Consider the following 54,143-nt stretch of genomic DNA (forward strand, 5'->3'; position numbering starts at 1 on the left):
GAGAAAGAAAAGGTTCGTAGTTAGCATGCGTCCAATTCAGTATCTGGAAGAACTTTTAGAAGCTTAAAAATAGCTGAAAACAGAATTGGTGGTAGACAATCATTCATGCGTTTGTCGTGGTTTTGCCCGCTCCTCCACTGGACATGTTTCCATTCTGATGTTATACTTGTTCTGTTCTCATACAGTTTTCAGGGAGGTTTTTACCATGTCCGAAGAAAAAGATGCAAAAATCCAGGAACTGGAAGCCGAAATTGCCCGTTTAAAGGACGAAAATTCAAAGCTTCAGGAGACCGTCCAGTGGATGCACGACCTGATCTGGAAGATGGTCCGTGAACGCGAGGGACAGAAAGGAGATCCGTCCGATGGTACATACGCTTGTCCCGATGTCCGTGAAAATTAAGATCAAAAATTTTGAGACACCGGCGAGACTAATCAACCATATGGAATTATCCTGCGCAGTCGGCATGGCGTGCCGTCAGGCTTCGCTTCCGTGTCCGGAGGGAACTGCCGGAACAGATCTCAAGGAATTCGTAAAGTCGGTTCCGGACACGATCTATTCGAGTCCTGCCGTTGACGAAAAGCTGAAAGTGCTGATCCGCGATTATATCTACAAAAAGGGCGAGGTTCTGGATGATGATTCTCTGGTCACCCTGAAGCTCGGATATGAAAACACTTAAGTGATCGTGAGGATCCCGAATCATCACGCACTACGATCCAAGTCCGGATCACAGGAAAGGAGTTTGCAGCTATGGATTTTACACCAGCAGAATTTCCAACCACTGGAGTTTCTGAAAAAGAATTCATTGATAAGATGATCGCTCTGGCAAAGGCCGGCGAAGACGAGATGGAGCATTTAAAATGCGTATTCTACACATGGGCTGTTTTTTATGAGGCTGACGAGGAGACCACCAGCGGTATCGCTGAGTTCCTCGCAAATGCGGCTGAGATTGCAGAGAAAGACGCATTTATCAAAAGTCTGACTTGCATTTTATAAGAATTCGCACGTCCGCGCAGTGCAGAGGCTGACTATTTTTTCTCTGCCGTGCTCATATAAAAAGATACCGGCATGACCGCGAAACGCACAGCTCATACCGGTATCTTTTTTTGTTTAACAGGAAGGCACATTCTTTTTTATCTTCATTTATTCTTCAGTGCTGTCCTCTTCCGGGCAGAGATACTCAATCAGAGCGTCCTGCTCTTTTCCGGAAAGGCGGAAGAAACCTTCGCCCACGCAGAGGTAACCGTCCTCAACATAAACTTCGCTGGAATCGAAATACTCGCCCTTAGCGAACTTGCGGTTTAACTCCGCGTTGATCTCGCCATAGTTCTCCACCTGAAGGATCTTGTTTTTCTTCTGCTCGATCTTCATTAAATGATAATATGCTTTCTTTAAATAGTCGCCCCGTTTTTTCATTAGAGTTCTCCTTTACTTTCGTTTCATATTTCTCCCGGCAGTTCTTGGTTCCGGGAAGTGTTCTGTAATTTAAAGTGTAAAGCATGAAAATAATTTTGTCAATCTGTGCTGTTCTCTTTCCAGTATAAATAGCTTTTCATGTAATATTTCGTGTGATACTTTCCCCATTGATATGCACTTTCAAACTTTTATCTGCAGGGATAGCGTTTTGCAAAAAACATACAAACAGGCATAAAATAAGGGAAGTCCTGACTTTTCAAGACTTCCCTTGTCGTGGACCTGAGGGGAATCGAACCCATAACCATAGATTCCTTGAAAGCCCCATAAATAGCGTTTTCCTTTATTTTATGCAGGTTTCACAGGAATGTTATAAGCCTGTTTCTTGCTGTTTTTTCTCCCAAAAACGCTCTTTTTCGCCATTATGCAACACGAAATGCAACACGAATATGCTCTCTTAGATGTCCTGCATTCTTTCCCTATATGAATGTATTCTACATTTTTTGTTAAGGAATCGGCTCTTACTTATGCAGGACACCACCTCTTCCCTACTTTTCTACATACCACACTTCCATCGCACCATTAGTTTTGCTATGCCAACAAGCACCCTGAAGATCTCCGTCCTCCTGGAGATAATACCAGTCTCCAGAGCCGTCAGCCGGATCCACCTGCTTTGTGTCTGGATTCCAGCGGTGCCAGCCGGTCCGGATGTACCCGTTTGCTCCGAAGAGATAATGATGGTGGTTGATCAGACGCCAGTCATTTGTAACCCAGGATCCGTCTTCGTTCTGCCACCACCAGCCGTGCGCGTCGTGCTGCCATCCTTCTACGATCTGTTTTTCTTCCGCCGATGGCCATGTCTTCATGAACTGCTCCGGCGTCTTAAATTTCTTTTTTATCCCGCTCGTCGATGATCCCCAGTCTGGCAACTGGAAATGTGGCTTGTCCACGATGCTCTTCCAGGATCCGCCCCATTCCAGTCCGATCGATACACCGATCGCGCCGACTTTGGAAAAGAATCCATCTTTATCATAATAGGCACCGCAGCCGTCGGCTCTGTAAATATCAAACGCCGTGCCCCACTGATGATAGCTACTATAACTGCTGCCCTTTGCATTTGTGACAATTTTCCCCGGCTTAGTGCGTCCCTGTGCATACAAAGCATCCTGCTCAGCTGTTGTCCGGAGTGTTTCTCCGATCTTGATCTGTAGACCCTGTTCAGCGCATTTACGGATCAGCTCCGCAGCCAGTGTCTGGAGACGCGGATGGCATAATGTAATATCTCGCATAATCTTGTCCTCTTTTCTTTATAATATGAAAAAAGATCAGGATATGTTTTCCTGATCAAAGTTTAATTTTCTGGTATCTTGCAATCTTATTTTGCATATGCTATAATGCCGTTAGGCAAGAAAAGATGTTATATGCCAGTGATGGCAAAGCGAAAACCCCGGAGTGGTCGAGACTCCGGGGTTTTCTTCTCATTTTATGTAGTTGAGCATCTACAGGCTAGTTACCGGCTATTTGTCGCCATCTAACCATTTGATGATGTAGTGGCAAACCACACCAGCCATGACGGCGACAAGAAAAGATGTTATTGTTTCCAATGACGGCACCTCCTTCCTGTCACCAGTTTGGGAGGCGGTAACATTGGCATTATAGCATACAAATCTGTTTCATTCTACATGTTTTGACATTCTTTGTTGCGACGTCGCAACGGTCATATCCCGGACCGTGACGGGAGATAGATGGATCACCTCCTTCTAATCTTTCAGATTTGTTTCATTGCTGCTATCGATTTTATCTTTCAGAACTGCAATGTACTTCATCAGCCACTCTGGAACCCGTGCTCCCATGCGACCGGCGTTTTCAGTGATAGACAAGGCCTCGTTTAATAAGTACCATACTGTTGTCAAAAGGGACAGCATCGCAGACGGCAAATGATATCCGAGATTTCCAGATGTCTTTGCTAAGATGTAATCAATTACAATTGCCACAGTGATCACAAATAAGTATGCGATCTTCTTTGCGATTCCCTTTGCTCCTTTTTTACTGGACCAACCATATGATGTGTCTCCCGGATGATCAATCGCTTCCACCATACTCGCAATCATCCCGCTGATATAGTCAACGACCATTAAAAAGACAAGCAACCCTAACAAATAAAATGTGATTCCCAACTTTTCAGACAAAAAAGCGATTACTCCAGTTGCAAGCAGCTGGATTGTTGTACATGTACCTTTGCTCATTCTCATTTCTCCTTTTGATTTTCTTACTATATTGTATGTTTGTCCGTCAGATTAGTCTGTAGTGTGGTCGCGGCCCCCCGAACTTTCGGTACCGGATCCAGTCATCCAGAATGATCCCGGCCAATGCCACCGGCAGCCACAGCACAAAGTACTGCGGGCAGATCTGCCCCAAGAGGTTGCCCGGAAGCCCACTGTAGTTCCAGACTCCCCAGCCGAGCCACAGATTGACGATGCAGCCGGTCAAGAACTCTAATGTCGTGATTCCGACCGCACCGATGAGGATCTGCTGCCATAACGGCATCTGCCAGGGAATAACCTCGTTGATCAATCCCAGAAATACAAAACAGATCCCACCGAGTAAGAACATGGTCCAGTGGCTCCGGCCGCGCCAGATCAGCTCGATCAATATGTACAGCAGACCTCCAACGTCAAACAGAAACAGGTATTTATTCAGTAACCTGTGGTTCATCTGCATCACCTGCTCTCTCTTTCTCTGTTGCAATATATGCCTTGAGGACATCTGACTGATACTGTTCCGGGACATCTGCACCATAATAGATCTGCTGGATCTCATCCGCTGTCTCACATCCTGCGATCCACATGTTTACGGCATTGCAATAGGTCGTGTGGTAAGATACGTAAGCCATTGCCGTGGATGTGATGATCTGCATATCCTCTGCACTGTAGTATCGGCATGGCTGTCCGTCCGCGTGGTACTCAAGCTCAGTGGTGCCTGCTGCAAGTTGTACCTGCTTACCGAAGAGATTGAGCTGATCATGCTCCGTCAAACTAAAATGCTCCGTGGATCCATCCGTAAGAGTCACATCGACTCCGAAATAGATGGCAGTCTCACATGCCTGACTGATCTCTCGTTTTTTCGCTACCTGCAGCTCTTCCAGAGTCGGCTCATACGGCTCCGGCGGAAGGATTTCGCCACCAGTATCCGGATCCGGTGTCTGGTACACGCTGCCATCATCTGACAGATAGACTGTCTGACCCTCATCGCGATGCACCGTATTCCAGCCAGTTAACACAGCACACTCGATGTCTCCGGACGTGTAAAGTACAATGTCACCGTTCCACTTTGTAGGCGGCGTACAGGCGAAAACGATCTGCAGCACATGCGGTTCGATTGTCTGGATGCTCCTGATCTCGTAGAGCTTACCCTTGACTTTGATTTTTTCCATGATTTTTACCTCCATGATTTATTTTTTTGTATATAAAAAGGACCCTCGCGGATCCTGAATTTTCAAATTTATGTGATTTTTCAATTGACTTTTGTCTCTATGAGTTGATTTTTCTTCTTTCCCTCAATTGTATAGTGAAATGCCAATTATAGGGAAATTCACCAATAAAAAACACAAAGACATCATTAAAATTGGCTCTGTCGTAAACTCTCGCTCTGTCGTATGTGTATTTCCCAGATATAATACCCTTACTACTGTTAGGTGTATATATTCTTCGCTTGAAATTGGTGCTGGAGAAGACCAATTTCAGCTATTAGCATGGGATACCAATACGCAAAACGATTCCACATCCACAAACTTGGAAGGATACTACATTGTAATGCCAATGTTGTCTAAGTAATAGCTTTACTTTCGTTCTCGTAGCTATCAAACATAAGCAGCCATGCCACATATATATGTACATTTGTTCGTGTAGAACCATCAGATTCTGACGGATATTTGGGTACATCCGGATTTAGTATCTTATGGACGCGCACTTCAGTTAACTATGGCTGGTGTATCTTAATATCTGATAATCCCCAAATGGTAGTTTTTGGTCGGAATTCCACTGGATGGCATTGGTATGCGCCGTCGTTGACCGAAGTATCATAGCTTTGTAGCGCTAAAAGTTCCGTTATTACATTTTACGATGCCGCAATCGTTAAAAGCCAAATATAATACTGCTCCGTATTTATGATTACCATATATATAACCGCATACGCAGAAATTATTACTATCAACTAAATTACAAGCAAATACCTGTTTTTCTGGAAAGCTATTCCATAATCCTTTTATGGTTGTAGCATGATTACCTTCTAGATTGGATGTGCCTAATTGGGCTGTAAAAATATTTGGTAAATCATCCTTTGTTGCAGATTCGGCCCAGCCGACCCACGTGTTATTATATTTGGTATTTGTATATATTTTTGACGATGCGTACGGGACAACAATCAAAGATATCCACGAATCACTTAAATAATTTGCAATTATCATACCTCCTCTTGATGACAGAGGTGCATTCGTTGCGCCAGCATCATAGTAATAAAATCCTGATGTCTTTATGCTATACAGATCCGTGATTTTCTTTACAATCGGGATCCCGGAATTACTCAAATTGTTATTTGTGGTATTCAAATCACTATACAATTGAGTGTACAGATCTTTCAGGACCTTCCCCTGCGCCGCCGAAAGCGGGAGCCCAGCATTGTCCGTCACACAGTTGTTGACGATCTGACCGGCGTGGAGGACGAACTGCAGTCCGGCTTTTAAATTTCTGAAGAACTGGAAGAAATTCATCCTCGACTTCATGGCTTCAAGAAAACTTGGGAAGCTGCTAATCCCTTCCACTGTTCCGGAATCATCGAACTCTGGACTTTCAATATCCATAATATCCTGCACTGTTGCAGTTCCGGCCGGATTCACGGTAAGCGTGATCTGTGACGCATTCTGCACTGTGTGCTGAATATTGTATATGTACGCTGACGGGGAGATGTCACTCTGCACCGGCATTTCATCTGGAGTTGTCGCTTGTGTGACAGAAAATAATGTTTCCGCTCCGCCCTCAATCTTGGCATAGAGTCCGATCGTCTCGATTCGATACGTCTGATCCACTCCATCATTATCGAAGCGGACACTCACCTGTGCCACATTTCCGCCCAGTACTTTACTGTCAAATGGCAGCACACTCTGCACCACATCCTGTAGCCCAGTCAGTGCCGGAACATCGGTTCCCACCGGATATGAATAACTTGATGTTTTTGCGCTTGTGAAAATTAAAGGTTTCTCATTCGCTAACGCTTGCGCAATAAGGTTCTGTCCGTTCTCTGTTACAATGGCCGCTCTATATACTCCCATCGTTTTTTCCTCCTATTCGTTCGATATTGTCTGAATCTTGGTGCCTGATACCGCTCCACCTGTATTTGCCGCCTCTTCGATGTCATAAACGGTATGTCTGTAAATTGTCTGTACAAATACCCGTGAAACGGCTCCTGCTGCGTACAGGCGGCACGGAACACGGTTTGTTGTCTGCTGATTGGCAAGGATCTGAATGTGAGCTGGAACAACATCCCACAAAAGATCATAAAGAAGGTCGATCGCCCCGTAACAGTCTGATGTAACTTTTATCTTCAGCTTACAAGCTGCTGAATCAACGGACATCTCATATCCGTCTTCCCCGTACAGCTCCGTGAGCTTGTCTCTCAGAAATTCAATGGAAAAGGGAACGATCGTGTTGTATTTCTGCAGTACCCGTGCTCTCCGGTATTCCATCGTGTCTCCAAAACGATACGTGATCCCCAGGAGCTTTTCATAATACGCAATCGTCTCCTCATCACAGGTTGCGATGTAATTGTTGTCCTTCACCTTCTCGCTTGTTTCATCAAGCTTGTCAAGACTGTATCCATGTGCTTTTAATATCTCTCTGAATTCGATGATTGGCCGGAAGTATTCCGGCAACTGTCCTCTTAAAGTTTCTTCCGCTCTACTCACCGTTGATCACCACCGTCCCCAGTACCGGCACCTGCTGCAATGCAGATGTCTCTGTAAGCTTCAGATCTCCGCTGACGCCGTTGATCTTTACATTGGACACATTGACAACATCCTGGATCGTCAGGATGGAATAGATGATCCTGGACGCGTAGACTGTGACCGCATACGTGATCTGATGGGATTTTATAGCATCTCCCCATGCTTTACAGAGCGTATCCAGATATTCCTGAATCTTCTGCCTGATCTGATTTTTATAGGTTTCAACACCGTTCGGCATCGTCTCTACAAAATCAATGTCACATGTAATATTTAAAGTCAGCGCTGTCCCCGTTGTGATCGTCACAGCCGCGCCGATCGGTGCGATCCCATATCCGTCTGCGGATGGTGCGCTGCCGCCATCTTCCGGCGGGCAGATGATATTCTGAACCTTCTGGACTGTAGCCGGAAGAGCCGGCCGGAGATCATCCCCGAGGATACTGCAGAGAACAGTCCCGCCGCCCTTCCATGCCGGATATACCTGCACAGCTCCGACTCCTTCGATGGAAAGGATCTCATTTTTGTAAGAGGAGATATTTCCGCCGAATGCAGCGACATCAAACGTCTCATAGAACCGGCTTCTCAGCGCTTCATCTGTCTCCTCTTCCGTTCCGGCCATGATGATATCTCCCAGAACTGCGGATGTAAGATTTTCCACCGGCGTGATTGGAAGCAGATCCCCGGAATAGTTGTTTCCGGATGTTCCCGCATCCTTGCACTGCATCGCATAGACATATTCCGTTCCACCTCCGGAGATCCGATCTCCGGTCACGAAGATCTGGGAATCCGCCCCGTTGATCGTCTTGAATTCCGATCCGGATGGAACTGCGGTGTTAAAGGTTCCTTTCCGGACGGCGGCCGTGGCCTGTTTCCTGGTAAGTCCTCTGGTCTGAACGATCTTATCCAGGCAGTCACCGACTGCTGTGGCCGGATAGGCGTTATCCTGGATCTGTTTTAAGATCATGTAAACCCCTTCCAGATACCAGGCCGCCGCTCCGATCGCAGTCTGGATCATACTGCCTTCCCTGGTATCGATATTGGGATCCACCTGATCCAGCATTTCTTTCTGAATCGCTTCCCTTGTATATCCACTGAAATCGATCACACACTCACCTCCTCCGTCAATGTTCCATATACCGTTTTCACATCAAAGCTGCAGCTCAGCTCTCCCGGTACTTTTTCCGTAAACACAAAATTTTCAACCGCAAGGATCCGGCTGTCTCCGGAAAATGCATCTTCGATCCGGCGGGGAAGTTCACTCTCGATATAATCCCGTTCTTCTCCCACCAGGCTCTCCAATTCACTCCCGAAATCAGACGAATAGATCTGCCACCGGAACCGCTCATTCTGAAGGATGATCTCCACAGCCTGACGCATTGCAGGAAGTCCCTCGTCCATGCCGGCAATCTGTTTCGATGACCAGTCGATCAGGAATGTCCTTGTCGGTTTTTCCACATACTGCAGGGTCACATCGAGCCCCACACCTTCCGGTAATACTGCCATGATGACCTCCTTATGTAATCTTTGATAATACAATAAACTGCTGCCCTTTTTGCACACGGAGCAGAAGGACCTTGTCTCCCGCCTTTAACCCTTCCGTAACCGTTACGGTTCCGCCGGCGCCGCCCTTCACCTGTTCCGTCCGCTCGATGACGTTGCTTGTCAGGATCAGCGCATTCCCGGAGATCGGCGGCAGGGAAGTATCTGTCTGGATCGTGAGCGGAGAGGTCTTTATGACGGTCCCTGTAGCCTTGTCCGTCATTTTTATCGCATTCACATAGTTTTTTACGATCTCCTGAATAACTCCAAGAAGTTCCGTCGTCATACGATGCTCACACCTCCCAGCTGTTCAAATGATTTCACTTCGATCTGCATGGTATGGTCCTCTCCTTCCCATTTCTGCGTCACCTTCTCAGCGAGAAGCAGTCTGGAAACAGCGAGGTCCTCAATATCTCCGATCTTGACCGGAAGGATCATACCGGCACGAATTTCCGGAATTCCGATAGCTTCCAGCTTCAACGTCTGAAGAACCCGGTTGTAATACTGGAGATATGCCTCACACATCTTGTCGATCTGCGCTTCATTCAGGTTCTCATCCACCTCATCATAATACTGGAGCAGTCCCCACTTTTTGATGGTATCGGTGTCTTCATGTACGTACACGTCAGTGCGTCCGCTCTTTTCGTTCTTCCGTACGAGCTTCACACGGTTATAGGTATCTGAGTCGATATCACGCTTATACGTGTAATCTGTCACCAGACTGCCATCTCCTACCATTGTGTTCGTAAACCAGTTTTTCGCCTCCACAAGCGTCAATTCTCCGGCTTTATCGTACAGAATGAAGATCTTTCCGGTCTGAACGATCGTCTCTGACAGCGCGTCGAATATAATGTTCAGACAGTCTTCATCTTCTTTCAAGAACGTCGGGAACACATATCCGGTTTTCTCCAGTGTTCCAACCGTCAAGCCAAAATCTCCGGCGATCCGGGTGAGGATCTGTTCAAAGCTCATGTTGTCGAGGGAATAGCTGGCATTTGACTTCAAATATCGAAGCTGATCATAAGCGGTATAAGAAGTCTCCCCATCCCGCGTCCGCTCGATCGTAAATACGAACCCTTTAAACAGCTTCATGCCATTCACCAGGTACTCCACGGAGCTTCCCTCCGGGATCCCGATTGAGCCATCCTCAAGACAGGTAAATTTCAGCTTTCCGGGAGAATCCATCCGGTTTGTCGTGAATTCGATCTCCCGGACCACCTCTATGTATTCCATGATCGTCAGCTGTTCCGATCCATCCGGCGCCTTTCCCCTGATCTGAATCTGCAGTGATTTTTCCATTGCTCATCACCCCGTAATCTGCAGCTGGCTTTCCTGTACCCATCCATAGGATCCGACATGGACCGGATATGGATTTCCGGAAACGATCCGCGTCACCGTAGTGCTCAGGTTGTTTGCCGTTCCATGTGGTCTCCCCCCATAGCTGTCATAGCAGTATTCCCCGTTTACGATCACCGCGGCACCGACACGAAGAACCGGGGATTCCACCGCCCTCGGAGTCTCTGTAGACGCCTCGGCGCTTGCCTGCCCTGCGGCCGGAGTCTTTAAGATCGAGACGACCTTCGGTGCATGGGAACGATACTCCTGCAATTCCAGGCTGTAATAGATATCTTTGGGTTCCCCGCCCTTATCCTTCGTCTCAAAGTTTGAAACAATACATTTCATATTGGTGTCGGATCCTCCGGACCTTGTAATGATCAGCCGGCAGATCTGCTTTTTCTTCAATGCATTTTCAAAGTATTTCAGATAATAGGATGGTGCTTTTGCCCCGCTGTTCACATATACAGCACTCCGATCTCCCGGGAAAAAGGATTCCCAGGATACCTCTTTTAAAGATGGCTTCCTGGGAACCACGATCTCACCCACACCGATGACATCATACGTTTTATGGTCTGTCGGATTTTTTATTTCAATCTCTTCCGGGTTTACCGGGAGTTTTATCTTCTTTCCGGCAAATACCAGATAGATCGAACATCTGATTTTTAATTTTGCCATGAACACACTCCTTTCATCATCCGTGCGATACCGATGTCTGGGAGTTCATCTGCTCGATGAGCATCTTCCGGATATAATCCGTGACATCATCAGCCGTCAGATTTCCTCCGGCGGATTCCGGAACCGTCACATGGATCTCAGGTGCCAGAGTCTTTAATTCGATTTTGTTCATATACCGGCGTTCCGCAAGATCCCGGTAGATCTTCAGGTCTTCATCCGACAGCTTGATATCATCCACCTTGCCGACTTTTCCAACCTTTGCAACATTGTCAATATTTCCATTTCCGAGTCCCGAAAGGTCCAGATCACCAAAGCTCCCCGCAAGTTTTCCGATATCAAGATCCAGGTTATCCAGTTTGGAGCCGAGATTTGCACCATAGTTTCCCCATTCTGCCGCTGTAGCACCGATATCAAGGTTTGCCATCCGCTTAATCTGGATTGCATTCTCTCCAAAGGTATCGTCTACCCAGCCAGATAGTTTTCCACGGAAGCCACTCACAGCCCCCTGAAGATGAGAACCTGTCAGTGCATCGATCGCACCTGCCACAGTTTCTACCATACTGAGGATCGTATCCAATGCATTCGAAAACAGATGTGCAATAGCAGCAACCGGATCGTTAAATACATTCGCGAAGAACTCTGCAAACGAAGCGATCACATTCCAGAGTGTGGCAAATACATTGTAGCCAACTGCATAGATCATTCCGAATACCTGTCCGACCCAGCCGCCGACTTCCTGCATCCCGATTCCAAACTGCTGTGCTGCGATCAATGCTCCCGCAAACAACGCCAAAAGAAGCAGAAGCGGCCAGTTCGAGGCCGCCCACGAAGCCATGTGAATTCCTGCCGCCGCGGCACTTCCAAGCGCCGCCTGGATCGCCTGAGCCTTTACAAACAGGAATCCCACTCCCACGGCCGCCAGGATCGGAAGGATCATATCCATGTTGTCGGCAACAAAGAGCGCCGCTGATCCGATCCCTGACAGGGCATCCGTTCCGACTTGAGCCATCACGGACAGCAGCGAGATCGCTTCCCCGAGGATCTCCTGCCCCTGATCCGTCTGAATAAAGTCGTTCCAGGACTGTGCCATCTGCTTTACTTCATGCTGGACGATATTCTGCGCCTGCGTCATCGCATCCGATAGCGTCATCGGGATCGATGCAAACTTCTGATTCGTCTGATCCGCCATATCAAGCAGCGCATTTTTTACGACCGAAGCTGTAACCTTTCCGTCTTCTGCATACTGCTTGATGGATCCGGACGCCCATCCCATACTCTCCTCGATGGTCCTGGCAATTCCCGGAGCCGCCGCCAGGATGGAGTTTAAGTTCTGACCTCGCAGGACACCAGCCGCCATCGCCTGGGTAAGCTGCACCATCGCATTGCTCTGTTCCTGAGCCGACGCACCGCCGATCTTGAACTGCTTATTCACCTGCTCCGTGAATGCAATCAGCTCCTGGTTCGAAGAGAATGCATTTCCGGCATTCAGTCCCATCTTTCCGACTGCGTCTGCCGTATCGGAATAAGCCGCTTTGGAACGCAGTGCCGACTGATAGATCATCTCACTCAGTTCATTCGTTGTCTGAAAGCCGTCGTTCATGAGGTTTAAACGGGCGTTGATCTGAGCCTGGGTGTCAGAGAAATCCAGGAAACTACGAACCAGTGTTGTCACACCGGCGGCCGCGGCAATCCTCTTGATCGTACTCAGGAGTTTGCCCGCTTGGTCATTTGTCTTCTGTGTCTCTCGTCCCAGACGTGACTGGTTTTCGATCGTATCGATCAATGCGGGATTGCCTTCCTTGATTGCTGCTGTCATCTGGTCAAAACTTTTTCCGCTGATACTGTTGGCAGCGTCTCCCAATACCTGAAGGGCAGCTCCCTGTTCCTGGATTTTTCCGCTGAGTTCCGTGATCTTTTGATCCAGGGTATTAAACCCGGCTGCCGCAACCGCATTGGAAGACTGCCCCATCATATTGATGGAGTTGTTGATCCTTTCAGTTGCTCCCACTGCTGACTCACCAAGCGTTAAGAACCGGGTGAATGCAGCCGTAAATTCATCCGTCAAAACAAGAGATTCCTGTATTTTACCCATTCACACCACCTCCTCACTTGTTCTTCATCTCTTCCGACAACCGATCCATCATTGTAAACATAAGAATCTTTTCCCTCAATGGCCGTTTCTCAAAGTCTTCCGGGAAGATTCCAAGGGAGACAAAAGCAAAATAGCTTGTTTCTGTCTCCCAGTCTCCTCCCTCTAAAAGTTTTTTGCGGCATTCTTCAGCTCGCTTGCCATCTTGACATCGTTGATCTCAGAAACCGCATCCATGACAAGATTCTTTTCCCCGATCGTGAACATGAGGCCCGGCACCTCTGTCGGGTCCATGACACCGTAAAAACTGCAAAGTTCTGCATCCTTGAGATTCGGTGTCTCCATGCAGGTCACGATCATCTCATCTATATAAGTCGCATTGTTAAAAACACCTTTTACAGTGTTTCTTTTTACGATCCTATCATTTTCCTTCGGTGTGATCGCCTTCACAATGAACGGGATCTTCTCCCCTTTCTCATCCTTAAAGTTTTCCAGATAAAACTCTTTCGTCTTTCCGGCCGGAACCGGTCTTAAGTATGCTCCTAAATTTCCCATGATCTTTCCTCCTATTTTCCTAACTGTGACGGCTGGCTGTTAAATGATTTCAGTACCTCAAAATCGCTGAATGTGAACTCGATATCGATCTGAAGGCTCTCCGCAGAATCATCCAGGATCGCGATCGGAATCTTCTTTAAGATGACGTTATAGAGCACAACGGTCTGGGTCCCCAGCGAAGATGCTGGATCATCGTTCGTGATCTGGAAGTTGATCGTCGGGAACTTTCCGGTCCTCTTAAACTCGGATAACAATTTTAAAAAGGTCGGGGTTCCATAATAGATCGTAGCCGATCCGGAATACTTTAATCCTTTGACCTTTTCCTGTTCTGTCAGCGCTCCGACAACCTTAAACTCACCCGTCTGGACCTCAGCGTTGGAGTTAAATTTCTTCAGTCCAAACAGAAGCTCATTGCTTCCATTGATCACAGTAAACGCTTTTCCGGCCGCGCCGCGGTAGGAATCCTGCGCAAGTAAATATCCTTCATTTGCCATTCTTTACACCTCCTTATTCGCTGTCAGAATTGGCGGATACATTGACGGTCATGTAGATCTTCTCGATGCTGTCCACCGGCTGGATCGCCACGTTTACAACAACGGCATCGATCTCGTTTCCGGCCAGGACTTCCACATCATCCGGGACAAAGTTCTGCACGCCTCCGTTTGCCTGCATCTCATTCAGATATCCGACGATCCAGCCTTTTAAAAGGTTTCTTCCATCGTCGTTGTTGTTGGTCTTCCCGATGTAGTACAGCGAGAACTGTTTATACACATCGTTACAGAACTGATTTAAGACACGCATCACGCGGTTCTTCGCAAAACATTTCTGTTTATCCACGGTGAAGCTGGTCAGCGTGTTGATATCCGTGCAAACTTTGACCGCATCAAAGGTATCAATGAACACGAGCTTGCCCTTTTGAATGGCTTCCTCGATCTCCGTATCGGTCAGCTTCGGACTTGCCTCCACTGCATTCGGATATCTGGAATATGTCAGGGACTGATTATACGGAGCACCTGCCTCCGCTCCGCCAAGCCACCAGGTTACCTGCTGCGGAGTCAGCACTGTACCATCAGAGAGCTTAACGCCGTTTCCGACCGAGATCACCCACTCGGTATTGCTGTCCTCTGCTCCGGCCATGACGGCCTGGCACTTCCGACCGACACGCTCAGAAATCCGCTTTACAAAGGACGCATATGCTTCGAGCACAACCGACTCTGTCCCGTCGTACACCACGATATCGAACGTGTATTTTTCCAATGCTGTCAGGAATGCGGAATAATCTGCATTAGCGACCGTCGGATCCACACCGCCACTCAGAGCTGTTCCGGCTGTCTCCGTGAACGTGTTTCCGGTTCCCGAGAATGTTACCCAGGCATTCGCAGAAAGTGCAGAAAGTGCAGTTACTGTCTGTTCATCCACTGTCCGTCCATCCACGACCGTAGATACCACATAGGTTCCGCCTGTGTCCGGATCTTCCTGGACGATCATCGTGATATCATTTCCGCGGATGCCTTCATACAGTGCTGTCACCGATAAGGCACCGATCGTTCCGGATGCCTTGACGCCGCCGGTTCCCTTCGGACGATATAACAGGATCTTGATCGGCCCCGGTATGGTATCGCTGCCCTTCATCATTTCCTTAAGGAATAACGCTTTCTCATTTGTGACATCATAGCCGATATACGGAGTCAGGTCTTCTCCCGGAATGATCGTCTGAATGACCTCACAGGGTCCCCAGGAAAGCGGCTCTGCGATCGCCACAATTCCCTTTTCTCCGATACTTGCAGAAAGATTCCCGCTTGATTTCGTATTGATATACACGCCCGGCCGGACCTTATTCTGACTCATCCATGTTCCACCTGCCATGTTTTATCTGCCTCCTTTCAAAGCTGTCTCCAGGGCGTCAACCGCCTCAGAGATCGTGTATTCCGGTTCCTTCAGGATCACCCTGGCGAAATCCGGCTGATATGCCGCAAGACGGCGGCTTTTTAAAAGTTTCTCTGTGGAGTACTTCTTTTCCTCCGTTTTCTTAGTCGTTTTCTTTGATACCGACATTGTTCTCCTCCATCTCCTGCATCAGGTTTTCCGTTTCTTCCACCAGTATCCGCGTCCGGATATGGAACTGGTAATGCAGCTCTTCATCTTCAATATTCCACTGCTGATCATACACCGGAACCGGAACGCTCTTTCCGCTGCCGTCTGTGTATGGGAACGGATCCAGATTCCGGTCCAGAAACTCCGCGATCTCATGGATCTTCCGGTTTCCATTTACCAGGTTCCGCTGCTGTACAAAGACAAGATCCACGCCGAGATCACGGAAATAGTGGTTTCCCACATGCTCCTCGATCGTGGACGGCATGCAGAAAAGAAAGAAGCAGGGAAAACTCGTTCCCTGCTGGTTTGGGCTGTCATATACCGGATAGTCCGGATATGCTCCGGTAAGCATACCGGCCAGGCTGTCGATCACATGATGTAAGGAAAAGATCATTTGAACGCCTCCTCTACCCGTTTTTCCAGTTCCGTCCGGACCACATCCCGGTATCTTCCGATTCCTGCCTCTTTCATGTATTTCCCCTGCACATAGCTCGTTTTGGTTCCGACCATGATACCGCCGGATCCATCCGGACTCCGCTCCAAGAGATTCCCATTGATGATCAGACCCGGAACGAAATGTTTATCGACCCGGTGTCCGTCATTCACATAGGATGCGTACTGCATGTTGTTATTGAGTTCCGTCCGGACACTGCCGCCTGTCACGACCGGCGTTGTCACGCTGTCAGTCGCCCAGTGCTGTGCCATCTGACCGCTTCGCATGTTGGTGCCGGCCAGTGTTCCGTCATTCGGCGGGGTCTTCTCTGCGGCCACACGGACCGCCTCGATCGTAGCGCCTTCCGCGACTTCTGCCATGATCTTCGGGACATTCTCCCCGGCTCTTCTCAGTTCATCCAGGCGTTTTCTCATCTGGCTTCCGAAGCTTGACATCTGTTCACCTCCCGGATCCGATCAGGTTTTCTCTTAAGAGTGTCACCTCTTTATGTTCCAGACCTGTGAGCGCACCGCCGATCGGATCGTAATAAACCTGCGGTGGTCCGGCGAGATACCGTTCCGGCTCGTTTGCATGACCGGTATTTCCCCCGCGGATCACATACAACTCATCTCCGGCCTGAATGTCCACAGAAAGATCACAGGAGAGTTTATCCTCTCCTCTGATCCTGGCGGCATTGTCGGTGGTGCTCGGGCTCCCGGTTCCTGTGTGGTATACGCGGCACGGGATCTTCTCCGCAACCTTTTTCCGTTCCTGCCTGGAAATACTTCCATCCTTCACAGCAACTACTCGGAAAACGTCCATAAGATCCGTGTACCAGCCTTCAAAAATCGGATTATCAAATAACATACATGCCTCCCATCCCCACCAAGCGGGCGAGTGTTGCAAGCTGCTGGCCGTACTGTGTGGCGTTCCAGCTGCCCCACTTCTCCGTTCCGATCGTCACCGCGGAATTGTCATAGCTGACAGATGTGTCTCCCATAGTGGCACTCTTAATGACTCCTGCGGGCTGTGCCTTTGCGGCTGCCTGTGCCGCCCCGGAAGACTCCGGAGCGTATGTCTTTAAGTACATCGCCGCAAAATGCGCCAGGTAAAGCCCCGCGGCGTAACGCCACATGCTTCCCCAGCGCGATGGAAGGACACTGTCATTGACCTGTTCCAGAAACATCTGAAGAATCCCCTGCGGAAGAAGATCCTGAATTTCGGGATCCCCATCATTCTCTGGAGTGACTTTCTTCGTAAACTGCGGGAAGTCTTCCCGGAACATCTCTTCCGTGTAAGCTCCCCGCTCTCCCGGCTGTATAAGGTTCGCCGCCTGCTCTTTTGCCGCCTGAAACTTTGCTGTCATCGGGTTTGTGCTTCCATACGGCCACATAGGCATCACTCTTTCTTTGTACTCTTCGCTTTTACAGACTTCTTAGCCTCTTCCTCCGCCGCAGGTTTCTCAGTGTCAGGACGGATGTCATATTCTGCTGCCTGCTCTGCCGCCGCATCATCTGCCTTATAGAGCTCCTTGTCTTTGGTACCGCCCGGAACCGCAATATTACCGCCGACGATCGCTCTCTGGACGAGCTCACTCTCTGCGACATCCTCCGGGATCTCTCCGATATAATCCTTTTCGATCCGGTAAAACGAGCCATCGGCCCGTCTCACCAGATAATTTCTTTTCGCTATAATAAACATGTGTTCCCTCCTTAAATTCCGTCTACATAGAGCATGGTCTGGTCGTAGAACATCTCTACCTCGGACAGGTTTCCGGCATAGGCAGTGTCAAAGCAGAAGTCATTAGTGTTGGAGCTTGTCATGGCTCTCGTCAGCGGTACCAGCTCATCCATCGCAAGGAAACGTTCCTCATTGCGATAGACCACCATACGATCCACCCCTGCATCTCCGGCTCCCTTGCACCACTTTGTTGCTGCGATCACAAGATCGGATCCGTTCTGCTTGGCAACGTTGTTCTCGAGCAGGAAGGTTAAGATCGTCTTTTCTGCCAGATCTGTCACCTTTGTGGTTGCGAGATAATTGAACTGCTCATACGGCATGATGATATGGTTCGGAATCGCTGCATTATCGTTCTCGGAGGCATTCCACGCTAAGAGGATCGCCTCGTTGATGTCCTTTAAAATCTGATCCGGCGTCTTGTCCTTGAACTTTGTACTGGATGTCGTTGCGCCATTGGATGCCGCGTTTGTTACGGTGACATCCGGATTGTTTAACAAGCCTGTGGTGCCAAATCTGGAAAATCCCACGTAGGTATTCTCATCCATGTGTTTGTCGTAAGTCAGGCGCAGGCCGTCACGAAGGAGACTGTCCATGTTGCGTCCGGTCATATTGCCACGCTGCAGATCGACCCACATCACACGGGTACCTGCGGCAACCATATGAGTTTTATACTGTCCTTTCGAGAAGTCTGCCTGCACCATCGGGATCCCGTTCGCGCCGCCGGAATGCATCAGGTTATCCCCGGAGCCTCCAGTGATGCCGTAACCCACCTGCATCGCGGAAACAAACTCTGCCCAGCCGCCGCCAACACGGATCGGGATATCTCTTGCGTATGTGAAGCTTGTGAGCGGTGTCCGAACGAGCGTATCACGCTTCTCAAGCTCAGCCGTGAGGAACGCCTGTCCGGAGGCAATTCCGGCAGCGTCCATTGTAAATGCACCTGCGTTTGCAGTTCCGGCAGAGCCGCTCACCGCTTTATCTAAGTTGTATGTACCTACATTCTTAAATGCCATGTCTCGTTCCCTCCTATGCGTTTAAGATGGTCAGGATCCGCATCTCTGCCACGCCATTGGCATCTGCGCTTCCCTTCCACTGTGCGTTTGTCAGTTCCACGTTCTTTCCGGTATCTGCTGCCGCTTCAAAGCCTCCGATAACTGCCTTCGGGTAAGACTCATTTTCCACGGTGCGGATATAGACCTTTCCGCCCGGTGCCGGTGTGCCATTCTGGCAGATCACGTTCACACAGCCGCGCTTCATGACCGGCACGGCTTCGTTTTTGTGATATCCGCCCTCGTTCTGGTTCATATAATCCGTTGCGGATTTTACCTCACGAAGTGCGACACCGACGAACTTCGCCGCTGTGGATGCTGCTTCCCACGGTTTTACTGCTCCCGCGGTTCCAAGTACTACCGGCGCACCGAATGCGATCTCACCTTCGCTCGGATGGGTGTCTACCACCATATCTGCCTGTCTTGCATAGCTTCCGGCATAGCCGTGCGGCATGCTCTTTCCAATTACCTGTCCTCTCATCAGTTATTCTCCTTTCTCTTGTGCGGGTTTCTTGCGTCATAAGCGGCCTGACACTGGTCCACATCCATGACCGGCGCTTTATCAGCTGCATTCTTTGCGTTCGCGCGGGATGCATTTAAGATCGCGCTGATATCGCTCTTCGAATCGTTTATGGTAACAAGTTTGATCAGCGCATCAGAAACAGCCTGTCTCTGTACCGGATCCTGGATCGCGGCCACGGTCGGACGCATTGCCTTTAAGATTCCGAGAGCTACTGCTTTGTCCATACCTTCTGAAGATTCTCCATCCATCTCTTCTGCCGGAACGACCTTTGCCTCGCCCTCTTTCTTTTCTTCTCCCTTCGGATCAGCGTCCTCGGTTCCCTCTAATGCCTTGATGGCCTCGTCCATCGGATCCTTCTTTTCTTCCTCCGGAGCTTTATCAAGGACCTCTAAGAGTCTGTCGATCTTCTTATCCAGGGCATCCAGAAACGCGGCGTCCTTGGTCGGAGCCTTTCCTGTCTCTCCCTGCTTCTCCTCTGACGTCTTTTCCCCCTCCGGGGTCGCTCCCTCCTTGCCTTTTGTCTCCTCCGCATCTAACGCGGCCGCAGCATCCATGGCCAGCTGCTGGATCTCTTCCGGACTCTTATCTTTGACGGCCTGTCCGAAGAGGTTGAAAAATAATCCCTTTTTGCTCATTGTTTTCCTTTCCAGCTTTTCTGCCTTTTTGTTTTTATCTGAATCTAAAATAGCGGCCCGCTTCCCGGCTCTTCCCCGGTCCACTACCGCTACATGATTCCCTCTGATATTTTTCTGGCTGTATGTGCCATCCTCATTCTTCGCATAATCACATTCGTATCCGCAGCTGATCTCCCGCTTTCCATTCTGGATCGCATTGATCAGGTCCCTGTCGTGGATATGAAGGTCCGCTATCATGAAGTCCTTCCATTCACCGGTTCCCCGGCGGATATTCTGTGCATGCCCCATCTCGTAGTTTTTCACGTCATCCGGTCCGATCAGTCCCGGCGGATGATCATTTGTCACCGGCTTGCCCTCAAAAGACGCCAGGGCCGCCTCGGAAAACACTTCATCCGGCGAACGGATGACAGCGATGATCCGGCCGGAATCCCCACCGGAGAGCCCCAGCTCACTTCCGAGATAGTCCTGCGTTCCGGTGCGGGCAATTGGCACATTCTTACAAATCAAAAAGCCCTCGCCAGTCTCGAGCTGGTTTGGGCTTATCGTATATCCGTAATACGCAAGCATCTATTTCCACCTTTCTGTCTTGTCGCACCTCGCGCAGCGTTTCACATAGCCACCATACAGGCCGGAATCCCGGCTCCAGTGTTTGCAGTAGTGACGGCTACACCGATGCTGTCTGACCCACTTGAAAATTCCCATTGCGATCACCTCCCTGTTTGTTGCGACGTCGCAACACCTAAAAATGGGTATAAAAATACCACCGGCCATTTCTGACTGGTGGTACTAATCTGTTATTTTGATTTCTTTAATTTCATGCTCCATCACTTCTGTTTCCCACGGAAGTTCTTTTCCATCCTTTAACGGTCTGTGCAGAGTAATACTTGCCTCTTCTGGATCATTATCGTATGCCGAAGAAAATTCCGTACACATTCCAACCAATTCTGATCCGTCATTTAAATAAATCTGCACCTTTTTCCCTTGAACCTGATACATTTCAAGCTCCTTGCCTACCAACATAGCTTACTCCTTTCTCGGCACTATATGGACACCATTTTTCGAATAATGAATCGAAAATCTTGAAGTTTCTATGGTTTCTCCCGTATTTGCATCCACGACAACGCCAATTATATGGTCCGCCGATACAAATTCTTTATTCGTCCAATGTCCCTTGCTGTCACGTTTTATTTGACCTGTTCCGGCATATTGATCAACTAATCGCTGTGCTTCTTCCGCAGATACCTTCAAATAACTACGGCCATCTTTGTAATTTTTGTGTCCGAGGATATGCTTACCCTGCTTTCCTTCTTCTATCGTCTTATTGACTTCAGGAGAACGTATCTTCTTTTTCAGTTTATCATCCTGATACAGGATATGGATCTTATCCCATTTCTCAGCATTATTATACTTCAATTCCCTGAACTTCGCAAAGTCTTTCGGTATATCATTCCCCAGAATGGACCGATACTCTTTATGCTGCTTCATATCCCGAAGGAGCTGCTGCCGATTTTTCTCTTTTTCCCGGTATGCCGCGATCTGCTTCTTCGTCCGGGGATCCCGGCTCAGAGGATTCTTTTCGATGCTTGAAAAGTCCTTGTCCTTCTGGATCCGCTCCGCGCTTTTGCCGATCGTAGTGTACTTGACCAGGCTGTGCAGGCAGTTCGGATGGATGTTCAAGTAGGTGTTCGACAGATCATTACTCCCATACGGATCGACCTTCCCAAACGCTACCGTTAACGGCGGATAATCCGGATTGGTGCCGCTCTTCGAGTACACACGCCCTTCTAACGGCGCACATACTGGACAGGTTGTCCCGACTTTCGTGATCTGCCAGAGATCATATTTCATCGGATGTCAGGAGTGCTGCCACTTCCGCCTGTCTGGCCGTCGTCCGGACCGCCATGTTACCGTAAGCCTGCATGCTCCATTTCCGTCCAGCTTTGTCCGTAAAGCCGGTGATTCCGTTCGTCTCCATCTCTTTTACAAGATCCTGACTGCTCTTGATCCACGGCTTTCCTGCTGCCTCCTGCCGGAGGATCTGTTCCAATGCCAGTTTCCGGTACGGATCATTCTCCAGCCTTGCGATCGTAAACACGTTCTCAACGCTCCTCTTCGCCGTTCCCGCCATCTCCATGAGTTCCCCTTGAAGATTGTTCGCCAACTGCTCCATAATGGCGATCTGGGTCACGGAGCGTGTTCCTGTGATCGTCCTCGCGTTGGTATACCCGGCGGCATCTTTATCCGAGTGATAAAAGATCTTTTCGATCATCACTGGCACATAGCTCCAGGAGGTGTCCACCATGTTCTGAAGGATCTTCTGGACCCGATCCAGCGCCGCTACCTCGGCATATTCTACATGCCCTGCGGCACGTTTCCGGGTGATCTCTCTGATCAGTTCCTGCTCTGTTCGGAGGAAAAGATTTCGAAGCAGCGCTGTAACATCAGCCTTCTCCGGCGGCCGGATCTTCATTGCCATCGCCTACATCAGCCTCCCCTGTGCTTCCTGGGAAGGAAAAGCCCGCCATAGGATCCTGCATGCTGCGGGACTCCGAGTAGAACTTTCCTTTCCCGGCTTCGATTGCTTCATCCGTGATCTTGCTGTAAAGTCCTGTCTCATCGGACAGACTCTTCAGTTCCTGCATAGCGGTTGCCGCATCAATCAGGTCATTCTGATATGCCGCAAGGACCGCATTGCTCTTCCGCTCTGTGATCTCCGCCACGTCTTTCGCATCCGGCGTCTGCATCGGCGGGAAGTCGATGTCCATATCGTCCGGAATCCTGCCCCATGCCGATAGCGCCATGATCGGGAGCAGCCGTTCAATGATTCCCCGGAGTTCCGTCTCCCGCAGTCCATCGATGTAATCATAATAGTTCTTCAGGTCGGATTCTCCGGTGGAGTTCATGCCAGCAGGCGAACGTCCAAACAGCTTCGTCACTGGCGTCCTTGCGGCTCCGGCCACGTCCATCATGACACGGTCATAGACATCCGGAAGTCCGGTAAAGGTGTACTGGGTATTGTGGATCGCATCCCCCTTGTTGATCATCCGGGTTCCGAAGTTGCTCTCCATCACGGACTGGGCTGCCAGTGTATTCCAGAAGCGCCGCTGGATCTCAGCATTCGCGGATCCAAGCAGCTGATCCAGTCCGTCAGTCTCCTGGTAGTTGATATTCGCCCGGAATGTAAGTGCCGCAATGTCCCCGGCCACGTTGTCCCGGCGGGTCAGCTCCTCATAGATCGCTTCAACCTCCGACTCCCCCCAGTACTGCTCGGTCACCTGCTCCATCCATGGAAGCTCCCTGCCGATGAACCGGATCACCCGGCCGTGATGAACTCTCGCCACCATGGTCCCTGTTTCATCATTCCGGACCGTGTAGAACATCGGAAGCCCGAAGTCTGGATCTTCCGGATCCGTGACAAGCTCTCCTTCCGGGTACACTCCGTTCCAACGATCCAGAATATGAAGTCCAAGAAAGCTTCCCGGCATGATCGTGTCAAGGCTCAGCGGCTGGCTCATGTCGTTGTGTCCCTTGATCAGGATCACGCCCACCGCGCCGCCGTAGAGCCGTCCCCAGTACATTCCAAGGAGCAGCTTCTTCCGGATCTGTGTCCGGCGCTCTAACTGTGTCATCTGCTTCAGGTATTCCGGTGCCACACTGGTCCTCAAGTCGTACCATTTCCTCATCATGTCGTTCGGGATCGTTGAGATAATGTTCTGGATGATCCAGTTTTCCCGGTACAGGCTTGTCAGAAGCTGATAGTTCTGTGTCATCCGGGTCATCGGGTACTCTGTTGCCTGGAGAAGATCCAGCGTTCCGAATCCGATCCTTGCCGCAGGATTAGAAAAGGCGTCCATCGTCATGACGGGCGCCCTCGAATGCATATTTTGTTTTGTAGCCGCCCTTGTCTGGCGTGATGTCCTTTTCTTTGACATTTAACTTCCTCCTATGCCCCGATCCGCCACTTTGGAAGGACCGTATAGCAATAATATCTTAACGCATCCGGGCCGTGATCCTTCTGCTTCACGGGCTTTTCCTCGCCCCGCTCTGCCGCCTTGTCGTCCCAGACGTAGGACCGCATCTCTCCGAGCAGTCCCTTGCAGTTTTCTTTGTTGATCCGGATGTTCCGCTTTGCCAAGAGCGATCCGACCACGCGGATCCCGTCCTCCACCTCGTTGTTCGCCGGTTTTACATACACGCCACGGCTGCGGAGCTCTGCAATAAAGGATGCCGCTGACGGATCCACAACGTCTCCCCATCGTCCCACACCTCCAGAAATACGCAGGGGTTTGTGGTACCGTAGTCCACGGTGATCGTCTTTGCTGCCGTGCTCTTCAGGCCTGCCGGACGATCACCGTTCGTATACAGGTTCTCCTTCGTGAGCATCGTGTAGATCAAACCTTCCGCCACGGCCCACATGCCCTTGATGTACCGCAGGTAGAAGACACCGGCGTACATCTCCCGGTACTTTGCCTTGACCTTTTCCGAAAGACTTAAGTTGTCATCCATCGTAAAGTGAAGGTACAGGAGCCTCTTTTTCTTCCGCTTATCGATCCACTCAAGCTTGAACCAGTGCATCGGTCCCGCCGGGTTGCAGTTAAACCACCAGGTCGCGCCCTCAACGGAGCAACGGCCCGTTGCCTGATTGACGAAGCTCTCCGGCATCAGGGCGACCTCATCAAAAAAGGCTCCCGCTGCCGTGATACCCTGTACCAGGTCCTGGGAACCTTCGGCCTTGCCTCCGAAGATATAAAAATAATTGGTCTTGCCGTTTCTGGTGACTTCCAGCATGTTCGGAAATTCTCCGGAGATGTGGTAGATCCAGTGATACCCGCGGCTGGTCAGCATCAGCTTGAGGTTCTGCAGCACATTTCGCTTGAAGGAGCTTATCGTCTTCCCCGCCATGATGAAGTTCTGGCCGTCATACTTTGACATCGCCCACATCACATAGGACAGGCTCATGCTGACGGTCTTTCCGGAACGGATCGCTCCGTCCGCGATAATGCCGACTGCATCCTTTACCGGGCTCTTGTCCGCCCACCAGGTGAATATCTGACGCTGTTTCCTCGAGAATGGCTGAAACTTAAATATCGGTCGTTTCTTCTTCATCATCTCCGTCTTCTCCTTCCATTGCTCCCGGATCCCAGTCATCCGTAGCGGATTCGTTCAATGCATCCAGGAATCCGTCGTCCTCCGGCTCTTCCTCCACATCGGTTCCCAGCTTCGACTTGGTCGCTGCCATGCGGAGCTGCTGCTCTTCCAGATCGATATCCGACTTGGAGGTCTGCCCCAGAACATCCTTGATCGCCACATACGCTTTCACGTTCCCCGCCAAGGCCTCTTTGATCATCGCCATGTTGACCGCTGATTCCAGGGTGGAGTCCAGCCCCATTGCCTTCAGGATAGGCGTCCATTCCGTGCTATCTATTTCTGTCGTGAGAAGGGCGTTGAGTGTCCTCCGGAAGTCCGCTTTCCTGCGTCTGGCTTCCCCGGATGCCTTGCCGCCCGCTCTCCCACGTTCTCTTGCTTCGCTCTTGGTTCGTACAGGTTTTAAGTTTTCATTGTTGGCCACTCACCTCACCTTCCAATCTGTCTGATTTTGGGTAAAAGAAAAGAGCCACGCGGTGGTGGCTCCTTTCTACTCTATCTACTTATATTGAAAACATCTTCCAGCCAGCAAAAATAAACTACCCTTCCTCTTCCTTTTCCTCTTGTTCTCCAATATTTTTTTTCACAAGTTCTATTCCTTTATAAATATTATAAACATTGAACATTTGATACAAATTAACTGCAAAATTTTTTATTTCATAAAAAAGCAAGAAACAGAACCCAAAATATATGAGCATGAGAATAAATGCAACCGAATTTGCTCTTACTAAATTATCTAATATACAAAATTCATTCGGAATTGCCGGCATAATAATCAACAATACAATGTTCATCATAATTTCTATCAAGAAAAGAATTATCAAATGCAGAAAAGACTTATTGCTTACATTCAGCAGATTCTTTTCACTTAATAACAACGCCCATATTACTGTATCTGTCATTAGCGCTTGAAAGATCGAATATGTTCCAAATACAATTGCAATCAACGCTAAAGAAGTATTATTAATTACATCTACTGCATTAGTAAACAATTCTACGGTATCACTCTTATATACTATAACATATGCTGCTATAGCTGCAAGCGTGATAGAAACCACATATTGAACCATACTTTTTTTATTCAATTTTATCTCTGACATTGATTGAATCAATAATCTGTCTAATTTTCTGTTTGATCCAATCTCTTTTAGGTTTTCAATGGCCTTCTCATACATTAACTATCACCAATTCTTTTTCTTCCTATATTCATCATATAAAATAATATTATTCGGGCTTTCCACATTCAATGATTTAAAGCTCTTTTTATATGACATTATTTCATCGAATGCTTCATCTAATTCACCCGAGACCTCAATGTCATTTACACTAGAAATTTCATTATCTTTAATGGTTCCAGTTCGTTTACTACTCCCCTTCTCGGAATCATCTTTATATTTCACTTTCATTTTTGTCTTTACTAGGCCCTCTGTTTTTTCTATAACATCTGCAACCCCATCTTTTGACTGCGGTGAGGGAAAAACCATTCTTCCGCCTTTACTTCTAATTACCTTTCTTATCGCTTCATCAATTCCACCAAAAATAGGATCATAATCCCACTCAGAATTCAACGGATAGAATCGGAACGATAATTCTGTTATTTTCTCAACATCTTCTAATACTTTTTTTACACTTTCAGAAGTTTTTATTCCTGTAGCCGTCACTTTAGCGTAGGGTAATAATTCCATATTCATTTCTTTTCGTTCTTTATTTATCCTAAGTGCATATTCTCCTAATATATATTTAAAAGACGTCTTGAAGCTCCTGATATCTGGACTTCCACTCTGATTTTTTACTATAACCATTCTATGATTTTTCAAAAAAATCATAAATATTGAATAAGGGGATGACGGAAAATGTTTATCAGTTTTTCTCAACCCTGCTTCCGTATACTCAGACATAACATCCAGTATAGTATCTTTTATAATAATCCCCTTTAAAACTAATTCTCCGTTCATTTCTACAATCTGACAATCTTCAAACAAAAATCTCGTATTTTCGGATGCCGGTCGAATTATACCACTTTGCAACGCAGGTAAAACGATGTCATCCATTCTTTTTAATAATGGTTCCTCCTCTTTTCCGAAAACTACATTCAAATCTGCTATTGTCATTTGTTTCTCTGCCATATCGCACTCTCCAATCCGACATTTTTTTACATTATACCACATGTCGTACTGAAAATGCCATAACTAGTAGCTAACTACCATATGTTTATCTGTGTTTGCATTACAGAACATTCGTTCGTTTATGGCAAGCGTAATCATCACCAAAATTTCATGCTCTTTTTCTACATGCAAAAAGGCACCCTTTTTCAAGGATGCCCTGCATACCTGGAATGTCTGGGTGGAGAATCCCGAAACCAGGTATTTCAGATGTACTGGATCGCTCCAGTATATGATATATCCGCTATCTGATATCACGGATTCAGGCATATCGCCTAAAAGGCAATCGCCAATATTGCGGAGACTGGATTTGAACCAGTGACCTTCAGGAATCGAACCCGACGAGCTTCCAGACTGCTCTACTCCGCGAACCAGGACGGAAGGACTTGCACCCTCGACACGCTGATTAAGTATCAGCTGCTCTGCTTACTGAGCTACGCCCTGATAATTGGCGACCGCTCTGCCTAACGGCCGCCCACGTATACCTTCACTTGAGGAGGATGTAGGAAGCCGCCGGGCTGTATGCCTTTGGCTTCAGGTTACACTATAACATTTTGAGTCGGGACATTTGGGACATTCGGGACAAACTTTTATTTTTCATCCATAAATCTCTGATATTCTTTCTTTACACTGTCCGCTGTTGCTCGTCTCCCCATCTTAATCGCCACTTCTCCCCATGGCAGCTCCTCAAAGATGCGATACCGGATGATCCGCTGCATCCTCTGCGGGATCGTAAGCATCCAGGCATCCACCTCACGCTTGATCCGCTCCGCGTTCTGGATTCTGGTCTTCAAGATCTCCTCTCTGCGGTCCAGTTCGTCCGGATCTTTCACAATCGGATAAGCCAGACCTTCGATGTGGTAGCTTTTCTTCGTATACGGAAACTCATGAGCAGAGCCGGTCACCCGGTCCTGCTCAATCCGCTTTCTGTTCTTTTTAAGCTTCCGGATGTCTTCCTTCGCTTCCTTCACCAGCTCACAGGCATCTATGTACTGTTTCAGAATCTCCTTGTCCATTGGAATCACCTCCTCGCCATCTCGGATCCGGGCAAAGGCTTGTCCCCATGTACGCTGGGTGCGCTGCCGACCAGCTATGTCTGCCCTTATCCTCACTCATAGCCGCATACTCTGTCTCTTGGTTTTTCTTTTTCAACGCCTTCGCAACTTTTTCATCCCACTGGGTTCTCATACTCATTTCACCTCATACTTCACACCATACAGTTCATATGTTTCATCCCGGTATTTCCGGATATCTGCATTCTCGTCCCCGCAGATCCGATTCACCTCCGCCACGACCGCCTCAGAGAACTGAAGGAGCTTTGACCGGTGATCATTCTCATCCCTAACACCTTTCCAGTGAAACTTCTCACACAGGATCCGTGCCGGTACTGACATCAGAAGCGCCAGAACTTTCTCGATCCGTTCTTGCTCATTCTCTCCGGACATCTCCTGTTCTCGCTGTTTCCATTCTTCTTGGATGTGTTCATCAATCTCCTTCGCGATCTCCTCTTTCATTTTTTCCTTGGCATCCAGAACCGCCTGACGCTTCATGGCTTCGATCTGCTCCAGCGTGAACTGGTATGTAGTCCTGCTGACTGACTCCCGTTCCATCCGCCGTCTCTCCGCTCTGGTCATCATCACCACCGCCGCCCTTTCTTATCGACCAAAGTCACTTTTCCGAGGACCCGCACATGACAGATCACACTCAGCGCCTTTATCATCTTGCGGAACATTATGATCTCCTCCGGCGGCCGATCTGCTGCCTTGATTGCTCTGGCCGCCGTTGGATCCGGATAACCCTCTGCATTTCTATCTTTCATCCTCATCATTCCTTCTCATAATTTCAGTTTTCCATATCAAGCTCTTCGCAAATTTCCTCGTAATACCTCTTTTCATCCGCAAAATGATCGTACACCATTTCCTCTACCATCATTTTGGCATCATGCTCACACATTTCCTTGCCGGTCAGCAAGTCCCCGTATGTATCGAGCACATTCGATGTTGTAAACCAATCTCCCTCTGAATCTCTAAACAACGCCACTATGACTTTGGGATCATCTCCATGATGCCCGAACACAAGCGTGTGAACCACTGCGCCGGATGGTTCTTTGTTCTCTACCCACTTTTTCATAGTATCCTCCAAATCTTAATTTACCGCCTTATAAATAAATGGCAAAAACAGAAACCACATAATATTATCTACTGTTCTCGGCTGGATTTCGCCGTACAGTAACAGCTCTAATCCCATCCAGATCAAAGCCAACACTGTCCACACATATACAGCTTTTAATGTTCTATCCATTAACCTTTCTCCATCAAATCTTAATTTGATACAGATTCATATGATTCTTTTAAATTTTCATAATCACACGACTCCATAATTTTTGCCATCACCGCAACGGCCATTGTGTTTATTTCGTGCATGGTTTTTCCCAACTTGACACCTTGCGGCATCACTGCGCTGTTACGAATTACTGCAAATAGCGCCAACTTATATTTTTCTTCTTGTGACATCTCATCCTCCAAATCTTAGTCTAATATATCATCAAGGGTTTTTAGCCCTAGCTGCATCTTATTCCAATGCGCCAAGGCAAGATACTGCGATTTAAAATCGAGACATCCGCCTCGTCCGCAATTAGGGCAGAAAACACTCCATTCTTGTCCCTTTGTTACTTTGAGTTGCGGCATCCCGTAATATACGCTATCTGCTGCTGTCGGCTCATGGTCTATGCACACGCACGTCTCTATATGGTCTACCTTCATTTGTCATCACCTCTCAAGTCCTACTCTTCTTGATAGATTGCCTGCCCGCACATCGGGCAGAAGTGATAGCATATCTTCTTAAAATCTCCATTAAGGTTTTCTGCACCACATGCCGGGCAAACATATTCATCGACATGTATCTCATTTACCTTCATAGGGATCTGTTTGGACAGTGCGTTTAGTATCAAATGCGTTTCCTTTTTATCGATTGTAACTGTACAATCAATTTCTGCTTTTCTGCATGATCTTATATAGCGTACAACTCTGTAAATTTCGTCCACAATCTCTGCCTCCAAATCTTAATTTTCTTCCATCTCTGCCCTGTATGGTTTCGGCAATGGCATCCATGCATTCACAAACATATACTGGCTAACAAGTGATTCTGTCTCATCACCAATAAAAAATGCTCCGCCCTCTTCGTCCTCGTCATATCTTCCAATGGCTGGGACTGAGAAGTCGGGAAACGAGAGCAGCACATAATCACCAGGTTCCGGAAACCTCTCTGTTACCGGGATCCACCTGTGCTTCTCCCTCTCTTCCTGCAATTCCGCAATCGCCCTGTATGTCTGGCTCTTCTCAAAATCATTGACGCTTTCCACTTCTTCCGGACTTAATCCTGTATCTTCATAATCTTTCAACTTCCAGAGCGCCCCGTAGAGCTTTTCCCAGACTTTTTCTGTAAGCACTACGCCGGGCTTCAAGTCGGACCACGGGACGTCCCGCAGGCACCAATGACCACTATCTTTCTTTTCCGTCAGTCTCACCGCTTATTCCTCCCAGCTGTTCTTTCAGACCTTTCAGTTCGCAAGCTCCCGTGCCGTAAATGCTTACGTTTGCCCAACTGCATCTATCGCAATCATAGTCCTCGCCACGTTTCATCATCTTCTGGCACTCCGCATAATCCCTCTCCATCTCCTCCGACACATGGATCCGGATTTCTACATGCGGTGCCGGAAATAACTTAATCTTCTTCATCGCCATCCTCCTTATCCCCACCTGCTATCTCCAACCATGACACACTTTCACATACGCCACTCTGTAGTCTCACATGGGCGAAATTGCTGAAGATTCCAATCACAGTTCCTTCCCGCAACACACCGGTCTTGCCATTTCCAGAGGTCTTGTGATTGCCCTTTTGTGTCTGGACCATGATGATATCACCAATCTTTATCTGCCCGCGGATACTTGCGATCTGCTGCGGCTTGATCGCTTCCTGCATATACCGGGCGCAGACCTCCGTCCGGCTAAGTTCTGTGCTACGTTTTCTTGCTGGCACGATTTCTCCACCTCTCTATCTTTTCCTCGTATGTGCCTTTGCCATGCTTCAGGCCGCCCAGGACCATCTTCCGGATACAATCCCAACGCATACAAAGTTCAGGTGTCCAAATGCCCTCATCACCTTCTTCATACAAGTCCACTTTCCATATGCTGTCACGGATCGTCCCTCTCTGCCAGTATTTATTGACCTGTTGAGACGGGATTCCTGTAAAGCGGTATACCTCACCGGCTGTTAGATCCGCGCATATGATCTCTCCAGTTTGAATATCTCTCAAGGTGTACCTGTGTTTTCCACTCTTCTCCATATCAGCTTCCCGCCTTCATCAACAGCTCATAGGCCCGGAGCATCATTCTGTGTTTTGTATAATACTGCGGCTGAGACTTGATCCAATATTCTTTCATGATATACAGTTTCTGCTGTACTTCCCTGATCATGCCGTCTAATATCTCCTGATCATACTCAATCAGTTGTTTCTCAGGTTCTTCATTCGCATTATGTATTTTCTCGATCTCGACATTGGTGCATTCCTCCTGCTGCTTTTCGGCAGCGGCTTCACCACCATTTGGCAGCGCCGTCGGCTCTTTCTGTTGCGACGTCGCAACACATTTTTTCGAGATCTGGCAGGCATACGCACACGGGTTTGCGCACTGCTGGCAGCATGGGACCGGCTCACCGGTTCCTACTTTACGTTCCGCAAGGTCCAGATTCACAAACTGGCAGCTCTCTCCGATTTCCTGCCTCAGAGTCTCCACCATTCCGGATCCGACCATTGCACACGGAAGCGGATTTCCCATTGTGGCCTCCACACAGTAACAATATTCCTGCCGGATTCCACACTCCATATGGCAGTTAAAACAGCTGTATCCCCGGCCATCACCTTTACAGCCCGGAGTAGATATGAGGCTGTCCGGCGGATAAACTGTTTTCGGCAGTCCATACGCGGATATCACTTCTTCCGGCTCCCCGATCAGGTCCTCTGCACTGACCGTAAATGCCGTGGTTGAGGTCACCGCTTCTGTCGGTGCTGAATTCTCCGCTGCTGAAGCTCCCGTTTCTGCTTCACCCAGCTCCGGAAAATCTGACAGACTTAGCTGCCCCGGGATCTCAAAGTATGGGATCTCCTTTGGCCTTCGGAGATCACGGATCTCACGCACTGTCATGTCCGGTGTCACCGCGCTCATCTGCTCTGCATCCAGGGACAACATCTCCTGCAGCTGTGCCTTGCTGTATTCCCGAAACTCTTCCGCAAGGATCGGGCTGTTGCCACCTACGGAAAACTTGTCATTCCGGGTCATGTATCGGCTGGCCGTCGATTTGCTAAAACCGAACCGATCCGCTGCATAATCCCACACATTCTCATATCCGGCTTCGCGATACAGTTCTTTATCCCGGATCACCTTGAGGTAATGCCCCACGGCGATCACGCTGCGGGCCGCATCCTTCAGACTGGCGCGAATGCTGGTCCCCGCCTCTTCAAGACTCACGTCCAGAAAATAACTTTTCCCCGAAAGATCCATTTCTTCCGGTCTTCTTGTGTTCTCTACATCCTCCATCTTCTCACTCCTGCGCTTTTTCCTTCCGTTCCCGGAAAAGCATTGAATCATAGTCATACTGACGCTGCTCAAAGTTTGCGAAACGGTTTGCGGACTTCTTCTGAGCGGTCTGCGGATCCTTGGCGGCCATTCCCTGCCTCTGGTCATTATCCTGACGTTCCCAGTTACGCACTAACGCCTTCCAGTCCTCAATCTTGTCATTGCCGATTTTCCAGCCTTTTGCAGCGTAATAATTAACAAAACGCTCTGCATCCACATGCGTATATCCCATTTCCCGGCAATATCCATTCACATTCTCCGGGGTGGGTGGCGCGAAGCGCTTTTCTTTAACACCCGCAAGGGTGTTTTCTTTTAAATCATTATCATTAACATTATCATTATCAGCTTTTTTTGTTTTCGTTTGCTTTGATTTGCTTTCATCAAAAAGCATTTGCTTTTTTTGCTTTTCGGAATTGGAAGCTTTCTTTGGTCTCCCTCCAAGCTTTCCGGCAGCAGATCTGTTTGCAATCGTTTTGCTGTATTTTTCTTCATCTTTACGGAACTGAGTGCGGATCTGAGCAAAGGCAACCCGCGCTCCAAGGTCCATCTCTGGAAGTTCCTTATCTGACTGGTAACGCATGATCGCGAGAAGCAACTGGCTTCTGTTTTCTTCGTCCAGCTCTTCGATCATGTCACCCCAGTTGGTGTACATCAAAAAGCTATTTTTGGTCACGACCAGCCTCCTGTTCTCGATAATTTTCCCGGCGTCAACGGCCAGAACGCCGGGATCCCTGTGACATGCCTCAGAATGAGGAAATAGCCGCTTTATGAATCTTTATCCGATGATCACGATCCGGCTTCTAATCTCTTCCGGCATCTCTGCAAGCGCTGCTCTGAAGTACTCTTTGATGCTGTCCACTGCCTCGTTCTTCCAGATACCTCCCTCAGCTTCCACAATCTTAAAGGCCGGCTTTCCCTGGTCGCTGAGCCGGAACACGAACTGGCTGTGCGGCTGCTTCACTTCCTGGAAGGTACGGAACGGAACCAGATCCACAGGATTCGGGACGATCACGTCTGCCTTGGAAGCGACTCCCACATTCATGGTTGCCATCTGGGTTCTGCCATCGTCAGAATATGTCGTGTTGTTCTTCTGCTCTACATTGCCTGCAAACTTCATGATTGCTTCCAGATCCGGTGTTGTCGCAAAGTTCGACTGGACCGCGATCATAAACTCTTCCTGGTCGTACCAGGCGCCAAAGCGGTACTCAGATGTCTCTGCCTCACATAAGAACAGGCATTCTCTCTTTCTCTCAGAATCAAGGAACGATACCAGGCGTACCGTCTTCGGACCATCGATCTGGATCACCATCTTCTTGCCGTCAAACTCCTCAGAACACGCGGCAATATAATCCACCATAGCAGACAGGGACGCCGCCCCGATTGCACTGGCTCTCTTCGGCGCTCCGTAACGCTCCAGGCGTTTATTCGCATATGTCTCACCGCAGATCTCGAGGACCTGCACTTTCTCTGCGTCGTTTCCGAGATTTACTACATACTGTAACGCTTCTTTTAATCCTTCTAACATTTCACCTCTCCTCTCATGCTCTTAAGTCGATCGGACCTTTCCGTTCCTCTTCCAGGATTTCACCGGTCTCTGGATCAAAAGGCTTGTCCGTTTCTGCGTTCCGCTCCACCGCGGTATATACTGCCACCTGGGAACAGTTGTTATTGTGTTCTGACATCTCAATCCTGCCGGACCGGGCATCCTGTGCAATAAGGAACAATGATTTTCCTTTGCGGAATCCCGCAAGCTTTGTCTTGATATCAAATTCTACGTTGATGCCGCCTGCATCGTTCGGCTTAAACTTCAGGTTGATCGTCATTCCCCTGGATGCCTCCGAATCCATGTTAGGATCCATGATGTTCCGCCCGATCTGGGCCAGCGCATGTCTAAACCGTTCCGCCAGCTCACCTCCGGCGATGGAATCAAATGTGATCTTTGCCATTTATGTACTCACCTCCCCTCTCTGGCTGAACTTATCAGTTCCCAAAGAACGCCGATGCCATGTCCATCTGCGCGTTTTCTGCCTGCTGCGCTGGTTTCTGTACCGGCGGCGGAGTTACCGGCTGTTCCTGGGCCGGGATTGCGGCCTGCGGTTCTGCTGCTACAGATACGTCCGGCGAGGTAAGGAACGCAGTCTCTTCCGTTCCAGCCTCTTCCTCGCTGTAAAGTCCGGAGAAGTTTTCCGGGAATGCTTCACGCAGCGCCTGCACCAGTGCAACCTTCCGAATCATTGTTGCCGGCTTCTTGGACCACTGGCTGTTTAACGTGCCATCCTTCTTTCTGGCTGCGTACTCTTCGAAAGACACCTCGCTGCGGTACGAATGGGAACGGTCCTTCCGGTATACTTCCGCATAGCCGCCCACAAGCGTTTCCTCCGGAAGTTTTAAGGTTCCCTTCCGGTAGATCAGCTCCTCACCGGATAAGACGATCACTCCCGCTTCGAAGCCGTCAAAACCAGGAGTTTTCTCTGCGCGTTTCATGAACGCTTCCTTGCCGACTACCATGGTCGCCGGTTCATTGCCGTACTTAATACAGTACGCTTCCTTTAACCACGGGTTCAGTCCGGCGTACTTGCAGAGATTGATAAACATCACGATCTCCTGGATGGACACGCGTTCCTTATCTCCACTTACAAGATAATCACGGACTGTCTGCGGGGTCAGAACGACCTTTTCCCCCGCGACCATAAATTCTGCTTTATTCTCCATGCTCTGCGGCTTTGCCGCTAAGTTGTTTCCTACTGCCATCGTTCATTTCCTCCTTATTGTCTCGGTACCGGCTCGAACCGGATCCCGGAATCATTTAAGAACTTCTTTAATTTCTCCATCTGAGATTTTGTCACATATACGCGGAAATCCAGGGCGCATACCGGTTCTTCTTCCGGAACTGTCTTCTGTTCCACCGCTATTTTCGGAGCTTCCTGCGGGGCCGGCTTCTGCTCCGGCGCTGCTTCTTCCTTCTTCCCGGCCTGGATCAGCTTCTCTGTCTCTGCTTTCTCCTTTGCCTCCCGCTCTGCCTTCTGTCTGGCGCGCTCCGCTTCATACTCCTGTCTTTTGCGTTCTGCCGCCTCCAACCTGTTCTTTACCGCCAGGGCCGCGCCGATGTCATAAGTCTTTAAGAACTCTGCTTTCATGTCGACCACATATGGGCTGTCCGTATCGTTGAGGAGCGCAATGCCCTCAGACACCCTCTGGATCATTGCTGAGATCTCTTCCTTGATCGACTTCATTGATGTCGATACATTCAGATATGACGGCTTGATCACACGCTCAAACGGAAGATACTTCTCCAGGTCAAAGATGTTCGCATCATAGAACTCGCGGATCTTCGCTTCCTTCATCTTGCGCTGGCGGCTTTCGTAATCTTTTACCTGACCATCGATGTTGCTGATCGCCTTATCGATCAGAACCGTCAGAGACTTGATCTCTGAGCTGAATATCTCATAAGGTTCCAGCATCTGTTTCCGGACCGATGACCGTTTCTCCTCCAGGGCATCCTTAAGCTTATTAAGCTTTGCCCGGTCATCCTTGGCATTCTTGATTGAATCATCATTGTAGACAGATGCCGCATATTCCGCAGTCCGGGTCTCGATCTCTGCCTTCAGATCCTCATAGTTCCAGTCAATTTTTTTGATGAACCCATCTTCCACCGGGTTGTAAATCTTTAATTCCACTCTATATCCTCCTTATATTGCTGGAAGGATCAGATCCGGACGCCGGCCTGTGACCACGCAGTCCCAGAACCTCTGCTCTGCATCAAGTAACTCCCGGATATCCGCCTCTACTTCCTTCCGTTCGATAAAATAATGCCGGACTTCGATATGCAGCTCTCCGCCCCACTCGCTCTTGAGTTGTGCTTTCAGAACTGCGAAATCATATTCCGTCACTGCCAGATAGTGAAGCACCTGGCAGTAATAGTTGTCCGGGATCCTGCCCTCCCAGTTTCTCCTCTGGGAGCTTTGTAAAATGTTCGTTGTCTTGATCTCCAGGATTCCATGCCGCCCCTGCCTGTCCATCAGTTCCCCGTCAAGAGATGCATGCATCCACGGGAAGTTCGGATTCAGGAACATATTGTTCTCGTCATAAAGAACCTGGTATTCCGGGAAGTCCAGGGCAAATAGTCCACGGAGATACTTCTCCGCCTCAGTGCCGTACCGGACATATTCCTTATCAGAAATATCTGCCGGAAGCACCAGACCCATCTTCTCTTCCCAGAGCTGCACGTTATCCTTGTGTGGGCTCCTCCCAACACATGCTGCGGCATCCGATCCGCCGATGTGGTTCTTTCTTGCGTCAAGCCAGGCGGCCCGGTCTGGAAGAATGCACTTTTCGGCAGACATCAGGCCTCCTTTTCCCCCTTCAGCTCTTTCATTATTTCATCTGTAATCGCACACGCACTCTCCTTAATTGCCTGGTTGACCGCATTATCTATACGCTTGGCAAGCTCTGCCATTGCCGCAGCATAGCCAAGCTTGGTTTTGTACACCGCTCCAAAGGTACTGACAATCCATTTCGCGACATTATTCGGGAGATCCTGCACGCATGTATTTCCTGTTCCGATTGCGCACGCTTTATAAGTTGTGCTGTCCTCAGTTTTCTCTTCTTTAGTAAGCATAAGTCCCATAAAGAACTCGCCTGTAATTTCATCCTTGTTTTTGTCGTCCTCAATCATTACTTTTACCATCTTGATTTTCTCCTCTTTCTCCTCTAAAATAGAGGTGTAAACTTTTTACATGTGATCCCCTCGGAGTTGCCGCTCCGCTATGGGGATCTTTTTAAATTAAAATCCCGAATCTTACAACCATACAGCCGAGGACATACACCATTCCCAGACTTGCCAGGCCGCCGATCACGCTGCCAGCCTTTTCCATCACATCAAACAGTGTTGACTGCCTCTCGATCCGGATATGGATCTCCTTGAGGACCGCGCCTTCCTTGTGCATTTCGGACATATGTACTCCCCGTGGATCACTGCAAACCGGGATATATTCCAGATCCGGTTGCATCGCTGACAGAGTGCCTGTCGTCCTTTTATTGATCTCATGCATCTATTTCACCTCCTTTTACAGCAGGATAAATTCCTTGATTTCTTTTGATGTAAGCTCCCGGCCCAGGAGCACGGACGCTGCCTGGAGCGGGGTGAATTTCAGTACAGTTGCGATTTTCTGCATCTCATCCAGGGAATAAGTCTCTGGCCGGTGGTACTTATTCTGGATCGTTTTCTTCGTTACCCCGACCTTAACAGCCAGAGCGGCATCATCGATTGCCAGCCGCTCCTTATTCCCCGCAATACATGCGCGAACGATCCGGTTCCGCTCTTCCTGCATACTTGGTTTTAATTTTGGCATACTCTCCCCCCTTTCTCGTTCGTATTCTTGCTTCCACATCTCCATTGCGTTATACTCCTTTTACAGGCTCCTGCCAGAGTCAAGTATAGAAAGAAGGTACAATGGTATGAAATCTAAGATAATAAGGATCCCTGTTTCTCGATCTGAACGTGAACATAACATCCATGGCACCGGATATGTTCCTTGTAATGTCAGCGATCGTTGGTTACAATTTTCTGACACCTACGATAAGGAACTCAACTTGGTATTTGCAGATGTTATGACACTGGATCATAACGAAAAACCGAAAAAGATATGTACCTTATGCCTCGACATCAACGAGTTAAAAGCCGAACTGGCAAAAATCAAACCTGAGTAACATATTCTTTCAGGATCTCCTGGTAGTACCCCTGCACGGTGGCAATATGCTTTTCCTTCAGGTTAAGCATATTCCCGCGCAGGTTTATATTTTTTAGAGAAACTGTCTTCAACCTCTGGATGATTTCTGTCTGTTCCTCTTCCGGAACTTTCCGCTCGGTTAAGTCTCTTCTTATTTTTCCTAACATCTGGAACCAGATGGTTGTCATCGGTCTCACCTCCCCCTGCTCCAACAGCATTCTAATTCTCCATCAACGGCAGAATGTCGTTCTGTTTTAACAAGTCATACAAAAACAAACGTCCCTTTTGTGTCCAGTAGGCATGTTCCTTTGCATGCTGAACTCCATTGAAATCTGCGTAATTATGTGTTTTAAATTTCAAATATCCATTTCCCTGATACTTTGCATACAACACCCAGGTGTCACCCTGTTTAAACTGAACCTTCAATTCATGGAGAATTGCATTGAATCTCTTTGCTGACATTCCATAATCTTTTGCAATTACAGTCGTAGCAATTAGGTCTTTACACTGAAGAATCAGATCATAATAAGAAGCTTTCGGCTGTAATTCCTCGATTACCTTCTGCTGCTCCTCAATCTGACCGCCAAGGAATTGACAATGTTCCTTCAGGTTGTTAATCGTCTGATCCGCCATGCGCAACGCTCTAGCAAACACCTGCTCCGGGGTATTCCAGGCTTTTTCCAAGTTAATAAAATACTGGCGCAATTCTTTTCCTTTTTCAGTTCTCTGCAGCATACAGATCTGTTTTGCCATATCAATAGACAAATCGTAATCCTCGACTTCCCTTTGAACTTCCCGGCTTCCTTCGATTTGAACCCGTACTTTTTTGTGCGGGGTTGAAAAATCATCCCCTGGAACAAATCCGTAACCGGAATATCTTTCGAACCATTTGCTAAAACGTTCTGTTCCTTTGGCTCCATCTTCCTGTGATAATAAATCATATAAGTCTCTTGCCGACACAGTCGGCTCTCCAGTTCCATATGTAACTTTGATTAAATCAGTCATGTTACTCACCCCTTCCACGTTTTATATGAGATTTACTCTCTTTTTTCATTTTCTATTGCAAACAACGACAACTGCTCATACTCTGGAATTTTTACAAAATCTGTTGGAAGACGGATTCCGTGCTGCTCACAGATAAGAGAGGCCATCTCAGCTGATTTGTATGGAGCGCTACCCTGTTTATCCATTCTGCTTGCCAACGCCTGGATCAGCTTTGCTACTTCACCAGGATGCTCCGTAAGTAAACGCTGTGGTGTCCCTTCCATTTCATGGAAACGGTTAATATATCGAGCCGTAAATTCCGTTCCTTTCTGACCAGTCATCTTGTGAGCGATAAATTCGCACCCCTTTTTTGTGACCAGGAAGCACGGAAGCGTTTTATTCTGATCCGTAATATATGTAGATTCCTTGAAAAAATCGGTAAACGCAATTTTGCTTTCACCTAACTGCTGTACATACTTACGAATGTCACGCAATAAATCCGTATGTCTCTTTCCACACCACCCTGCGGCTTCCATTGATGTGATGGTGATTCTGGTTAATTCATTCACGTTATTCACCTTTTTTGGTTTCTTTTAGGAAACTTTTTCCGCAAAAAAAATATTCATTATATCTGAATCCTGCAAGTCCAACACATTAACGATTGCCATTATCTCTTTTCTATCAAACTCGCTATCACCATACATTTTTCGATAAAAGGCTGTTCTACTTATATGTATTCCCTGCATCTTCAGCTTGTAAATCACATCTTTAATACTCATGCCTTCCGATGTGATTTTTGATTTTAAAAGTAATCCATTCAAAACATCACCTCCAAAAGTTTCTTTTAGGATACTATTTTTATACCACCTTTCCTTCTTATCGTCAAGCCTTTTTGTTTATTAAAAGAAACTTTTTTTGTTTTTTAGCTTTAAATGTTGCAAAAAGGAAACTCTCGTATTATAATATACTTAATCAATGAAAGCGAGGTCGCCATATGGATAACAGACTATACGAACGGCGCAAAGAACTCGGTCTTACTTTAGAAGATGTAGGGAAAATTGTTGGTGTAACCAAAAGCACTGTAAAAAAATGGGAAAGTGGCTACATTGAAAATATGAGACGTGACAAAATTGCACTTCTTGCTAAAGCCTTAAATGTTTCTCCTCTTTATATCATGGGAATTGATGCTGGCCCTGACCAAGTAAATGATGAAGACTATATTAATTTTCAACTAGAATCGAATACAGTTGAGCCTGAACCGGATTATTATCTTAATAACGAAACGCGAAAAGTTGCACAAGAAGTATATGAAAACCCAGAACTACGCGCTTTCTTCCACGAACCTGGAAAAAAATTATTGGTTAATTATGTACAACTTTCTGATGTAAATAAGAAAAAAGTAATTAGCTACTCTGAAAATCTCTTAAAAATTCAGCAAATGGAAGAAGAGCAACTGCATTTAATACCTGATGCCGCCCATGATCGTACAGACGTAGAAACGACCGATGATATGAAACAAAATGATGATGCCATTATGGAGAATAATTCCTTCTGGAAAAAATAGGGGGATTGATCAACTTGACCTATGATGAACTTTTAATAGAAGCAGACAGCAATGGGCTGACTGTTAAAGAGGCTCCTCTACAAGCCAGTGATGGAAGAATTAAGGGACGTCGGATTGCCATCCGAAAAGACATTCCCACCCAACGCCAGAAAGCCGATGTCCTGGCTGAAGAGCTTGGACATTACTATACTACTGTTGGTCGTATCGTAGAGCAGCACTCCATCTCTGATCGAAAGCAGGAATACGCAGCCCGGCTCCGCGCCTACGACCGCCGAATCGGACTTTCCGGAATCATTTTGGGATACCGCAAACACTGCCACAACCTTCATGAACTGGCAGACTGCCTGGAGGTATCTGAGGAATTTTTAAAAGAAGCTTTGGAATGTTACCGTGAAAAATACGGCTGCTACACAGAGCTGGATGGTTATGTGATCATGTTTGAACCTCACTTGGCGGTGATGGAAAAGATATAGAAACCGAAAATACATAGAAGGAGAATCTTATGAGTAAACCCAAAAGTACATCTGATTTGTTCGAGCACAAATCAAAAGCTCTGCAAAAAATAGACGATTATTTAACAAATCTCATTCAGTCTGATGAGCCCCGAGATAATGGAAAAGCCGACAAGCTCTGCTATTGGTTAAACGACTGGATGAACTTCTTATCATTCGAAAAAGATTTCTCACCCAAAAGTCTCCGCAGATATAAACGCGGTGAAATTATAAAGATACATTTAGGCTTCAATGTGGGCAGTGAAGAGGGTGGCCTTCATTATGCTGTTGTGTTAGACAAAAACAATGCAAAATCCTCACCTGTTGTTACTGTCGTTCCCCTTACTTCTGTAAAACCCCATACGGACACTACAAATTTAAAAAATGGAAGTATTTTTTTAGGGAACGAACTTTTTACCAATTTGAATTCAAAGATATCTATGGTTGATCGAAAAGTGAAAAGCGAGATTGATGAGTTGGAAAAGCTCGTGGCTGATGCCTCTAAAAAAGCATCCAGTGAACATTTTTCTACAATAGATACAAAACTTGGCACTGCCCGTAAAGAACTGGAATTATTAGCAAAAATGCGGGCAGAAGTATTAAAAATGAAGCATGGAAGCATCGCCCTTGTAAGTCAGATTACAACCGTGAGTAAAATCAGAATCTATGATCCCCAAACTGACCATGATATCCTAAGCGGTATTAAATTGTCCAATGAAAAACTGGATCTAATAGATTATGAGATCAGAAAGAGTTTTACAAATTTTTAGCATATTTCTGTTGACAATTGCATAAAATGTGGGTACAATGAATACGAAAAACATTGCCGTTTACCGGCCGTATAGAAGACATTGTTTCCAGTCAGCTGGAAACCGTATTCATTGAAGACCCTACAGAGATGTAGGGTCTTTTACGTTCTATGAAACAGAAAATCCGCCCAGTGTTGGCGCACCGAGCGGATCTTCATAGATTTTCTCTTACCGGATGCCCGGAAGATATAAATCAGACTTAAGACACCTGAATTATATCATCTCCAGTGCATCCTGGCAAGGGGTGTATTTTTTATACCCAAAATCGGGCTGTTGCGACGTCGCAACAGAAAGGAGCATGATATAATGGCTACTGCGAAAAAACTCCCCTCCGGATCCTGGAGGTGTCTGGTGTACAGTCACACTGAGCGTATATTCGACACGAAATCAGGTACATGGAAGGATAAACGAATTTATGAATCATTTACCAGCGATGACCCATCAAGACGCGGGAAAGCGGATGCTGAGCGTCAGGCCGCCGAATTTCAACAGGATCGCGACACCAATGTCAGCCGGAAACGTCAAAAAACGGAAACATTTTGCTGAAAGATGCAATGAAGAAGTACGTAGAAGCCATCGGTCCATCGCTCTCAGGTACCACCGTCCAGGGATATTCAAAAGAACAATATGACTCCTATGCTTTCCTGATGGAAAAGAAGCTTAAAGACATCACCACAGAGGACTTACAGAAAGCTGTTGATGATGATACGAAGCGCCCCTCAAAACGTTCAACAAAAACGAAAGCACCTATATCACCCAAGACTGTTCGAAACACTTACAGCTACATACGAAGTGTTATAAACTATTTTTATCCGAACGATAACTATGATGTAAGGCTGCCTAAGATACCTAAGAAAGTTAAAAATCTTATTCCTGCAAAAACTGTGCTGGAAATCATTAAAGATACGGAAATCGAACTGCCGTGTCTCCTGGCCTGCTGGCTCAGCTACTCTATGTCTGAGATCCGTGGAATCCGTGTTCGAGATATCTCTAACGGGTACATTACCCTGGACCGTGTTATCGTTGACATTGGACAGACTCCAACGGTAAAGGAAAGCGGCAAAGCGGAAGCCCGTCTGCGTAAGCATCACATCCCGAATTATATTCAGGCATTGATCGACAAGAATATCTCTGGGAAGAAACCAGATGATCCTTTGATCACCCTGAGCGGACATGCAATTTACATGCGTTGGGTATCTCTTTTAGAGCAGCATGACCTACCTCACATGACATTCCACGATCTGCGGCACCTTAATGCATCTGTAATGGCAATGCTCCGGATCCCGGATAAATATGCGCAGGAACGCGGCGGATGGTCTTCTGATCGGGTTATGAAAAACGTATACACACATACATTTTCAGAGGAACGGGAAAAGGTCGATGAGACCATAGACAATTATTTTGACTCGCTTCTGGACGGAAGTGCTTCAGAAAAAGAGAAGTCCGCCATTGAGATTATAAATGCACTTCGTGAAGCTGATCCGAACGGCTGGTACAAAGCCCTGCTAAATATGCAACACGAAATGCAACACAAAAACTAAAAAGCCGCGTAAATACGCGGCTTTTGTCGTGGACCTGAGGGGAATCGAACCCCTGTCCGAAAACCTATCCCCTGTTCTTCTACTATCATAGTCTGTTATTTAGAATTCCCGCCCGAACCCGAAAGCAGACATCCTGATCCGTTTGGTAGCTTCATCATACGCCCGCGTGCGCAAAGCTTTGCACGTGTCGTTTCCTGCTTTAAATGATGCCGGTTACTTAAAATGCAGGTATTCTAAGGCCGACAGCTGCCTAAATTAGGCTGCGTATGCTAATTCGTCGTTAGCGTTTATATTTAGGTTTGCCATTTAACGCATTGCATGCGGATAGCTTCACCAGCTTCAAAGCCCCCGTCGAAACCAGTACAAGCCCTTACTGGCACTCTCTTCGGAGTTTTTCGCATCGCCCGATCCGCAATGGGTCGCAGACATTCTTCCGATGCGTTCGCTTTTGACAGTGTTCAAAATCCAGGCGACCCCGAATTCTATACTGGTACTGTTCTCGCGTAACACAAATCTTACCATCACTCGCCCAAATTGTCAAGGGTCCGCAGTATAGATCCGCTCTAGTACAGATTTTTCACCTTGAATTCCTTCTCCAGCTCTCTTCTCTGATCCTTCTTTGCGATATCAGCGCGCTTATCGTAGAGCTTCTTACCTCTTGCGAGACCAATCTCCACTTTTACGATACTTCCCTTAAAGTATACCTGGAGCGGCACTAAGGTATAACCTTTTTCCTGGATCTTTCCCTTTAATTTGTTGATCTCGTAGCGGTGCATCAGGAGTTTTCTCTCGCGGAGCGGGTCCTTGTTGAAGATATTTCCCTTCTCATACGGGCTGATGTGCATGCCGTAGATCATGACCTCGTCGTTTGTGATCCGCACGAAGGATTCCTTGATGCTGCACTTGCCCATACGCATAGACTTTACTTCCGTTCCCGCAAGGGCAATACCGCACTCGAACTTATCGTCGATAAAGAAGTCGAAATACGCTTTTTTATTGTTCGCGATCAGCTTAAAGCCGCTGCTCTTTGCCATAATCCTATCCTCTTTTCTGTTCCAGCCGGGAACTCATCCGACCGGAACTTATCTCTATATTATAATACCATTTCACCGCAAAGCAATGTTTTCCGGGAAATTTTCGCCGCCAATCCGTCGTGTCCGAATCATTTCGCCTAATCAAATTTTCTTACCGGCAGAAAATCAATGGTCTTCAAATACCTGTCCACAGAGACCACCTGGATCTTCACCGTCTGTCCCAGCTTATATTTCTTTCTCGTCCGCTCTCCCACTAACTCATAGTGTTCCTCATCGAACACATAGTAATCGCCATCCAGGTTCGCAAGGCGTACCATGCCTTCCACAGTGTTCGGGAGTTCCACATAGAAACCGTAGTTGCTGATTCCAGAGATCACACCGGTGAATTCCTCGCCGATATGGTGTTCCATGAACTGGACCTTCTTCGCCTTGTCGGTCTCCCGCTCCGCCTCGTCCGCAAGGCGTTCCCTGGATGATGTCCAGACCGCAACCTCCGGCAGGATCTTCTCGTAGTGGGCAACGCGCTTCTTCGTGAGCTCACCGTGAAGGTTCTCCTTGATGATCCGGTGGATCTGAAGATCCGGGTATCTGCGGATTGGGGAGGTGAAGTGGGTATAATAGTTCGCCGCAAGACCGAAATGTCCCATGCAGTCCGTCGTGTACTTCGCCTGTTTCATGGAGCGGAGCGCCAGTCTCGCGAGAAGCGCCTCCTCCGGGGATCCGGCTGCCTTTGCAAGAAGCTTCTGCATCTCCTTCGGGTGAAGCTCCCCGTTCTGGAGACGGATCGAGTAACCGAAATTGTTGATCAGGATTCCGAAGCGCTTGATCTTCTCCCCATCCGGCTTCTCATGGCTGCGGTACAGGAACGGCGCCTGCTGCCAGTAGTAATCTTCCGCCACGGTCTCGTTGGCCGCCAGCATGCAGTCCTCGATCAGCATTGTCGCCGCGTTCCGCTCGTATGGCTTGATCTCCACCGGGCGTCCCTTTGCGTCCAGGATGATCTTGCACTCCGGGAAATCGAAGTCCACAGCACCTCTCGCCATGCGCTTTTCTCTTAAGACGCGAGCGGTCTCGTCCAGAAGCAGGAACATCGGGACGAAATCCTCGTACTCTTCCAGGCACTTTTTCGCGAATTCAGCTTTCTCTTTCGCTGCGTCTTTCTTTTTCTCGAGATCATCTGCCTGTACATTTTTCAGACTCCGTTTCGATTTTTTCTGTTCATCATTCTCAAAACGCTCGTCCTGGTTCCGTCCTTTTGTCTCTTCTAACTCAGCGTCCTCCCCGCTATTCTTTCCATTCTTCGCTTCCAGGATCGCATTCACCGCCGTGTACGTCATTCTCCGGTCAATGTTCACCACAGACTCGCAGATCTTATGCCCCACAATAATACCCTTTTCATCGATATCCATAAGACAGCTCATCGCCAGCCTGTCACATCCTGCATTCAGGGAACAGATTCCGTTGGAAAGTCTGTGGGGCAGCATCGGGATCACGCGGTCCACAAGGTACACGCTGGTTCCCCGCTTGTACGCCTCCTCATCGAGAGGACTCTTCTCCTTTACATAATGGCTCACATCCGCGATGTGAACGCCGAGATGGTAGATCGTCTCCCCGTTTATCGTCTCCTTCGACACACTGACTGCATCGTCCAGATCCTTCGCATCCTCTCCGTCGATGGTCACCATCGGCACATTTCGAAGGTCCACTCTTCCGTTCTTCTCGATCTCCTCCTCCACATATTCCGGCGAGAGCGCCTCCGGAACATGGGAGACCTCCTCCATCACCTCTTCCGGGAACTCCTCCGGCAGCCCGTAGGCCCGGACGATGGACAGGATATCCACTCCCGGATCATTGATATGACCCAGAATTTCCTTTACATGGCCTTCCGGATTTTTATTTTTCGCCGCGTAAGTATCCAGCTTTACCACAACTTTGTGCCCGGATACCGCGCCATTTTCCTTTCCCTGGGGGATAAAGATATCCATGGTGATCCGCGGGTTGTCCGGGATCACGAAACCGAAATTCTTGTTTTTCTCGAAGGTTCCGATCAGGGTCTCGTTGGCATGCTTCAATACCTTTAAGACTCTCGCCTCCGTCCGGCCGCCTCTTCCGTTCTCATTGATGACGACCTGGACCGTATCCCCGTCCATGGCATCCCCGGTATCATCCGGCGGGATAAAGAGATCATCCTCCCTGCCCTCGATAGTCACAAAGCCGAAGCCCCGGTGATGAGCCGCAAAAACTCCCGTCTGGGCGAAGACCTCGGATCTCGCATATTTTCCCTTTTTCGAGATTCCAACCTTTCCAGACGCCACCAACTCATTTAAAACTTCTTCCAGCTCGCCGCGCTGCTCCTTTGTGACACCAAGAAGCATCGCCAGCTCTTTTAATTTCATCGGAACATATGTCGGATCCTTCATCAGGTCCAGCAGCATATTTTTCCGCTCTTCCATTAACTTTTCTTCCATTCTTCTCCTTAAATAATATCCGGTAAAATCCAAACAATCTAAAAGTTCCCAGTGCAGTATTCACACCGGGCAGCCGCAAATGATCAAATTAATAAGATTCTGCAGACCATATTATAAATAATAAAGAGCGCGCCCTTTTGTCACCCGGAATCTTCATCGAAATTTCCTGTTAAACAAAAAACACTCCTGCACGGAAGTTATCGCTGCAAGAGTGTTCGTCATCTTAGAATTAAATTACCTTTAAATTTAATACCAGGGCAAGTACAAAAATCAGGATTGCCGCAATTTTTGTAAACTTTTCAAGGTTGCCTTCCATAGAACGGCCTTTATTTTTTCCCCAGTAGCTCTCAGCTACACCACTGATCGCGCCAAGTCCGGAAGTCTTTCCTTCCTGCATTAACACGATCACTGTCATTGCGATACATAAGATAACGAATACGATCGTCAGAATAATTCTAATCACCGACTACACCTCCTGTCCACAGATAAAGCCATCATAACATAAAAACTCAGGGCTGTCAATCTCCAGCTTGCGCGCTGAAATCTCAGGCAGCATGCAGGCAGTTACTGACATTGCCCGTGTACAATAACTACGGACTTACTGTCTGCCGCGCTCGAAAGCGCATGGGGACGGTACGAAGCAGGCAGGCAGAAGAATGCCTGCCTGCTTCGGAAGTTTTTTACGGATCACTGGAGCTTTTTCCAGTCGATCCAGTCGCCGTAATAGACGGTCTGGTCTTCCCCGTTTTTCGTCCATATCTTATATGGGTAGGAGCTCCCCGATAAGTCTGCGCTGAAACTGAGCGTTTTATCCGCATTGTTTTCGTTTCCGGAAGATAAGATATTAGACATGGACTCCTCTCCCGGCACTGCCGCCAGATTTACAATATCAAAAAATGTATTGAGATAAAAAATGAGTGATGCTCGGTCTTTCAACCTGGCATCACTCGTTTTTCGTTGTTTCTTACCAACCCCGTTTGACAGATACCGTAAAATAGTTAAGTTTTTGGTTTAACTGTTTTACGAACACCCGGCATTGCAACGGATCATTTTTTGAGCCAGAAGATCCCGGATCGTCTCCGCGCAGAGTCTGGCATCCGGTTTCGCTCCTTCTTCGATCCGTTCTGAAATCCACTCCTTCAGCACGCCTTTTTCCATATACGCGATCTTGATCCGGTAATTTCCAATCTCAATTCCCAAACAATTTTTCATCTTGAAGTTCTCCATTTCAGAACAGGCCAGTATACCAGCCGGTCAATTTTTCTCCGTATAATATCATAATAAAACAGGCCGCCGCGATCGCCGGGCCAAAAGGAACACGTTTTTCTTTCCGGAAAGACGCGAACCCCAGACCGAAGAGACAGCTTAAGATCAGGTAAAACAGGATCTCCCAGGCCGAGCTCAGGTAAAGTCCTGTCATAAAAAACAATTTGATATCGCCCCCGCCAAGGCTTTCCTTCCCTGTGAGTTTATCAAAGACCAGAGATACGAGAAGCATCCCCCCGCCGAGGATCAATCCAAGGAAGAGACCTCCAAAGATTCTCTGGATCGGGTCCGGGAGAAACAGGGCGGTCGCTAAAAATATCACACAGCCCGCAATCTGCAGGCGGTCGGGGATGATCCATCCATGAAGGTCGGTCAGGCTGAGGATCATAAGGACTACTGTCAGAAGAATTCCCCTGAGACTCATCACAGACATATCATAGCGATACACGATCATACAGCAGGCAATTCCCGATACCAGTTCCACAAAAAAGGCTTCTGCCGGTATCTTTGCCCTGCAGTAGCGGCAGTGTCCTTTTAAAAGGAGCCAGGAAAACAGCGGGATCAAGTCCAGCACTCCCAGGACATGTCCGCAGTGGTCACAGTGGGACCGCCCGGCAACCACTGACTCTCCGGAAAGAAGCCGTCCCGCCGCGCAGTCCGCAAAGCTTCCGAGACAGCAGCCCAGGATGAATGTGATCGTTAGGATGTATATTGTAATTCCCGGGCTGATGTGCAGCAGATTGATACTCCTTTATCTATTTGCTAAGGATCCTTTGTAGTCCTATTTTCGAGGGCCGAATAGGTTCTGTCCCTGTCAGTTTTTCAGCTTTCCCTCCATATAACTCACTTGCTGCAGCTGCCCGTCGATACGCATGCGGATCACCATATTGTCCTCCGTCGGCTCGAAATGGATATCTGAGGCATTCACCGAAACCGCGCGCTCAATAATGGAATTTACGAGCCGGATCATCGGCACGATCCTCTTTTTTGAGGTGCGCTTTGCCTCCTCGATCGCCATGAAGTTCAATGGATCCGCCATCGCCAGAAAGAGCTGATCCCTGGAAACACGGACCGGAACCACATTCATCTTTTTCGCCAGGTTCTTTGCTACATATCTGGACATTTCCGGCGTGATATCCACCTTCGAGAGATCGATATATTCGATGCCAAGCTGGATCCGCAGTGTATCGATCAGCTGTTTTTCCGTTATATAGTTATGTTTGACCAGAGTCGTTCCCAGTCATTCTTTTTCCTGTGCCTGATATTTTAATGCCTCGCCGAGCTGCTCCTACGTGATCAGCCCAGCCTCAGGAAGCATATCCCCTAAACGTTTTGTATGCATAATTTGTCACCTCTGCAAGGATTCGGTCATATCTGACTGCCAATTTTCTGAACAGACATGTTCTTTTGTATTGTACCATAGGGAAACGTTCTTTTGTAATTTTTCTGGCGAACGTCTTATTTTTATCTTCCAGCCTTTTTGTTTAAGCGAAAAAAGCAGTCATCCGGTGCAGGTTCATGCCTGCATCAGATGACCGTTTTTTCAAACATTTGATCAATATTCCATTGATCCTACCGGATATCAGCTCCAAGACGGAACTTCAGGTTTCCGAGGATCTTCTTTACGAATCTCTCGATATCCTTCGGATCAAGTGCCTTGTCCTCCGGGACAAAGGTGATCTTGAATGCCATGCTCTTCTTACCCTTTCCGAGCTGCTCGCCGCGGTAGATATCGAAGAGCTCTGCGTCACCGACCTGCTTGCATGCCTTCCTGATCTCATTGATCAGGCTGCCGCAGCTTACATCCTCGTCAACGACCATAGCCAGGTCACGGGTAACCGTGTCATACTCGGAGATCGGTTTGTAGCGCAGACCTTCCGGCATGTGGGAAGCAAGTGCCGCGAAGTCGATCTCACCGAGATAGATCTGGTTGTTTGCCTTGCTGTCTTTCGGGAGCTTTAACTCACCCGCAACGCTGTTTGCAAGCTTACCGAAGGAACCGACGCGCTCGCCATCACAGAGAATGTATGCGGAGATTCCCGGATGAAGATACGGAACATCCTCTGCTCTCTCGTAGTCGAAGCTTACGCCGAAGGAAGCTGCAAGCTCTTCCATGGTTCCTTTGACGGTAAAGAAGTCTTCTTCCTCACCGAATGCCGCGAATCCCACATGCGGAATCTCATTCGGAAGTTCTGTAAGCGGAAGTGCCTTCGGATAGTACACGTTCGCGTACTCAAAGAAACGTCCTGCCGTGTTGCCCTTCTTCACATTCTCAACAACGGTATTCAGCATGGACGGAGCCAGGGTTGTTCTCATGATGGAAAGGTTTGTGGTGATCGGGTTTAACAGGCGGATCACGTTGCGCTCCTTCGCGTCCTCAGCGATATGAAGCGCGTCAAGGTCAGCGTCAGAGTAGAATGCCAGAGTGGATACCTCGAAATAGCCCTGGGATACCATCACCTGTTTTAATTTTGTTCTTCTCTTCTGTGCCGGGTTTAATCCACCGTTTGTAACTGCGGAATCCTTTAAGAAGGTCGGAACGATGTGCTCGTAACCGTATTCACGGATCACTTCCTCCGCGAGATCCGGCTCACCAACCTCGATATCCTCACGGTAGCGCGGTGCTGTCACAGTAAGAACATCACCGTCGCGCTCTACCTCGAAGCAGAGTCTGCGGAGAATGTCAAGAACATTCTCTGCCGGAACCTCGATGCCGAGGATCTTGTTGATGCCACTCAATGTCGCGGTAAATTTCTTACCTTCTCTCGGTGCGCCTGCGCTCACATCGAATGCGCTGGCTGTGATCTCGCCGCAACCGAGTTCTTCGATCAGGTGAAGGGCACGTGCCATACCGATCTCTACGGTATACTCAGCGATACCTTTCTCGTAGTGGCTGGACGCATCGGTGTTCTGTCCGAGGCTTCTCGCTGTCTTACGGATGTTGTCACGCATGAATTTTGCCGACTCAAAGAGAAGCTGCGTGGTGTTCTCTGTGATCTCACTGTTCATGCCGCCCATGATACCCGCAAGGGCTACCGGTTTGCTGCCGTCGCAGATCACGAGATTGTTCTCGTTTAACTTGAACTCTTTTCCGTCCAGAGTCTGGATCATCTCGCCGTTCTCCGCGCGGCGGACGATGATCTGGCTGCTCTCTAAGGTGCTCATATCGAAAGCATGCATCGGCTGTCCGATCTCAAGCATCACGTAGTTTGTGATATCGACCACATTGCTGATGCTCCTTAAGCCGCAGAGTGCTAACTGGCGGCGCATCCATCTCGGGGACTGGCCCGGAGTGATGTTTCTGACACCATGACCTAAGTAGCGCGGGCAGAGATCCTGTGCCTCTACTTTGATGTCAAGGTTTTCATATTTATAATCGCTCTCTTTGTAGTCGAGAGCCGGCATTTTAAGCGGTTTGTCTAAGACTGCGGCAACCTCTCTCGCGATTCCTAAAACAGACTGGCAGTCCGCACGGTTCGCCGTTACAGAGATGTCGAAGATATAGTCGTCTAAGCCAACGACTTTCGCGATATCTGTTCCCGGGACGGTGTCCTTCGGAAGGTCTAAGAGACCGTAGACCTCAGAACCTGGATACAGGTCCTCGTTTAAGCCCAGCTCTTCACCGGAGCAGAGCATACCGTTGGACTCGATGCCCCGCATCGGTTTTGCCTTGATCCTGATGCCGCCCGGAAGTGTGGAATTGTCGAGGGCTGCCGGTGTGTGCATTCCTGCATACACATTCGGGGCGCCTGTGACGATCTGGATATCGTTTCCATACTCGCCGCAGTCTACTTTACATGTGCAAAGATGCGTTCCCTCCACCGGGGTACATTCTTTTACAACACCGACAACGACACGGTCGATCTCAGCGGAGAGATCGATCAGTTCCTCTACCTCGAATCCGCAGCCGAAAAGCTTATCCTCTAACTCCTGGGCTGTCACGTCAATGTCAACATATTCTTTCAGCCAACTAAATGGTACTTTCATGATCTTCTCCCTCCCCTATTAGCCTTTGAACTGCTTCAGGAAACGAAGATCATTCTCATAAAGCAGGTTGATGTTGTTGATACCGTATTTTAACATGGCGATACGCTCGATACCGATACCGAAGGCGAGACCGGAATACTCATTCGGGTCGATTCCGCAGTTTTCCAGGACCTTGTGGTGTACGATACCGCCGCCGAGAACCTCGATCCAGCCGGTGTGTTTGCAGAGCGGGCAGCCTTTTCCACCGCACTCGAAGCAGCTTACATCGACCTCAACGCTCGGCTCCGTGAACGGGAAATAGCTCGGACGGAGACGTGTCTTAACTTCGCTTCCGAAGATCGCCTGTACGAACTTGTCCAGCATACCCTGAAGGTCGCAGAGTGTGATCTTCTTATCCACAACAAGACCTTCCATCTGATGGAACATCGGGGAGTGGGTTGCGTCACTGTCGGAACGGAATACACGTCCCGGTGCCAGCATCTTGATCGGCGGCTTCTTCGCGTCCATGACACGGATCTGTCCCGGGCTTGTGTGGGTACGGAGCAAGATATCTTCCGCTACATAGAAGGTATCCTGCATATCTCTCGCCGGATGGTTCTTTGCAACGTTTAATCTTGTAAAGTTATGGTCGTCATCCTCGATCTCCGGGCCGTCGTAGATCTCGAAGCCCATTCCGGCGAAGACATCGATCATCTCGTTCTCTGTGACGGTGAGCGGATGAAGTCCTCCTGCCGGGCGCATCTTTGCCGGCATGGTGATGTCGACCTGCTCGCTCTTGTTGCGGGCTGCAAGCTCCAGCTCATCCATCTTATTTTTCATTTCCTGGTAGCGTGCTTCTACCTGATTCTTAAATTCGTTGATCGTCTTACCAACGTTCGGGCGCTCCTCCTTCGGAACGCTTCCAAGACCTTTCATCAGGTCCGCAATGCTGCCTTTCTTTCCAAGGAAGTTCTGCCAGAACTCACCAAGCTGTTCCTTGGACTCTACACTGCCGAGAGCGGCTTCCATCTGCTCTTTCAGTGCCTTGATCTTCTCTTCCATAGTCCACCTCATTCTTTCGGTATGGTTTGGTTATCTATCAGTGCGGCGGTCAGGCTTTTCTGCATGGCCATATCTTCTTGTTTTCTCTTTCACGAAAACAAGAAGCACGGGGCGTTCCCCGTATGATGATTTTTTCTGAAAAAGGCTTATGCAAGCGAGCTTGCAGCACCTTTCTCAGGAAAAATCATCGCATGGCTGAGCTGTTAACATGAA

The 54,143-nt window shown here is 48.2% G+C and carries 77 protein-coding genes, 2 tRNA genes and 1 other RNA gene; 9 read left to right on the top strand and 71 right to left on the bottom strand.

What is annotated here, in order from left to right:
* Positions 1-205: 205 nt before the first annotated feature.
* The 3 genes from ABCW45_RS13420 (at position 206) to ABCW45_RS13430 (ending at position 994) form a co-directional block, all read left to right on the top strand.
* Entirely contained in the window at positions 206-400 is a 195-nt protein-coding gene (locus ABCW45_RS13420; protein WP_015554706.1) for a hypothetical protein, read from the top strand.
* The gene (locus tag ABCW45_RS13425) at positions 363-677 is read left to right on the top strand and encodes a DUF3837 domain-containing protein (protein ID WP_015554707.1); all 315 of its coding nucleotides are present in this window, start codon (positions 363-365) and stop codon (positions 675-677) included. Before ABCW45_RS13420 ends, ABCW45_RS13425 begins: the two co-directional genes overlap by 38 nt.
* A gap of 71 nt (positions 678-748) precedes the next feature.
* Positions 749-994, top strand: a complete 246-nt coding sequence (locus tag ABCW45_RS13430) for a hypothetical protein (RefSeq protein WP_015554708.1) — start codon at positions 749-751, stop codon at positions 992-994.
* Between the two features lie 147 nt (positions 995-1,141).
* Here the strand turns inward: ABCW45_RS13430 and ABCW45_RS13435 are convergent, their stop codons facing one another.
* The 57 genes from ABCW45_RS13435 to ABCW45_RS13715 form a co-directional block, all read right to left on the bottom strand.
* Complete coding sequence (locus ABCW45_RS13435) at positions 1,142-1,414, bottom strand: hypothetical protein (RefSeq protein WP_015554709.1); 273 nt, start codon at positions 1,412-1,414, stop codon at positions 1,142-1,144.
* 545 nt (positions 1,415-1,959) lie between these two features.
* Positions 1,960-2,700, bottom strand: a complete 741-nt coding sequence (locus ABCW45_RS13440) for a M15 family metallopeptidase (protein WP_015554759.1) — start codon at positions 2,698-2,700, stop codon at positions 1,960-1,962.
* 471 nt (positions 2,701-3,171) lie between these two features.
* On the bottom strand, positions 3,172-3,657 hold the full coding sequence (locus ABCW45_RS13445) for a phage holin family protein (RefSeq protein ID WP_015554760.1): 486 nt from the start codon (positions 3,655-3,657) through the stop codon (positions 3,172-3,174).
* A gap of 46 nt (positions 3,658-3,703) precedes the next feature.
* On the bottom strand, positions 3,704-4,126 hold the full coding sequence (locus tag ABCW45_RS13450; protein WP_425518611.1) for a putative ABC transporter permease: 423 nt from the start codon (positions 4,124-4,126) through the stop codon (positions 3,704-3,706).
* Positions 4,104-4,844, bottom strand: a complete 741-nt coding sequence (locus ABCW45_RS13455; protein ID WP_343221012.1) for a DUF4376 domain-containing protein — start codon at positions 4,842-4,844, stop codon at positions 4,104-4,106. The genes ABCW45_RS13450 and ABCW45_RS13455 overlap by 23 nt, the downstream gene beginning before the upstream one ends.
* A 645-nt stretch (positions 4,845-5,489) precedes the next feature.
* On the bottom strand, positions 5,490-6,737 hold the full coding sequence (locus ABCW45_RS13460) for a pyocin knob domain-containing protein (protein WP_343221013.1): 1,248 nt from the start codon (positions 6,735-6,737) through the stop codon (positions 5,490-5,492).
* Between the two features lie 12 nt (positions 6,738-6,749).
* Positions 6,750-7,370 (bottom strand): putative phage tail protein, encoded by a 621-nt coding sequence (locus tag ABCW45_RS13465; protein WP_343221014.1) that lies wholly within the window; start codon positions 7,368-7,370, stop codon positions 6,750-6,752.
* Complete coding sequence (locus ABCW45_RS13470) at positions 7,363-8,511, bottom strand: baseplate J/gp47 family protein (RefSeq protein WP_343221015.1); 1,149 nt, start codon at positions 8,509-8,511, stop codon at positions 7,363-7,365. The genes ABCW45_RS13465 and ABCW45_RS13470 overlap by 8 nt, the downstream gene beginning before the upstream one ends.
* A complete protein-coding gene (locus ABCW45_RS13475) occupies positions 8,508-8,909 on the bottom strand; it encodes a DUF2634 domain-containing protein (RefSeq protein ID WP_118322449.1) in 402 nt (133 codons plus the stop codon). Before ABCW45_RS13475 ends, ABCW45_RS13470 begins: the two co-directional genes overlap by 4 nt.
* A 10-nt stretch (positions 8,910-8,919) precedes the next feature.
* The gene (locus ABCW45_RS13480; RefSeq protein WP_343221016.1) at positions 8,920-9,231 is read right to left on the bottom strand and encodes a DUF2577 domain-containing protein; all 312 of its coding nucleotides are present in this window, start codon (positions 9,229-9,231) and stop codon (positions 8,920-8,922) included.
* Positions 9,228-10,244: an XkdQ/YqbQ family protein gene (locus ABCW45_RS13485; RefSeq protein ID WP_343221017.1), complete on the bottom strand. Its 1,017-nt coding sequence runs from the start codon at positions 10,242-10,244 to the stop codon at positions 9,228-9,230. Before ABCW45_RS13485 ends, ABCW45_RS13480 begins: the two co-directional genes overlap by 4 nt.
* A 6-nt stretch (positions 10,245-10,250) precedes the next feature.
* Positions 10,251-10,958: a hypothetical protein gene (locus ABCW45_RS13490; protein ID WP_343221018.1), complete on the bottom strand. Its 708-nt coding sequence runs from the start codon at positions 10,956-10,958 to the stop codon at positions 10,251-10,253.
* A gap of 16 nt (positions 10,959-10,974) precedes the next feature.
* On the bottom strand, positions 10,975-13,050 hold the full coding sequence (locus tag ABCW45_RS13495) for a tape measure protein (RefSeq protein WP_343221019.1): 2,076 nt from the start codon (positions 13,048-13,050) through the stop codon (positions 10,975-10,977).
* Between the two features lie 162 nt (positions 13,051-13,212).
* Positions 13,213-13,602: a phage tail assembly chaperone gene (locus ABCW45_RS13500; RefSeq protein ID WP_343221020.1), complete on the bottom strand. Its 390-nt coding sequence runs from the start codon at positions 13,600-13,602 to the stop codon at positions 13,213-13,215.
* An 11-nt stretch (positions 13,603-13,613) separates the two neighbouring features.
* Positions 13,614-14,096 carry a phage tail tube protein gene (locus ABCW45_RS13505; protein WP_343221021.1) on the bottom strand — a complete coding sequence of 161 codons (483 nt, stop codon included), beginning with the start codon at positions 14,094-14,096 and terminating at the stop codon, positions 13,614-13,616.
* Between the two features lie 13 nt (positions 14,097-14,109).
* Positions 14,110-15,468, bottom strand: a complete 1,359-nt coding sequence (locus ABCW45_RS13510; protein WP_343221022.1) for a phage tail sheath family protein — start codon at positions 15,466-15,468, stop codon at positions 14,110-14,112.
* 3 nt (positions 15,469-15,471) lie between these two features.
* Positions 15,472-15,657, bottom strand: coding sequence for a hypothetical protein (locus tag ABCW45_RS13515; RefSeq protein WP_118322441.1), 186 nt, complete (start codon positions 15,655-15,657; stop codon positions 15,472-15,474).
* Entirely contained in the window at positions 15,632-16,090 is a 459-nt protein-coding gene (locus tag ABCW45_RS13520; protein ID WP_343221023.1) for a phage tail terminator family protein, read from the bottom strand. Before ABCW45_RS13520 ends, ABCW45_RS13515 begins: the two co-directional genes overlap by 26 nt.
* Positions 16,087-16,584, bottom strand: a complete 498-nt coding sequence (locus tag ABCW45_RS13525; protein WP_144364530.1) for an HK97 gp10 family phage protein — start codon at positions 16,582-16,584, stop codon at positions 16,087-16,089. The genes ABCW45_RS13520 and ABCW45_RS13525 overlap by 4 nt, the downstream gene beginning before the upstream one ends.
* Before the next feature lie 4 nt (positions 16,585-16,588).
* Positions 16,589-16,996, bottom strand: coding sequence for a hypothetical protein (locus ABCW45_RS13530; protein WP_343221024.1), 408 nt, complete (start codon positions 16,994-16,996; stop codon positions 16,589-16,591).
* Positions 16,986-17,522: a DUF4054 domain-containing protein gene (locus tag ABCW45_RS13535; RefSeq protein ID WP_117484098.1), complete on the bottom strand. Its 537-nt coding sequence runs from the start codon at positions 17,520-17,522 to the stop codon at positions 16,986-16,988. Before ABCW45_RS13535 ends, ABCW45_RS13530 begins: the two co-directional genes overlap by 11 nt.
* Before the next feature lie 5 nt (positions 17,523-17,527).
* Positions 17,528-17,830: a hypothetical protein gene (locus ABCW45_RS13540; RefSeq protein ID WP_120040506.1), complete on the bottom strand. Its 303-nt coding sequence runs from the start codon at positions 17,828-17,830 to the stop codon at positions 17,528-17,530.
* 11 nt (positions 17,831-17,841) lie between these two features.
* Complete coding sequence (locus ABCW45_RS13545; RefSeq protein WP_343221025.1) at positions 17,842-18,882, bottom strand: DUF2184 domain-containing protein; 1,041 nt, start codon at positions 18,880-18,882, stop codon at positions 17,842-17,844.
* Between the two features lie 13 nt (positions 18,883-18,895).
* Complete coding sequence (locus ABCW45_RS13550) at positions 18,896-19,399, bottom strand: structural cement protein Gp24 (protein WP_117515385.1); 504 nt, start codon at positions 19,397-19,399, stop codon at positions 18,896-18,898.
* A complete protein-coding gene (locus tag ABCW45_RS13555; RefSeq protein ID WP_343221026.1) occupies positions 19,399-20,643 on the bottom strand; it encodes a DUF2213 domain-containing protein in 1,245 nt (414 codons plus the stop codon). The genes ABCW45_RS13550 and ABCW45_RS13555 overlap by 1 nt, the downstream gene beginning before the upstream one ends.
* A 219-nt stretch (positions 20,644-20,862) precedes the next feature.
* Entirely contained in the window at positions 20,863-21,096 is a 234-nt protein-coding gene (locus ABCW45_RS13560; protein ID WP_117484093.1) for a hypothetical protein, read from the bottom strand.
* Between the two features lie 3 nt (positions 21,097-21,099).
* Complete coding sequence (locus ABCW45_RS13565) at positions 21,100-21,924, bottom strand: polymorphic toxin type 50 domain-containing protein (protein WP_343221027.1); 825 nt, start codon at positions 21,922-21,924, stop codon at positions 21,100-21,102.
* Positions 21,914-22,552, bottom strand: a complete 639-nt coding sequence (locus ABCW45_RS13570) for a phage minor capsid protein (protein WP_343221028.1) — start codon at positions 22,550-22,552, stop codon at positions 21,914-21,916. The genes ABCW45_RS13565 and ABCW45_RS13570 overlap by 11 nt, the downstream gene beginning before the upstream one ends.
* The gene (locus tag ABCW45_RS13575; protein ID WP_117484091.1) at positions 22,518-24,008 is read right to left on the bottom strand and encodes a phage portal protein; all 1,491 of its coding nucleotides are present in this window, start codon (positions 24,006-24,008) and stop codon (positions 22,518-22,520) included. Before ABCW45_RS13575 ends, ABCW45_RS13570 begins: the two co-directional genes overlap by 35 nt.
* 11 nt (positions 24,009-24,019) lie before the next feature.
* Complete coding sequence (locus ABCW45_RS13580) at positions 24,020-24,340, bottom strand: hypothetical protein (RefSeq protein WP_343221029.1); 321 nt, start codon at positions 24,338-24,340, stop codon at positions 24,020-24,022.
* A complete protein-coding gene (locus tag ABCW45_RS13585; RefSeq protein ID WP_343221030.1) occupies positions 24,262-25,185 on the bottom strand; it encodes a PBSX family phage terminase large subunit in 924 nt (307 codons plus the stop codon). The genes ABCW45_RS13580 and ABCW45_RS13585 overlap by 79 nt, the downstream gene beginning before the upstream one ends.
* Positions 25,157-25,645, bottom strand: a complete 489-nt coding sequence (locus ABCW45_RS13590; protein ID WP_343221031.1) for a hypothetical protein — start codon at positions 25,643-25,645, stop codon at positions 25,157-25,159. The genes ABCW45_RS13585 and ABCW45_RS13590 overlap by 29 nt, the downstream gene beginning before the upstream one ends.
* A 115-nt stretch (positions 25,646-25,760) precedes the next feature.
* On the bottom strand, positions 25,761-26,396 hold the full coding sequence (locus ABCW45_RS13595; RefSeq protein WP_117484090.1) for a hypothetical protein: 636 nt from the start codon (positions 26,394-26,396) through the stop codon (positions 25,761-25,763).
* 6 nt (positions 26,397-26,402) lie between these two features.
* The gene (locus ABCW45_RS13600; RefSeq protein ID WP_117484089.1) at positions 26,403-27,347 is read right to left on the bottom strand and encodes a hypothetical protein; all 945 of its coding nucleotides are present in this window, start codon (positions 27,345-27,347) and stop codon (positions 26,403-26,405) included.
* 331 nt (positions 27,348-27,678) lie between these two features.
* Positions 27,679-27,752, bottom strand: a tRNA-Ser gene (locus tag ABCW45_RS13605).
* Positions 27,753-27,754: 2 nt separating this feature from the next.
* A tRNA-Lys gene (locus tag ABCW45_RS13610) sits at positions 27,755-27,827 on the bottom strand.
* A 146-nt stretch (positions 27,828-27,973) separates the two neighbouring features.
* Complete coding sequence (locus tag ABCW45_RS13615; protein WP_117484088.1) at positions 27,974-28,399, bottom strand: RNA polymerase subunit sigma-70; 426 nt, start codon at positions 28,397-28,399, stop codon at positions 27,974-27,976.
* A gap of 174 nt (positions 28,400-28,573) precedes the next feature.
* The gene (locus ABCW45_RS13620; protein ID WP_343221032.1) at positions 28,574-29,020 is read right to left on the bottom strand and encodes a hypothetical protein; all 447 of its coding nucleotides are present in this window, start codon (positions 29,018-29,020) and stop codon (positions 28,574-28,576) included.
* Complete coding sequence (locus tag ABCW45_RS13625; protein WP_117484086.1) at positions 29,020-29,202, bottom strand: hypothetical protein; 183 nt, start codon at positions 29,200-29,202, stop codon at positions 29,020-29,022. The genes ABCW45_RS13620 and ABCW45_RS13625 overlap by 1 nt, the downstream gene beginning before the upstream one ends.
* A gap of 23 nt (positions 29,203-29,225) precedes the next feature.
* Positions 29,226-29,513, bottom strand: coding sequence for a hypothetical protein (locus ABCW45_RS13630; protein WP_343221033.1), 288 nt, complete (start codon positions 29,511-29,513; stop codon positions 29,226-29,228).
* A gap of 15 nt (positions 29,514-29,528) precedes the next feature.
* A complete protein-coding gene (locus tag ABCW45_RS13635; protein ID WP_343221034.1) occupies positions 29,529-29,684 on the bottom strand; it encodes a hypothetical protein in 156 nt (51 codons plus the stop codon).
* Between the two features lie 20 nt (positions 29,685-29,704).
* On the bottom strand, positions 29,705-29,896 hold the full coding sequence (locus ABCW45_RS13640) for a hypothetical protein (RefSeq protein WP_117484084.1): 192 nt from the start codon (positions 29,894-29,896) through the stop codon (positions 29,705-29,707).
* Between the two features lie 269 nt (positions 29,897-30,165).
* Complete coding sequence (locus tag ABCW45_RS13645) at positions 30,166-30,426, bottom strand: hypothetical protein (RefSeq protein ID WP_117484082.1); 261 nt, start codon at positions 30,424-30,426, stop codon at positions 30,166-30,168.
* Positions 30,427-30,444: 18 nt separating this feature from the next.
* Positions 30,445-30,909 (bottom strand): DUF551 domain-containing protein, encoded by a 465-nt coding sequence (locus ABCW45_RS13650; RefSeq protein ID WP_117484081.1) that lies wholly within the window; start codon positions 30,907-30,909, stop codon positions 30,445-30,447.
* Entirely contained in the window at positions 30,884-31,120 is a 237-nt protein-coding gene (locus ABCW45_RS13655) for a hypothetical protein (protein ID WP_117484080.1), read from the bottom strand. The genes ABCW45_RS13650 and ABCW45_RS13655 overlap by 26 nt, the downstream gene beginning before the upstream one ends.
* Positions 31,107-31,421 carry a hypothetical protein gene (locus ABCW45_RS13660; RefSeq protein WP_147327061.1) on the bottom strand — a complete coding sequence of 105 codons (315 nt, stop codon included), beginning with the start codon at positions 31,419-31,421 and terminating at the stop codon, positions 31,107-31,109. The genes ABCW45_RS13655 and ABCW45_RS13660 overlap by 14 nt, the downstream gene beginning before the upstream one ends.
* The gene (locus tag ABCW45_RS13665; protein ID WP_117484078.1) at positions 31,402-31,728 is read right to left on the bottom strand and encodes a hypothetical protein; all 327 of its coding nucleotides are present in this window, start codon (positions 31,726-31,728) and stop codon (positions 31,402-31,404) included. The genes ABCW45_RS13660 and ABCW45_RS13665 overlap by 20 nt, the downstream gene beginning before the upstream one ends.
* A 1-nt stretch (position 31,729) precedes the next feature.
* Positions 31,730-32,977: a hypothetical protein gene (locus ABCW45_RS13670; RefSeq protein ID WP_343221035.1), complete on the bottom strand. Its 1,248-nt coding sequence runs from the start codon at positions 32,975-32,977 to the stop codon at positions 31,730-31,732.
* A 4-nt stretch (positions 32,978-32,981) separates the two neighbouring features.
* A complete protein-coding gene (locus ABCW45_RS13675) occupies positions 32,982-33,689 on the bottom strand; it encodes a DUF6291 domain-containing protein (RefSeq protein ID WP_343221036.1) in 708 nt (235 codons plus the stop codon).
* Between the two features lie 102 nt (positions 33,690-33,791).
* Positions 33,792-34,541: a hypothetical protein gene (locus tag ABCW45_RS13680; protein ID WP_117484075.1), complete on the bottom strand. Its 750-nt coding sequence runs from the start codon at positions 34,539-34,541 to the stop codon at positions 33,792-33,794.
* Positions 34,542-34,554: 13 nt separating this feature from the next.
* Positions 34,555-34,962 (bottom strand): hypothetical protein, encoded by a 408-nt coding sequence (locus ABCW45_RS13685; RefSeq protein ID WP_117484074.1) that lies wholly within the window; start codon positions 34,960-34,962, stop codon positions 34,555-34,557.
* A gap of 34 nt (positions 34,963-34,996) precedes the next feature.
* Complete coding sequence (gene bet / locus ABCW45_RS13690; RefSeq protein ID WP_117484073.1) at positions 34,997-35,767, bottom strand: phage recombination protein Bet; 771 nt, start codon at positions 35,765-35,767, stop codon at positions 34,997-34,999.
* 14 nt (positions 35,768-35,781) lie between these two features.
* On the bottom strand, positions 35,782-36,693 hold the full coding sequence (locus tag ABCW45_RS13695) for a DUF1351 domain-containing protein (RefSeq protein WP_343221037.1): 912 nt from the start codon (positions 36,691-36,693) through the stop codon (positions 35,782-35,784).
* A 12-nt stretch (positions 36,694-36,705) separates the two neighbouring features.
* Complete coding sequence (locus ABCW45_RS13700) at positions 36,706-37,359, bottom strand: YqaJ viral recombinase family protein (RefSeq protein ID WP_117484071.1); 654 nt, start codon at positions 37,357-37,359, stop codon at positions 36,706-36,708.
* Complete coding sequence (locus ABCW45_RS13705; RefSeq protein WP_117484070.1) at positions 37,359-37,703, bottom strand: hypothetical protein; 345 nt, start codon at positions 37,701-37,703, stop codon at positions 37,359-37,361. The genes ABCW45_RS13700 and ABCW45_RS13705 overlap by 1 nt, the downstream gene beginning before the upstream one ends.
* 91 nt (positions 37,704-37,794) lie before the next feature.
* Positions 37,795-38,067 (bottom strand): hypothetical protein, encoded by a 273-nt coding sequence (locus ABCW45_RS13710; protein WP_117484069.1) that lies wholly within the window; start codon positions 38,065-38,067, stop codon positions 37,795-37,797.
* A 15-nt stretch (positions 38,068-38,082) separates the two neighbouring features.
* A complete protein-coding gene (locus ABCW45_RS13715; RefSeq protein ID WP_117484068.1) occupies positions 38,083-38,367 on the bottom strand; it encodes a hypothetical protein in 285 nt (94 codons plus the stop codon).
* Between the two features lie 106 nt (positions 38,368-38,473).
* On the opposite strand from ABCW45_RS13715, the gene ABCW45_RS13720 reads away from it, so the two are divergent.
* Entirely contained in the window at positions 38,474-38,725 is a 252-nt protein-coding gene (locus tag ABCW45_RS13720) for a hypothetical protein (RefSeq protein ID WP_117484067.1), read from the top strand.
* On the opposite strand, the gene ABCW45_RS13725 is transcribed toward ABCW45_RS13720, so the two are convergent.
* From ABCW45_RS13725 to ABCW45_RS13740, 4 genes are read right to left on the bottom strand one after another with little or no spacing between them, the layout of a single operon-like run.
* Positions 38,712-38,933, bottom strand: coding sequence for a hypothetical protein (locus tag ABCW45_RS13725; RefSeq protein WP_147327057.1), 222 nt, complete (start codon positions 38,931-38,933; stop codon positions 38,712-38,714). The two genes, ABCW45_RS13720 and ABCW45_RS13725, sit on opposite strands and share 14 nt — an antisense overlap.
* A gap of 31 nt (positions 38,934-38,964) precedes the next feature.
* The gene (locus tag ABCW45_RS13730; RefSeq protein ID WP_117484065.1) at positions 38,965-39,750 is read right to left on the bottom strand and encodes a phage antirepressor KilAC domain-containing protein; all 786 of its coding nucleotides are present in this window, start codon (positions 39,748-39,750) and stop codon (positions 38,965-38,967) included.
* A 32-nt stretch (positions 39,751-39,782) separates the two neighbouring features.
* A complete protein-coding gene (locus tag ABCW45_RS13735; protein WP_117484148.1) occupies positions 39,783-40,298 on the bottom strand; it encodes a Rha family transcriptional regulator in 516 nt (171 codons plus the stop codon).
* A 24-nt stretch (positions 40,299-40,322) separates the two neighbouring features.
* Complete coding sequence (locus ABCW45_RS13740; protein WP_117484064.1) at positions 40,323-40,550, bottom strand: BetR domain protein; 228 nt, start codon at positions 40,548-40,550, stop codon at positions 40,323-40,325.
* 173 nt (positions 40,551-40,723) lie between these two features.
* On the opposite strand from ABCW45_RS13740, the gene ABCW45_RS13745 reads away from it, so the two are divergent.
* The 5 genes from ABCW45_RS13745 (at position 40,724) to ABCW45_RS13765 (ending at position 44,134) form a co-directional block, all read left to right on the top strand.
* The gene (locus ABCW45_RS13745) at positions 40,724-41,293 is read left to right on the top strand and encodes a helix-turn-helix domain-containing protein (protein ID WP_015554764.1); all 570 of its coding nucleotides are present in this window, start codon (positions 40,724-40,726) and stop codon (positions 41,291-41,293) included.
* A 14-nt stretch (positions 41,294-41,307) separates the two neighbouring features.
* Positions 41,308-41,766, top strand: a complete 459-nt coding sequence (locus ABCW45_RS13750; protein ID WP_117484063.1) for a hypothetical protein — start codon at positions 41,308-41,310, stop codon at positions 41,764-41,766.
* Between the two features lie 29 nt (positions 41,767-41,795).
* Positions 41,796-42,554: a type II toxin-antitoxin system PemK/MazF family toxin gene (locus tag ABCW45_RS13755; RefSeq protein WP_015554765.1), complete on the top strand. Its 759-nt coding sequence runs from the start codon at positions 41,796-41,798 to the stop codon at positions 42,552-42,554.
* Positions 42,555-42,899: 345 nt separating this feature from the next.
* The gene (locus ABCW45_RS13760) at positions 42,900-43,139 is read left to right on the top strand and encodes a hypothetical protein (protein WP_117484062.1); all 240 of its coding nucleotides are present in this window, start codon (positions 42,900-42,902) and stop codon (positions 43,137-43,139) included.
* Positions 43,140-43,147: 8 nt separating this feature from the next.
* Positions 43,148-44,134 carry a tyrosine-type recombinase/integrase gene (locus ABCW45_RS13765; protein ID WP_147327055.1) on the top strand — a complete coding sequence of 329 codons (987 nt, stop codon included), beginning with the start codon at positions 43,148-43,150 and terminating at the stop codon, positions 44,132-44,134.
* A 26-nt stretch (positions 44,135-44,160) separates the two neighbouring features.
* On the opposite strand, the gene ssrA is transcribed toward ABCW45_RS13765, so the two are convergent.
* From ssrA to pheS, 10 genes are all read right to left on the bottom strand, one after another.
* Positions 44,161-44,504: a transfer-messenger RNA gene (ssrA, locus tag ABCW45_RS13770) on the bottom strand.
* 193 nt (positions 44,505-44,697) lie between these two features.
* Positions 44,698-45,168, bottom strand: coding sequence for an SsrA-binding protein SmpB (smpB, locus tag ABCW45_RS13775; RefSeq protein WP_117484060.1), 471 nt, complete (start codon positions 45,166-45,168; stop codon positions 44,698-44,700).
* Positions 45,169-45,305: 137 nt separating this feature from the next.
* Positions 45,306-47,636 carry a ribonuclease R family protein gene (locus ABCW45_RS13780; RefSeq protein ID WP_343221038.1) on the bottom strand — a complete coding sequence of 777 codons (2,331 nt, stop codon included), beginning with the start codon at positions 47,634-47,636 and terminating at the stop codon, positions 45,306-45,308.
* 229 nt (positions 47,637-47,865) lie between these two features.
* Positions 47,866-48,099, bottom strand: coding sequence for a preprotein translocase subunit SecG (gene secG / locus ABCW45_RS13785; RefSeq protein ID WP_021906090.1), 234 nt, complete (start codon positions 48,097-48,099; stop codon positions 47,866-47,868).
* A 224-nt stretch (positions 48,100-48,323) separates the two neighbouring features.
* On the bottom strand, positions 48,324-48,488 hold the full coding sequence (locus tag ABCW45_RS13790) for a hypothetical protein (RefSeq protein WP_165859966.1): 165 nt from the start codon (positions 48,486-48,488) through the stop codon (positions 48,324-48,326).
* 168 nt (positions 48,489-48,656) lie between these two features.
* Positions 48,657-48,848, bottom strand: a complete 192-nt coding sequence (locus ABCW45_RS13795; protein ID WP_117484057.1) for a hypothetical protein — start codon at positions 48,846-48,848, stop codon at positions 48,657-48,659.
* A 16-nt stretch (positions 48,849-48,864) separates the two neighbouring features.
* Positions 48,865-49,647: a prepilin peptidase gene (locus ABCW45_RS13800; RefSeq protein ID WP_343221039.1), complete on the bottom strand. Its 783-nt coding sequence runs from the start codon at positions 49,645-49,647 to the stop codon at positions 48,865-48,867.
* Between the two features lie 69 nt (positions 49,648-49,716).
* Positions 49,717-50,142 (bottom strand): ATPase, T2SS/T4P/T4SS family, encoded by a 426-nt coding sequence (locus ABCW45_RS13805; RefSeq protein WP_343221040.1) that lies wholly within the window; start codon positions 50,140-50,142, stop codon positions 49,717-49,719.
* A 332-nt stretch (positions 50,143-50,474) separates the two neighbouring features.
* Positions 50,475-52,889, bottom strand: coding sequence for a phenylalanine--tRNA ligase subunit beta (pheT, locus tag ABCW45_RS13810; protein ID WP_117484054.1), 2,415 nt, complete (start codon positions 52,887-52,889; stop codon positions 50,475-50,477).
* Between the two features lie 18 nt (positions 52,890-52,907).
* Positions 52,908-53,930, bottom strand: coding sequence for a phenylalanine--tRNA ligase subunit alpha (gene pheS / locus ABCW45_RS13815; protein WP_015554773.1), 1,023 nt, complete (start codon positions 53,928-53,930; stop codon positions 52,908-52,910).
* Between the last annotated feature and the right edge of the window lie 213 nt (positions 53,931-54,143).

The sequence above is a fragment of the Pilosibacter fragilis genome (genome assembly GCF_032490495.1).
Taxonomy (GTDB): domain Bacteria; phylum Bacillota; class Clostridia; order Lachnospirales; family Lachnospiraceae; genus Pilosibacter; species Pilosibacter fragilis.

Bases quoted from the DNA above. Each gene is read 5' to 3' on its own strand.
- ABCW45_RS13725 (WP_147327057.1), bottom strand. From the start codon at position 38,933: ATGACAACCATCTGGTTCCAGATGTTAGGAAAAATAAGAAGAGACTTA.
- ABCW45_RS13710 (WP_117484069.1), bottom strand. From the start codon at position 38,067: ATGCATGAGATCAATAAAAGGACGACAGGCACTCTGTCAGCGATGCAA.
- ABCW45_RS13455 (WP_343221012.1), bottom strand. From the start codon at position 4,844: ATGGAAAAAATCAAAGTCAAGGGTAAGCTCTACGAGATCAGGAGCATC.
- ABCW45_RS13620 (WP_343221032.1), bottom strand. From the start codon at position 29,020: ATGATGACCAGAGCGGAGAGACGGCGGATGGAACGGGAGTCAGTCAGC.
- ABCW45_RS13440 (WP_015554759.1), bottom strand. From the start codon at position 2,700: ATGCGAGATATTACATTATGCCATCCGCGTCTCCAGACACTGGCTGCG.
- ABCW45_RS13560 (WP_117484093.1), bottom strand. From the start codon at position 21,096: ATGTTGGTAGGCAAGGAGCTTGAAATGTATCAGGTTCAAGGGAAAAAG.
- ABCW45_RS13780 (WP_343221038.1), bottom strand. From the start codon at position 47,636: ATGGAAGAAAAGTTAATGGAAGAGCGGAAAAATATGCTGCTGGACCTG.
- pheT (WP_117484054.1), bottom strand. From the start codon at position 52,889: ATGAAAGTACCATTTAGTTGGCTGAAAGAATATGTTGACATTGACGTG.
- bet (WP_117484073.1), bottom strand. From the start codon at position 35,767: ATGGCAGTAGGAAACAACTTAGCGGCAAAGCCGCAGAGCATGGAGAAT.
- ABCW45_RS13635 (WP_343221034.1), bottom strand. From the start codon at position 29,684: ATGGATAGAACATTAAAAGCTGTATATGTGTGGACAGTGTTGGCTTTG.
- ABCW45_RS13490 (WP_343221018.1), bottom strand. From the start codon at position 10,958: ATGGCAAAATTAAAAATCAGATGTTCGATCTATCTGGTATTTGCCGGA.
- ABCW45_RS13565 (WP_343221027.1), bottom strand. From the start codon at position 21,924: ATGAAATATGATCTCTGGCAGATCACGAAAGTCGGGACAACCTGTCCA.
- ABCW45_RS13515 (WP_118322441.1), bottom strand. From the start codon at position 15,657: ATGTCGGTATCAAAGAAAACGACTAAGAAAACGGAGGAAAAGAAGTAC.
- ABCW45_RS13460 (WP_343221013.1), bottom strand. From the start codon at position 6,737: ATGGGAGTATATAGAGCGGCCATTGTAACAGAGAACGGACAGAACCTT.
- ABCW45_RS13730 (WP_117484065.1), bottom strand. From the start codon at position 39,750: ATGACTGATTTAATCAAAGTTACATATGGAACTGGAGAGCCGACTGTG.
- ABCW45_RS13745 (WP_015554764.1), top strand. From the start codon at position 40,724: ATGGATAACAGACTATACGAACGGCGCAAAGAACTCGGTCTTACTTTA.
- ABCW45_RS13755 (WP_015554765.1), top strand. From the start codon at position 41,796: ATGAGTAAACCCAAAAGTACATCTGATTTGTTCGAGCACAAATCAAAA.
- ABCW45_RS13655 (WP_117484080.1), bottom strand. From the start codon at position 31,120: ATGAAGAAGATTAAGTTATTTCCGGCACCGCATGTAGAAATCCGGATC.
- ABCW45_RS13550 (WP_117515385.1), bottom strand. From the start codon at position 19,399: ATGAGAGGACAGGTAATTGGAAAGAGCATGCCGCACGGCTATGCCGGA.
- ABCW45_RS13760 (WP_117484062.1), top strand. From the start codon at position 42,900: ATGGCTACTGCGAAAAAACTCCCCTCCGGATCCTGGAGGTGTCTGGTG.
- ABCW45_RS13795 (WP_117484057.1), bottom strand. From the start codon at position 48,848: ATGAAAAATTGTTTGGGAATTGAGATTGGAAATTACCGGATCAAGATC.
- ABCW45_RS13670 (WP_343221035.1), bottom strand. From the start codon at position 32,977: ATGGAGGATGTAGAGAACACAAGAAGACCGGAAGAAATGGATCTTTCG.
- ABCW45_RS13555 (WP_343221026.1), bottom strand. From the start codon at position 20,643: ATGCTTGCGTATTACGGATATACGATAAGCCCAAACCAGCTCGAGACT.
- ABCW45_RS13600 (WP_117484089.1), bottom strand. From the start codon at position 27,347: ATGGCAGAGAAACAAATGACAATAGCAGATTTGAATGTAGTTTTCGGA.
- ABCW45_RS13445 (WP_015554760.1), bottom strand. From the start codon at position 3,657: ATGAGCAAAGGTACATGTACAACAATCCAGCTGCTTGCAACTGGAGTA.
- ABCW45_RS13705 (WP_117484070.1), bottom strand. From the start codon at position 37,703: ATGGTAAAAGTAATGATTGAGGACGACAAAAACAAGGATGAAATTACA.
- ABCW45_RS13700 (WP_117484071.1), bottom strand. From the start codon at position 37,359: ATGTCTGCCGAAAAGTGCATTCTTCCAGACCGGGCCGCCTGGCTTGAC.
- ABCW45_RS13790 (WP_165859966.1), bottom strand. From the start codon at position 48,488: ATGTCTAATATCTTATCTTCCGGAAACGAAAACAATGCGGATAAAACG.
- ABCW45_RS13625 (WP_117484086.1), bottom strand. From the start codon at position 29,202: ATGAAAGATAGAAATGCAGAGGGTTATCCGGATCCAACGGCGGCCAGA.
- ABCW45_RS13570 (WP_343221028.1), bottom strand. From the start codon at position 22,552: ATGGCAATGAAGATCCGGCCGCCGGAGAAGGCTGATGTTACAGCGCTG.
- smpB (WP_117484060.1), bottom strand. From the start codon at position 45,168: ATGGCAAAGAGCAGCGGCTTTAAGCTGATCGCGAACAATAAAAAAGCG.
- ABCW45_RS13680 (WP_117484075.1), bottom strand. From the start codon at position 34,541: ATGTTAGAAGGATTAAAAGAAGCGTTACAGTATGTAGTAAATCTCGGA.
- ABCW45_RS13765 (WP_147327055.1), top strand. From the start codon at position 43,148: ATGAAGAAGTACGTAGAAGCCATCGGTCCATCGCTCTCAGGTACCACC.
- ABCW45_RS13535 (WP_117484098.1), bottom strand. From the start codon at position 17,522: ATGTGGCCGTATGGAAGCACAAACCCGATGACAGCAAAGTTTCAGGCG.
- pheS (WP_015554773.1), bottom strand. From the start codon at position 53,930: ATGGAAGAGAAGATCAAGGCACTGAAAGAGCAGATGGAAGCCGCTCTC.
- ABCW45_RS13665 (WP_117484078.1), bottom strand. From the start codon at position 31,728: ATGGAGAAGAGTGGAAAACACAGGTACACCTTGAGAGATATTCAAACT.
- ABCW45_RS13480 (WP_343221016.1), bottom strand. From the start codon at position 9,231: ATGACGACGGAACTTCTTGGAGTTATTCAGGAGATCGTAAAAAACTAT.
- ABCW45_RS13720 (WP_117484067.1), top strand. From the start codon at position 38,474: ATGAAATCTAAGATAATAAGGATCCCTGTTTCTCGATCTGAACGTGAA.
- ABCW45_RS13430 (WP_015554708.1), top strand. From the start codon at position 749: ATGGATTTTACACCAGCAGAATTTCCAACCACTGGAGTTTCTGAAAAA.
- ABCW45_RS13530 (WP_343221024.1), bottom strand. From the start codon at position 16,996: ATGTTATTTGATAATCCGATTTTTGAAGGCTGGTACACGGATCTTATG.
- ABCW45_RS13540 (WP_120040506.1), bottom strand. From the start codon at position 17,830: ATGTTTATTATAGCGAAAAGAAATTATCTGGTGAGACGGGCCGATGGC.
- ABCW45_RS13485 (WP_343221017.1), bottom strand. From the start codon at position 10,244: ATGGAAAAATCACTGCAGATTCAGATCAGGGGAAAGGCGCCGGATGGA.
- ABCW45_RS13585 (WP_343221030.1), bottom strand. From the start codon at position 25,185: ATGATGAAGAAGAAACGACCGATATTTAAGTTTCAGCCATTCTCGAGG.
- ABCW45_RS13715 (WP_117484068.1), bottom strand. From the start codon at position 38,367: ATGCCAAAATTAAAACCAAGTATGCAGGAAGAGCGGAACCGGATCGTT.
- ABCW45_RS13475 (WP_118322449.1), bottom strand. From the start codon at position 8,909: ATGGCAGTATTACCGGAAGGTGTGGGGCTCGATGTGACCCTGCAGTAT.
- ABCW45_RS13510 (WP_343221022.1), bottom strand. From the start codon at position 15,468: ATGGCAGGTGGAACATGGATGAGTCAGAATAAGGTCCGGCCGGGCGTG.
- ABCW45_RS13420 (WP_015554706.1), top strand. From the start codon at position 206: ATGTCCGAAGAAAAAGATGCAAAAATCCAGGAACTGGAAGCCGAAATT.
- ABCW45_RS13500 (WP_343221020.1), bottom strand. From the start codon at position 13,602: ATGGGAAATTTAGGAGCATACTTAAGACCGGTTCCGGCCGGAAAGACG.
- ABCW45_RS13545 (WP_343221025.1), bottom strand. From the start codon at position 18,882: ATGGCATTTAAGAATGTAGGTACATACAACTTAGATAAAGCGGTGAGC.
- ABCW45_RS13575 (WP_117484091.1), bottom strand. From the start codon at position 24,008: ATGTCAAAGAAAAGGACATCACGCCAGACAAGGGCGGCTACAAAACAA.
- ABCW45_RS13640 (WP_117484084.1), bottom strand. From the start codon at position 29,896: ATGTCACAAGAAGAAAAATATAAGTTGGCGCTATTTGCAGTAATTCGT.
- ABCW45_RS13615 (WP_117484088.1), bottom strand. From the start codon at position 28,399: ATGGACAAGGAGATTCTGAAACAGTACATAGATGCCTGTGAGCTGGTG.
- ABCW45_RS13505 (WP_343221021.1), bottom strand. From the start codon at position 14,096: ATGGCAAATGAAGGATATTTACTTGCGCAGGATTCCTACCGCGGCGCG.
- ABCW45_RS13595 (WP_117484090.1), bottom strand. From the start codon at position 26,396: ATGTATGAGAAGGCCATTGAAAACCTAAAAGAGATTGGATCAAACAGA.
- ABCW45_RS13685 (WP_117484074.1), bottom strand. From the start codon at position 34,962: ATGGCAAAGATCACATTTGATTCCATCGCCGGAGGTGAGCTGGCGGAA.
- ABCW45_RS13525 (WP_144364530.1), bottom strand. From the start codon at position 16,584: ATGTCAAGCTTCGGAAGCCAGATGAGAAAACGCCTGGATGAACTGAGA.
- ABCW45_RS13630 (WP_343221033.1), bottom strand. From the start codon at position 29,513: ATGAAAAAGTGGGTAGAGAACAAAGAACCATCCGGCGCAGTGGTTCAC.
- ABCW45_RS13450 (WP_425518611.1), bottom strand. From the start codon at position 4,126: ATGAACCACAGGTTACTGAATAAATACCTGTTTCTGTTTGACGTTGGA.
- ABCW45_RS13495 (WP_343221019.1), bottom strand. From the start codon at position 13,050: ATGGGTAAAATACAGGAATCTCTTGTTTTGACGGATGAATTTACGGCT.
- ABCW45_RS13520 (WP_343221023.1), bottom strand. From the start codon at position 16,090: ATGATCTTTTCCTTACATCATGTGATCGACAGCCTGGCCGGTATGCTT.
- ABCW45_RS13435 (WP_015554709.1), bottom strand. From the start codon at position 1,414: ATGAAAAAACGGGGCGACTATTTAAAGAAAGCATATTATCATTTAATG.
- ABCW45_RS13425 (WP_015554707.1), top strand. From the start codon at position 363: ATGGTACATACGCTTGTCCCGATGTCCGTGAAAATTAAGATCAAAAAT.